Annotated in this window: 52 protein-coding genes and 1 pseudogene (2 of these 53 only partly in view); 24 read left to right on the top strand and 29 right to left on the bottom strand. The window is 67.7% G+C overall.

Annotation, left to right across the window (positions count from 1 at the left end):
* A protein-coding gene (locus OO71_RS23225) for a 1,4-alpha-glucan branching protein domain-containing protein (RefSeq protein WP_033291968.1) crosses the window boundary here: on the top strand, positions 1–602 show its end. It extends 928 nt beyond the left edge of the window; only the last 602 of its 1,530 coding nucleotides appear in the window; its start codon lies beyond the left edge, outside the window; the stop codon is at positions 600–602.
* 17 nt (positions 603–619) lie between these two features.
* Positions 620–1,111, top strand: a complete 492-nt coding sequence (locus OO71_RS23220) for a glutathione peroxidase (protein ID WP_033291967.1) — start codon at positions 620–622, stop codon at positions 1,109–1,111.
* Positions 1,112–1,568: 457 nt separating this feature from the next.
* Here the strand turns inward: OO71_RS23220 and OO71_RS23215 are convergent, their stop codons facing one another.
* The gene (locus OO71_RS23215) at positions 1,569–3,371 is read right to left on the bottom strand and encodes a glycoside hydrolase family 2 protein (protein WP_033291966.1); all 1,803 of its coding nucleotides are present in this window, start codon (positions 3,369–3,371) and stop codon (positions 1,569–1,571) included.
* A 606-nt stretch (positions 3,372–3,977) separates the two neighbouring features.
* On the opposite strand from OO71_RS23215, the gene OO71_RS23210 reads away from it, so the two are divergent.
* Positions 3,978–5,231 carry a glycosyltransferase family 4 protein gene (locus tag OO71_RS23210; RefSeq protein WP_033291965.1) on the top strand — a complete coding sequence of 418 codons (1,254 nt, stop codon included), beginning with the start codon at positions 3,978–3,980 and terminating at the stop codon, positions 5,229–5,231.
* 824 nt (positions 5,232–6,055) lie between these two features.
* Here OO71_RS23210 and aceB read toward each other — a convergent pair.
* Both aceB and aceA read right to left on the bottom strand, forming a co-directional pair.
* Positions 6,056–7,669, bottom strand: coding sequence for a malate synthase A (gene aceB / locus OO71_RS23205; protein ID WP_033291964.1), 1,614 nt, complete (start codon positions 7,667–7,669; stop codon positions 6,056–6,058).
* 67 nt (positions 7,670–7,736) lie between these two features.
* Positions 7,737–9,026, bottom strand: a complete 1,290-nt coding sequence (aceA, locus tag OO71_RS23200) for an isocitrate lyase (RefSeq protein WP_033291963.1) — start codon at positions 9,024–9,026, stop codon at positions 7,737–7,739.
* 229 nt (positions 9,027–9,255) lie between these two features.
* Between aceA and OO71_RS23195 the strand changes: the two genes are divergently transcribed.
* The gene (locus tag OO71_RS23195; protein WP_033291962.1) at positions 9,256–10,680 is read left to right on the top strand and encodes a short-chain fatty acyl-CoA regulator family protein; all 1,425 of its coding nucleotides are present in this window, start codon (positions 9,256–9,258) and stop codon (positions 10,678–10,680) included.
* Positions 10,681–10,741: 61 nt separating this feature from the next.
* The gene (gene ilvA / locus OO71_RS23190; RefSeq protein WP_033291961.1) at positions 10,742–11,998 is read left to right on the top strand and encodes a threonine ammonia-lyase IlvA; all 1,257 of its coding nucleotides are present in this window, start codon (positions 10,742–10,744) and stop codon (positions 11,996–11,998) included.
* Positions 11,999–12,378: 380 nt separating this feature from the next.
* Here the strand turns inward: ilvA and OO71_RS23185 are convergent, their stop codons facing one another.
* The 4 genes from OO71_RS23185 to OO71_RS23170 form a co-directional block, all read right to left on the bottom strand.
* Positions 12,379–12,681, bottom strand: a complete 303-nt coding sequence (locus tag OO71_RS23185) for a transposase (RefSeq protein ID WP_162186103.1) — start codon at positions 12,679–12,681, stop codon at positions 12,379–12,381.
* Positions 12,682–12,781: 100 nt separating this feature from the next.
* Positions 12,782–14,230 carry an alpha/beta fold hydrolase gene (locus OO71_RS23180; protein ID WP_245633755.1) on the bottom strand — a complete coding sequence of 483 codons (1,449 nt, stop codon included), beginning with the start codon at positions 14,228–14,230 and terminating at the stop codon, positions 12,782–12,784.
* 125 nt (positions 14,231–14,355) lie between these two features.
* On the bottom strand, positions 14,356–14,700 hold the full coding sequence (locus OO71_RS23175) for a nuclear transport factor 2 family protein (RefSeq protein ID WP_033291959.1): 345 nt from the start codon (positions 14,698–14,700) through the stop codon (positions 14,356–14,358).
* A gap of 62 nt (positions 14,701–14,762) precedes the next feature.
* Positions 14,763–15,635: a helix-turn-helix transcriptional regulator gene (locus tag OO71_RS23170; protein ID WP_051791989.1), complete on the bottom strand. Its 873-nt coding sequence runs from the start codon at positions 15,633–15,635 to the stop codon at positions 14,763–14,765.
* Positions 15,636–15,760: 125 nt separating this feature from the next.
* On the opposite strand from OO71_RS23170, the gene OO71_RS23165 reads away from it, so the two are divergent.
* Positions 15,761–17,236, top strand: coding sequence for an aldehyde dehydrogenase family protein (locus OO71_RS23165; RefSeq protein ID WP_033291958.1), 1,476 nt, complete (start codon positions 15,761–15,763; stop codon positions 17,234–17,236).
* A 261-nt stretch (positions 17,237–17,497) separates the two neighbouring features.
* On the opposite strand, the gene OO71_RS23160 is transcribed toward OO71_RS23165, so the two are convergent.
* Positions 17,498–18,253: an acyltransferase gene (locus tag OO71_RS23160; RefSeq protein WP_033291957.1), complete on the bottom strand. Its 756-nt coding sequence runs from the start codon at positions 18,251–18,253 to the stop codon at positions 17,498–17,500.
* 52 nt (positions 18,254–18,305) lie between these two features.
* Between OO71_RS23160 and OO71_RS23155 the strand changes: the two genes are divergently transcribed.
* Both OO71_RS23155 and OO71_RS23150 read left to right on the top strand, forming a co-directional pair.
* Positions 18,306–19,253: a nucleoside hydrolase gene (locus OO71_RS23155; RefSeq protein WP_033291956.1), complete on the top strand. Its 948-nt coding sequence runs from the start codon at positions 18,306–18,308 to the stop codon at positions 19,251–19,253.
* A gap of 830 nt (positions 19,254–20,083) precedes the next feature.
* Entirely contained in the window at positions 20,084–21,217 is a 1,134-nt protein-coding gene (locus tag OO71_RS23150; protein WP_033292023.1) for a C40 family peptidase, read from the top strand.
* 575 nt (positions 21,218–21,792) lie between these two features.
* On the opposite strand, the gene OO71_RS23145 is transcribed toward OO71_RS23150, so the two are convergent.
* Both OO71_RS23145 and OO71_RS23140 read right to left on the bottom strand, forming a co-directional pair.
* Complete coding sequence (locus OO71_RS23145; protein ID WP_033291955.1) at positions 21,793–22,650, bottom strand: NmrA family NAD(P)-binding protein; 858 nt, start codon at positions 22,648–22,650, stop codon at positions 21,793–21,795.
* Positions 22,651–22,689: 39 nt separating this feature from the next.
* The gene (locus OO71_RS23140; RefSeq protein WP_245633754.1) at positions 22,690–23,232 is read right to left on the bottom strand and encodes a TetR/AcrR family transcriptional regulator; all 543 of its coding nucleotides are present in this window, start codon (positions 23,230–23,232) and stop codon (positions 22,690–22,692) included.
* 369 nt (positions 23,233–23,601) lie between these two features.
* Between OO71_RS23140 and OO71_RS49120 the strand changes: the two genes are divergently transcribed.
* Positions 23,602–24,045, top strand: coding sequence for an SDR family oxidoreductase (locus tag OO71_RS49120; protein ID WP_084145206.1), 444 nt, complete (start codon positions 23,602–23,604; stop codon positions 24,043–24,045).
* Here OO71_RS49120 and OO71_RS23135 read toward each other — a convergent pair.
* On the bottom strand, positions 23,969–24,565 hold the full coding sequence (locus OO71_RS23135; protein ID WP_033291953.1) for a TetR/AcrR family transcriptional regulator: 597 nt from the start codon (positions 24,563–24,565) through the stop codon (positions 23,969–23,971). The two genes, OO71_RS49120 and OO71_RS23135, sit on opposite strands and share 77 nt — an antisense overlap.
* Before the next feature lie 108 nt (positions 24,566–24,673).
* On the opposite strand from OO71_RS23135, the gene OO71_RS23130 reads away from it, so the two are divergent.
* The 4 genes from OO71_RS23130 (at position 24,674) to OO71_RS23115 (ending at position 27,826) form a co-directional block, all read left to right on the top strand.
* The gene (locus OO71_RS23130) at positions 24,674–25,378 is read left to right on the top strand and encodes a hypothetical protein (RefSeq protein WP_033291952.1); all 705 of its coding nucleotides are present in this window, start codon (positions 24,674–24,676) and stop codon (positions 25,376–25,378) included.
* 40 nt (positions 25,379–25,418) lie between these two features.
* Positions 25,419–26,138 carry an SDR family NAD(P)-dependent oxidoreductase gene (locus tag OO71_RS23125; protein ID WP_033291951.1) on the top strand — a complete coding sequence of 240 codons (720 nt, stop codon included), beginning with the start codon at positions 25,419–25,421 and terminating at the stop codon, positions 26,136–26,138.
* A gap of 148 nt (positions 26,139–26,286) precedes the next feature.
* On the top strand, positions 26,287–26,925 hold the full coding sequence (locus OO71_RS52960; RefSeq protein WP_033291950.1) for a TetR/AcrR family transcriptional regulator: 639 nt from the start codon (positions 26,287–26,289) through the stop codon (positions 26,923–26,925).
* A gap of 1 nt (position 26,926) precedes the next feature.
* On the top strand, positions 26,927–27,826 hold the full coding sequence (locus OO71_RS23115; RefSeq protein ID WP_033291949.1) for a carboxymuconolactone decarboxylase family protein: 900 nt from the start codon (positions 26,927–26,929) through the stop codon (positions 27,824–27,826).
* Positions 27,827–27,862: 36 nt separating this feature from the next.
* Here OO71_RS23115 and OO71_RS23110 read toward each other — a convergent pair whose 3' ends face one another.
* Together OO71_RS23110 and OO71_RS23105 are read right to left on the bottom strand one after the other, a co-directional pair.
* Complete coding sequence (locus OO71_RS23110; RefSeq protein ID WP_156096494.1) at positions 27,863–28,891, bottom strand: sensor histidine kinase; 1,029 nt, start codon at positions 28,889–28,891, stop codon at positions 27,863–27,865.
* A gap of 17 nt (positions 28,892–28,908) precedes the next feature.
* On the bottom strand, positions 28,909–29,568 hold the full coding sequence (locus OO71_RS23105) for a response regulator transcription factor (protein ID WP_033292021.1): 660 nt from the start codon (positions 29,566–29,568) through the stop codon (positions 28,909–28,911).
* A gap of 100 nt (positions 29,569–29,668) precedes the next feature.
* Here OO71_RS23105 and mptB point away from each other — a divergent pair, with 100 nt between their 5' ends.
* Both mptB and OO71_RS23095 read left to right on the top strand, forming a co-directional pair.
* The gene (gene mptB, locus OO71_RS23100; protein WP_156096493.1) at positions 29,669–31,117 is read left to right on the top strand and encodes a polyprenol phosphomannose-dependent alpha 1,6 mannosyltransferase MptB; all 1,449 of its coding nucleotides are present in this window, start codon (positions 29,669–29,671) and stop codon (positions 31,115–31,117) included.
* A 15-nt stretch (positions 31,118–31,132) separates the two neighbouring features.
* Positions 31,133–31,492: a GatB/YqeY domain-containing protein gene (locus OO71_RS23095; protein WP_033291948.1), complete on the top strand. Its 360-nt coding sequence runs from the start codon at positions 31,133–31,135 to the stop codon at positions 31,490–31,492.
* Between the two features lie 555 nt (positions 31,493–32,047).
* On the opposite strand, the gene OO71_RS23090 is transcribed toward OO71_RS23095, so the two are convergent.
* Entirely contained in the window at positions 32,048–32,923 is an 876-nt protein-coding gene (locus OO71_RS23090) for a LysR family transcriptional regulator (protein WP_033291947.1), read from the bottom strand.
* Positions 32,924–33,020: 97 nt separating this feature from the next.
* Here OO71_RS23090 and OO71_RS23085 point away from each other — a divergent pair, with 97 nt between their 5' ends.
* The gene (locus tag OO71_RS23085) at positions 33,021–33,896 is read left to right on the top strand and encodes a TIGR03564 family F420-dependent LLM class oxidoreductase (protein WP_033291946.1); all 876 of its coding nucleotides are present in this window, start codon (positions 33,021–33,023) and stop codon (positions 33,894–33,896) included.
* A 126-nt stretch (positions 33,897–34,022) separates the two neighbouring features.
* Here OO71_RS23085 and OO71_RS49115 read toward each other — a convergent pair.
* The 4 genes and pseudogenes from OO71_RS49115 to OO71_RS23070 form a co-directional block, all read right to left on the bottom strand.
* Positions 34,023–34,320: pseudogene (locus OO71_RS49115) on the bottom strand (integrase core domain-containing protein); the annotation flags it as partial.
* 143 nt (positions 34,321–34,463) lie between these two features.
* Positions 34,464–34,958, bottom strand: coding sequence for an SRPBCC family protein (locus tag OO71_RS23080; RefSeq protein WP_033291945.1), 495 nt, complete (start codon positions 34,956–34,958; stop codon positions 34,464–34,466).
* On the bottom strand, positions 34,912–35,298 hold the full coding sequence (locus OO71_RS23075) for an ArsR/SmtB family transcription factor (RefSeq protein ID WP_033292019.1): 387 nt from the start codon (positions 35,296–35,298) through the stop codon (positions 34,912–34,914). The genes OO71_RS23080 and OO71_RS23075 overlap by 47 nt, the downstream gene beginning before the upstream one ends.
* A gap of 30 nt (positions 35,299–35,328) precedes the next feature.
* Positions 35,329–35,919, bottom strand: a complete 591-nt coding sequence (locus OO71_RS23070; RefSeq protein WP_033291944.1) for a helix-turn-helix domain-containing protein — start codon at positions 35,917–35,919, stop codon at positions 35,329–35,331.
* A gap of 86 nt (positions 35,920–36,005) precedes the next feature.
* Between OO71_RS23070 and OO71_RS53140 the strand changes: the two genes are divergently transcribed.
* Positions 36,006–38,147, top strand: coding sequence for an FAD-dependent oxidoreductase (locus OO71_RS53140; protein ID WP_342669945.1), 2,142 nt, complete (start codon positions 36,006–36,008; stop codon positions 38,145–38,147).
* Between the two features lie 33 nt (positions 38,148–38,180).
* Here OO71_RS53140 and OO71_RS23055 read toward each other — a convergent pair whose 3' ends face one another.
* Positions 38,181–38,507: a putative quinol monooxygenase gene (locus tag OO71_RS23055; RefSeq protein WP_033291943.1), complete on the bottom strand. Its 327-nt coding sequence runs from the start codon at positions 38,505–38,507 to the stop codon at positions 38,181–38,183.
* 67 nt (positions 38,508–38,574) lie between these two features.
* Here OO71_RS23055 and OO71_RS23050 point away from each other — a divergent pair, with 67 nt between their 5' ends.
* Positions 38,575–39,006: a MarR family winged helix-turn-helix transcriptional regulator gene (locus OO71_RS23050; protein WP_033291942.1), complete on the top strand. Its 432-nt coding sequence runs from the start codon at positions 38,575–38,577 to the stop codon at positions 39,004–39,006.
* Positions 39,007–40,084: 1,078 nt separating this feature from the next.
* On the top strand, positions 40,085–41,047 hold the full coding sequence (locus tag OO71_RS23040) for a chitinase (RefSeq protein WP_033291940.1): 963 nt from the start codon (positions 40,085–40,087) through the stop codon (positions 41,045–41,047).
* A 41-nt stretch (positions 41,048–41,088) separates the two neighbouring features.
* On the opposite strand, the gene OO71_RS23035 is transcribed toward OO71_RS23040, so the two are convergent.
* The 5 genes from OO71_RS23035 to OO71_RS23015 are packed head-to-tail and all read right to left on the bottom strand — an operon-like array spanning position 41,089 to position 45,679.
* Positions 41,089–41,850, bottom strand: coding sequence for an HAD family acid phosphatase (locus OO71_RS23035; RefSeq protein WP_033291939.1), 762 nt, complete (start codon positions 41,848–41,850; stop codon positions 41,089–41,091).
* Between the two features lie 15 nt (positions 41,851–41,865).
* On the bottom strand, positions 41,866–43,065 hold the full coding sequence (locus OO71_RS23030; protein WP_033291938.1) for a THUMP-like domain-containing protein: 1,200 nt from the start codon (positions 43,063–43,065) through the stop codon (positions 41,866–41,868).
* 1 nt (position 43,066) lies between these two features.
* The gene (locus OO71_RS23025; RefSeq protein WP_033291937.1) at positions 43,067–44,032 is read right to left on the bottom strand and encodes a class I SAM-dependent methyltransferase; all 966 of its coding nucleotides are present in this window, start codon (positions 44,030–44,032) and stop codon (positions 43,067–43,069) included.
* A complete protein-coding gene (locus OO71_RS23020; protein ID WP_033291936.1) occupies positions 44,029–44,808 on the bottom strand; it encodes an enoyl-CoA hydratase/isomerase family protein in 780 nt (259 codons plus the stop codon). Before OO71_RS23020 ends, OO71_RS23025 begins: the two co-directional genes overlap by 4 nt.
* A gap of 49 nt (positions 44,809–44,857) precedes the next feature.
* Complete coding sequence (locus OO71_RS23015; protein ID WP_033291935.1) at positions 44,858–45,679, bottom strand: ABC transporter ATP-binding protein; 822 nt, start codon at positions 45,677–45,679, stop codon at positions 44,858–44,860.
* Between the two features lie 296 nt (positions 45,680–45,975).
* Between OO71_RS23015 and OO71_RS23010 the strand changes: the two genes are divergently transcribed.
* Together OO71_RS23010 and OO71_RS23005 are read left to right on the top strand one after the other, a co-directional pair.
* Positions 45,976–46,521, top strand: coding sequence for a cysteine dioxygenase (locus tag OO71_RS23010; RefSeq protein ID WP_033291934.1), 546 nt, complete (start codon positions 45,976–45,978; stop codon positions 46,519–46,521).
* On the top strand, positions 46,518–46,913 hold the full coding sequence (locus tag OO71_RS23005) for a rhodanese-like domain-containing protein (protein ID WP_033291933.1): 396 nt from the start codon (positions 46,518–46,520) through the stop codon (positions 46,911–46,913). The genes OO71_RS23010 and OO71_RS23005 overlap by 4 nt, the downstream gene beginning before the upstream one ends.
* Before the next feature lie 112 nt (positions 46,914–47,025).
* Here the strand turns inward: OO71_RS23005 and glgP are convergent, their stop codons facing one another.
* Positions 47,026–49,569: an alpha-glucan family phosphorylase gene (glgP, locus tag OO71_RS23000; RefSeq protein ID WP_033291932.1), complete on the bottom strand. Its 2,544-nt coding sequence runs from the start codon at positions 49,567–49,569 to the stop codon at positions 47,026–47,028.
* Between the two features lie 97 nt (positions 49,570–49,666).
* Between glgP and OO71_RS22995 the strand changes: the two genes are divergently transcribed.
* Complete coding sequence (locus tag OO71_RS22995) at positions 49,667–51,106, top strand: neutral zinc metallopeptidase (protein WP_033291931.1); 1,440 nt, start codon at positions 49,667–49,669, stop codon at positions 51,104–51,106.
* Between the two features lie 70 nt (positions 51,107–51,176).
* Here the strand turns inward: OO71_RS22995 and OO71_RS22990 are convergent, their stop codons facing one another.
* Positions 51,177–52,142 (bottom strand): tetratricopeptide repeat protein, encoded by a 966-nt coding sequence (locus OO71_RS22990; protein ID WP_033291930.1) that lies wholly within the window; start codon positions 52,140–52,142, stop codon positions 51,177–51,179.
* Between the two features lie 97 nt (positions 52,143–52,239).
* Between OO71_RS22990 and OO71_RS22985 the strand changes: the two genes are divergently transcribed.
* Positions 52,240–52,647 carry a hypothetical protein gene (locus tag OO71_RS22985; protein ID WP_033291929.1) on the top strand — a complete coding sequence of 136 codons (408 nt, stop codon included), beginning with the start codon at positions 52,240–52,242 and terminating at the stop codon, positions 52,645–52,647.
* Between the two features lies 1 nt (position 52,648).
* Here OO71_RS22985 and OO71_RS22980 read toward each other — a convergent pair whose 3' ends face one another.
* Positions 52,649–52,951 (bottom strand): thiamine-binding protein, encoded by a 303-nt coding sequence (locus tag OO71_RS22980; protein ID WP_033292016.1) that lies wholly within the window; start codon positions 52,949–52,951, stop codon positions 52,649–52,651.
* Between the two features lie 86 nt (positions 52,952–53,037).
* Between OO71_RS22980 and OO71_RS22975 the strand changes: the two genes are divergently transcribed.
* A complete protein-coding gene (locus tag OO71_RS22975) occupies positions 53,038–53,538 on the top strand; it encodes a MarR family winged helix-turn-helix transcriptional regulator (RefSeq protein ID WP_033291928.1) in 501 nt (166 codons plus the stop codon).
* Positions 53,539–53,749: 211 nt separating this feature from the next.
* Here the strand turns inward: OO71_RS22975 and OO71_RS22970 are convergent, their stop codons facing one another.
* Both OO71_RS22970 and OO71_RS22965 read right to left on the bottom strand, forming a co-directional pair.
* Positions 53,750–54,118, bottom strand: a complete 369-nt coding sequence (locus OO71_RS22970) for a DUF3817 domain-containing protein (protein WP_033291927.1) — start codon at positions 54,116–54,118, stop codon at positions 53,750–53,752.
* 304 nt (positions 54,119–54,422) lie between these two features.
* A protein-coding gene (locus OO71_RS22965) for a GH92 family glycosyl hydrolase (RefSeq protein ID WP_033291926.1) crosses the window boundary here: on the bottom strand, positions 54,423–56,443 show its 3' portion. Its footprint extends 367 nt past the window's final position; only the last 2,021 of its 2,388 coding nucleotides appear in the window; its start codon lies off the right edge, out of view — the gene reads right to left on this strand; the stop codon is at positions 54,423–54,425.

Below are 56,443 nucleotides of genomic sequence, written 5' to 3'. Positions count from 1 at the left end.
TCGTCACGCGGCTGCGATCGCTCCGCGAACGGCACGGCCGCGAGTCGCTGGTGGTAGCGGCCTACGACACGGAACTTTTCGGCCATTGGTGGCACGAAGGTCCAGCATGGCTCGAAGGAATCCTGCGCGCGCTGCCCGAGGCGGGCGTCCGGGTGACCACGCTACGCGGCGCGCTTGAGGCCGGGCACCTCGGTGAACGGGTCGACCTTCCGGCGTCGTCGTGGGGGTCCGGCAAGGACTGGCGCGTCTGGGACGGCGAACAGGTCGCCGACATGGTGCAGGACAACGCCGCGCTGCAGACAAGGCTGCTCGACCTCGTCGACGGGTACGAGGGGACCTCTCGCGACGCTGTCGCCGACCAGGCCGTGGCCGAGGCGATGCTGGCCCTGTCCAGCGACTGGGCATTCATGGTCACGAAGGACTCCGCCGCCGACTACGCCCGCCGCCGCGCCCGCGTGCACACTGAGCGATTCGATGCACTGGCCGGCTTGCTCCGCGCCGGAAATCGTGCTCGCGCGTTGGCCCTGGCCGAGGAATACCGCCGGGCTGACGGCCCGTTCGGACATTTGGACGCGCGCACCCTGCGCCGTTCTCCTGCATGACAACGGAAAGGACCCTCATGGGAATCCGCGACCTGCCCCTCAAGACGCTCTCCGGGGACGACGCCACCCTCGGCGGCCCGCTGGCAGGCAAGACGCTGCTCGTGGTCAACGTGGCATCGAAGTGCGGGCTGACGCCGCAGTACACCGGCCTGGAACGGCTGCAGGAACGCTACGGGGACAAGGGATTCTCCGTCGTCGGGTTCCCCTGCAACCAGTTCGCCGGCCAGGAACCGGGCACTGCGGAGGAAATCCAGACCTTCTGCTCCACGACGTACGGCGTCTCCTTCCCGCTGTTCGAGAAGATCGACGTCAACGGCGAATCCCGGCACCCGCTGTACGCGAGCCTCACCGAAACCCCAGACGCCGACGGCGAGACCGGGGACGTGCAGTGGAACTTCGAGAAGTTCCTGGTCAGCCCCGATGGTGAAGTGCTGGGCCGGTTCCGGCCGCGCACGGAACCCGAAGACGAGACGATTGTCAAGGCGATCGAGGCAGCTCTACCTGCTTGAGGTTGTATCCGCTGCTCTCCGGCCTGGCTGAATTGCCGGGCCGGGGAGCCGGGTTTCGGCGATGAGGGTCCCGGGGTGTTCATGGTGCGCCAGTCCGTTTCTGGACCGCGATCGGCGCGGTGACCTGCCGTCGCCTTTCAGCGGCAACTGCCGACCTTCTCGGCTGCGGCTGTCGCTGCGACCGATCTCCCTCGCCTGTGACCAGGGCTGGCTGTGGCCGTCGCCAATCAGTGGCTAATCGCAGGTCAGGCGGGGTCGGTAGCCTAGCCTAGCCGTTGACCTCGACGTCACCCGCTCAGTGTCGACCTCAACGTCACCCACTCCGTCTCGACCTCCGCGTCACCCACTCCGTATCGACCTCGACGTCACCCACTCCGTATCGACCTCCGCGTCATCGCCCACTCCGTGTTGACACCACCCTCGCCGCCACAGTTGCCGTTCTCTGGCGAATAGCAGGTCAACGGCCATCCGCAGCCTCAGCCGCTGTCTTCACCTCCGGGTGCGACCCACTGGCGATCACCGCACGATTGCGGTCTGCGGCGTCCTCGAAGTCGAGTTTCTGCACTCGCCGGTCATACGTGAGGAGACCGTTGACCTCATTCTCCACATCGGTGGTCTGCGTATAGACAGCTGCGGACAACCCTCGCGCGGAAACCAGCCGATCGAGGCGCCCACTGACTTCCGCATACCGCCGGGTCAGGTCTGCGGAATCGGCCGTCATCTCGTACGCGTTGGGCAGGCCCGGCCAGCGGTGGTCGTCCAGAATCAGTCCAAGGCCACCGTATTCGCCGTCGACCAGTGCGCGATGGTCCCCCTCGCGCGGCTCCCCCGGTCCGACATACGTGTGGTCGTCGTAGATATCGCCGGAGCCGGTGTCCGGGCGGGAAAAGCAGCAGTTGACTCCGCTGTTGGCAATCACCAGGCGCGTCGGATCGAGTTCCTTCACGAGGGCCGCGATCCGGGCTGTGTCGAATTCGCCCCAGCCTTCGTTGAACGGCACCCAGGCGACGATCGACGTGACGTTCTGCAGCTGCGCCACCAATTCCCGCAGCTCGGCTTCGAACCGCTGCCGGCCTTCGGGCAGCGGGTCCGGCGCGGGACCGGGCGGTCCGCCGAAGGACACGACCAGCGACGGCATGTCCTGCCAGACGGCCAATCCCAGCCGGTCCGCCCAGTAGTACCAGCGGGCCGGCTCCACTTTGACGTGCTTGCGGACCAGGTTGAACCCGAGTTCTTTCGTCTTCTCGAGGTCGAATCGGAGGGCGGCATCGGTCGGCGCGGTGTAACCGCCGTCCGGCCAGTAGCCCTGGTCGAGTGGTCCGTGCAGAAAGGTGACCCGGCCGTTGAGGGCGATCCGTGGCCGTCCGTCGACATCCGGGACGATTTCCACCGTTCGCAAGCCGCGATAGCTCGTGACCTCGTCCAGAACGTCACCATGCGTATCGAGCAGCCGGACGGTGATGTCGTAAAGAAATGGGTCGTCGGGAGTCCATAGTCGCGGGTCAGGAATTTCGGCGCGCAGTCGCCCACCGACGACGCTCCGGACGCGCGCGATCTCGTCGCCGTTGGGCGGCGAAACCGTCAACTCCACTTCCGCACCGCCGGTGACCTGAGGAAATACGGTGATGGCCGCCAGCTCAGAAGACACGTCGAGCGACGAAATGCGCTCTGCCGGTACCGGTTCGAGCCACACGGTCTGCCAGATTCCCGACGTCGGCGTGTAGCAGATTCCGCCCGGTTCGTTGCGCTGCTTGCCGATCGGGTACGGCTCGATGTCCGTGCGGTCCTCCGCGCGAACGGTAATTTCCTGCAGTCCCGATACACGGAGCGCATCCGTGATGTCCGCCGAGAACGAGGTGTACCCGCCCTCATGGGTGACCACCAATTGGTTGTTGACCCGGACCTCGGCTTTCTGGTCGACTGCACCGAAATGCAGCAGCACACGTCGTCCACGCCAGCTTTCAGGAATTTCGAACAACCGCCGGTACCAAAGCACTTCGTCACGCCGCCCGATTCCGGACAGCGCCGATTCCGGTGCGAACGGGACCAAAATGCGCTCGCCGTACCCGATGGGTCGCGGCTCCGCGGCAGAAACCGGCCACCCCGCGTACTCCCACACGCCGTTGAGATTCAGCCAGTCCGGCCGCCTCAACTGCGGGCGGGGATATTCGGGCAGCACCGCGACCGGGTCGACTCGGTCTGTCCACGGGGTGGTCAACGGTGAATCGGTACGTCGCCACTGGGGCTCTGCGGAAGTCATTGCCGACGATGGTGGCAGAGAAGTGTGGGTCTCGGCACGGTTGATACTCGCCCGCGCTGATCTGTCGAGTGGTCGCTCGACGCGATGGAACGATCGGTGGATCTGCCACGTCAGGCGCGCCGTTGACCGGGGCCCTGCGCGCCGCGGAGGCGTGGTGGGCAGTGAGCTGGAATTGGCAACACGGACCGCAGCAGTCGGTCGGCGATCTTCGCGTGCCACGGTGGCCGGTCTGGTGTTCGGTGCGCAGCACAGCGGCCGGTTGCGAGTCGGCGCGGCGACGACGTCGGTGAGTCGGCGCCGTGGCTGGGAGGTTGCCGCGGGCGCGCCAACCAAGTGGGCGATGCGGTCGTCGCCAGAATCGGGCAACGACCGGACATCTCTGGCCGTGACAGCGAATCAGCCCCAAACGACATCCTCGCCCGATGCCGACACCTGTCGCCACACGAAGGACAAAGCCACCAGGAGCCGTTGCCACTTATCGGCAAAACGCCCTGACCAGCAGGTTCATCCCGGGCAAGCCTCAGTTCGACGGGCTTAGGGCGACATCAGTCGATGGTCGCTCGGGCAGCCGCCCCGCGGTAGGCAACTGGCGAGTAACCTCGGGCCATGCGCGTGCTGATGTTGTCCTGGGAGTATCCGCCGGTGGTCATCGGCGGGCTGGCCCGGCACGTCCATGCGCTGGCGCGGCATCTCGCCCGGCAGGGACACGAAGTGGTCGTCCTGTGCCGGCACGCTGCGGGCTCCGACGCGTCGACGCATCCGCGCAGTGACCGGATCGTCGAGGGGGTGCGGGTCGTCCGCGTGGCCGAGGATCCGATGCACCTGACGTTCGAACGCGACCTCGTCGCGTGGACGCTCGCCATGGGCCACGCCATGGTCCGGGCCGCGCAGGATTTGTTGCGTACCTGGCAACCCGAGGTCGTGCATGCGCACGATTGGCTGGTCACGCATCCGGCCGTAGCCATCGCCGAGGCAGCGCGGGTGCCGCTCGTCGGCACGATCCACGCTACCGAGGCGGGCCGGCATTCGGGCTGGCTGTCGCATCCGCTGAACCAGCAGGTGCACTCGGTCGAGTGGTGGCTGGCCAACCGTGCGGACGCGGTGATCACGTGTTCCCAGGCGATGCGGAAGGAAGTTGCGCACCTCTTCGAGATCGACCCGGCCGACGTCGCCGTCATCCACAACGGCATCGAGGGACGCAGCTGGCGGGTGTCGGCCGGAGAAGTCGAGCGGATGCGGACGCGGCACAGCCCCGACGGCGCCCCGTTCCTGCTGTTCTTCGGGCGGCTCGAATGGGAGAAGGGCGTGCAGGATCTGCTGGCCGCGTTACCCCGGATCCGACGACGTTTCCCGGGGACGCGGGTCGTCGTTGCCGGAAAAGGGCGACACCACGACGAGCTCGTCTCACAGGCCCGTAAGCTGCGGATTCGCCGGGCCGTGGACTTCGCCGGTCACCTGTCCGACCGCGATTTGCGTGCTCTGCTGGCCGCCGCCGACGCGGTCGTGCTGCCGAGCCGATACGAGCCGTTCGGCATCGTCGCGCTGGAGGCTGCGGCCGCAAAGGCACCGCTGGTCGCGTCGACGGCCGGTGGTCTCGGCGAAGTCGTCATCGATGGCGAGACCGGGTTGGCCTTCGCACCTGGTGACGTCGCGGGATTGGCTTCGGCAGTCACGACTGTCTTGAGCGATGTCCCGGCCGCAACCCGCCGCGCCCGGGCAGCCCAAGCCCGCCTCGCCGCGGATTTCGACTGGGGGAGGATCGCGGAGGCGACCGTCGCCGTCTATCGGCGAGCTCGGGTGAGTGAACCGGTGGAGCTGGGGCGGCCGAAGATCGCGACCGGAAACGCGTTCGAGGTCTAGTACGTCCGGGCGAGTGCGGGCGGGCGGGCGAGTGCGGACGGGCGGGCGGTTGCGACGGGAAAGGGTGGTTGACCTGGGGGTCGCCGCTGAATGGCGACAAGCCGGGGAGCCTGGCACGTGGCCAGCGCAACGAGCCCGGGGCCCGCTGCACGCGGGTGGCGACGAGCCCGGGACAGGTGCCGCGAGTGGCGACGAACCCCGGGGCTGGGGCGCGCGGCTGGGAATGATCAGACGGCGAGCGGTTTTCGGGAGCTCGGCCGGAGACAGCATGCGGAGGATTTCGGCTCGGAACTCGTGCCCGACGGCTCAACCCGAAAATGTCGCCGGGTGGCTCAACCCGGAACTCGTGTCCGACAGCTCAACCCGAAAATGTCGCCGGGTGGCTGAACCCGGAATCGGTGCCCGCAGGCTCAACTCGGAACTGACGCCCGCTGGTTCAACCCGAAACTGTCACCGATGGCTCAATCCGGAACACTGCCGACGACTCAACCCGAAACCACCGCAAGAAGCTCACCGCGAACGCGGATTCGTTGAGCTGCGATACATCCGCGTCGACGCCCCGCCACCGCAGCTCCCGCGGCGAGCATTCCCAGCCGGACTCCGTCACTCGCTCTCCAGCAGGTCAAGCCACCGAACACCTGTGACCAAACCCAAAGCCCGCACTATCGCCCAGCCGCAGACAACAAGCGGACAGCGCGGGCCAGGAAAAGACCCGGGTCCGGTGGCGGGGAGCCTCCGCCACCGGACCCGTCCCCCGCACGATCCCAAATACCGGTGCGGGGTGCCGGTCGCCTGTGGTCAGGTCACTGGCGACCGGAGTGTGCTCACCCGGTGGTGGCGGTGAGGTAGCGGGCATACGCGCCCGTCGTGAGGAAGCTCGGCAGTTTGTCGCCCAGGGCGGTTTCGGTGAAAATCGCCCGGGCGTCGTCGAGGCGATGAGTCGTGTTGCCGAAGTCGGCGCGGACGTTCGCCAGTTCCTCGTCCAGGAATTCGGCTGCGAGCTCGCGGGTCAGCGCGGTACCGTCCTCGAGCTTCGTTCCGTTGCGGATCCATTGCCACACCTGGCATCGGGCGATTTCGGCCGTCGCGGCGTCTTCCATGAGGTGGTGGATCGCTGCGGCGCCTGTGCCACGCAGCCAGGAGTCGACGTAGCGCAGGGCGACGTTGATGTTCGCCCGCACGCCGGCCTCGGTGACCTCGCCGCCGGCGCTCGCGACGTCGAGCAGGTCGGCAGCGGTGACCGTGACGTCCTCACGCAGCTTGCCGAGCTGGTTCGGCCAGCCGCCGAGCACGTCGTCGAACACCTCGCGGCACACCGGCACCAGCCCGGGGTGCGCGACCCACGAACCGTCGAAGCCGTCGCCCGCCTCGCGTTCCTTGTCCTGACGGACCTTCTGCAGCGCGTTCTCGTTGGTGACAGGATCCTTACTCGGGATGAACGCCGCCATCCCGCCGATCGCGTGCGCCCCGCGACGATGACACGTGCGGACGAGCAGCTCGGTGTATGCGCGCATGAAGGGGACCGTCATCGTCACCTGGGCGCGGTCCGGCAGCACGAAATCGGCGCCGTGGGCGGAGAAGTTCTTGATGACGCTGAAGATGTAGTCCCAACGGCCGGCGTTCAAACCCGAGGCGTGTTCACGCAGCTCGTAGAGGATCTCGTCCATCTCGAAGGCTGCGGTGATCGTCTCGATCAGCACGGTGGCGCGGATCGTGCCGCGCGGGATGCCGAGTTCCTGTTGCGCCAGCAGGAAAACGTCGTTCCACAGCCGCGCTTCGAGGTGGCTCTCGAGCTTCGGCAGGTAGAAGTACGGGCCACTGCCACGCGCCAGGAGCTGACGGGCGTTGTGGAAGAAGTACAGCCCGAAGTCGACGAGGCTCGCCGAAACGGGGCGACCGTCGATGCGGATGTGTTTCTCGACCAGGTGCCAGCCACGCGGCCGGGCGACGATCGTCGCCGGGTCGTCGCCGATCGTGTACCGCTTGCCGGCTTCGGTGGTGAAATCGATGTTGCGGCGGATAGCATCGAAGAGGTTGAGCTGGCCGTCGACAATGTTGTGCCAAGTAGGCGAAGTCGCGTCCTCGAAGTCTGCCAGCCACACCTTCGCGCCTGAGTTGAGCGCGTTCACCGTCATCTTGCGGTCGGTCGGCCCGGTGATCTCCACGCGCCGGTCCTCGAGACCGGGTGCGGCGGGCGCGACGTGCCAGCTTTCGTCCGATCGGATGGACCGTGTCTCCGGCAGGAAGTCCAGCTGCTCCTCCCCCGACTGCAGCCGCTCGCGGCGACGGCGGCGCGCGTCGAGCAGTTCGCGGCGGCGTCCGGCGAAGGTGTTGTCGAGCTTGGCGACGAAGTCCAGTGCAGCCGGGGTGAGGATCTCGGCGAACCGGCCATCGGCGGGACCGGTGACCTCGATGCGGTAGTTCAGCGTGTCAGCCATCTCGTACCTCCGCGAGGGGAAAGGAAGGGGCGGGCCGGCGACCGGGGTCGCCGGCCCGCGGGGTGGGTCAGTGGAACTGGTCTTCCTCGGTCGAACCCTTGAGCGCGGTGGTCGAGCTCTCCGGGTTCAGCGCGGTGGACACCAGGTCGAACCAGCCGGTGCCGACCTCGCGCTGGTGCTTCGTCGCGGTGTAGCCGCGCTCCTCCGAAGCGAACTCGCGCTCCTGCAGGTCGACGTAGGCGGTCATGCCTTCGCGGGCGTAGCCGTGCGCCAGGTCGAACATCGAGTAGTTCAGCGCGTGGAAACCGGCGAGCGTGATGAACTGGAACTTGTAGCCCATCGCGCCGAGTTCGCGCTGGAAGCGGGCGATGGTGTCGTCGTCCAGGTGCTTCTTCCAGTTGAACGACGGCGAGCAGTTGTAGGCCAGCATCTGGTCCGGGTACTGCGCCTTGATGGCCTCGGCGTATTTGCGCGCGATCTCGAGGTCCGGCGTGGAGGTCTCCATCCACAGCAGGTCGGCGTACTGCGCGTACGCCAGGCCGCGGTCGATGCACGGTTCGATCCCGTTGGTGACCTCGTAGAAGCCCTCGGAAGTGCGGCCGCCGGTGAGGTACTTGCGGTCACGCTCGTCGACGTCGCTGGTCAGCAAGGTCGCGGCCTGCGCGTCGGTGCGGGCGACGACGAGGCTCGGCACGTTCAGCACGTCGGCGGCGAGGCGGGCGGCGTTCAGGGTGCGCTCGTGCTGCTTGGTCGGGATGAGGACCTTGCCGCCGAGGTGACCACACTTCTTCTCGGACGCGAGCTGGTCCTCCCAGTGCACGCCCGCGGCGCCGGCCGCGATCATGCCCTTCATCAGCTCGAACGCGTTCAGCGGACCGCCGAAGCCGGCTTCGGCGTCGGCGACGATCGGCGCGTACCAGTCGATGTCGCCGTTGCCCTCGGCCCAGTTGATCTGGTCCGCGCGGCCCAGCGCGTTGTTGATCCGGCGGACCACGGCCGGGACCGAGTTGGCCGGGTACAAGCTCTGGTCCGGGTAGGTCTGGCCGGCGAGGTTGGCGTCGGCGGCGACCTGCCAGCCGGACAGGTAGATGGCCTTGAGGCCGGCGCGCACCTGCTGCACGGCCTGGTTGCCGGTGAGGGCGCCGAGCGCGTGGACGTAGTCCTCGCTGTGCAGGAGGTCCCACAGCTTCTCGGCGCCGCGGCGGGCGAGCGTGTGCTCTTCGACGACCGAACCGCGCAGCTTCACCACGTCGGCGGCGGAGTAGGTCCGCTGGACACCCGCCCAGCGGGGGTCGGTCTTCCACTGCTCGGCCAGCTCGGCCGCCGCCTGCTCGAGCTGATTGGCCTGCTCGGTCATCGGACTCTCCCGTGTTGCGAAGTTTGCGATTGCTCGCCTTGCCTGGTCACAACCGTGACACGAGCAGGAAAACCCGGTCTACCGCTCCAATTTGCCAATTTCTGCGAAGGATGCTTAGCATGTTGCGAAGGTTGCGAATCACTGGTTGGCAACCGCAGTGAAAATCCGCGGGCTTGATCGTTCACGTAATCGTTCAGGCCCGGAAACCTTCCGGCCGGACGGAGCAGCGATGGACAAAACTTTCGCCGGGGCGCGGTTGCGGCATCTGCGCGAGAGCCGGTCGATGAGCCAGGCTGACCTCGCTCGTGTGCTCGAGATCTCACCCAGTTATCTCAACCAGATCGAGCACAACTCGCGCCCGCTGACGGTGCCGGTACTGCTGCGGATCACGCAGGCGTTCGGCGTCGACACCGAGTTTTTCGCCAACAACGACACGTCGCGGCTGGTCGCGGATGTGAAGGAAGCCCTGCTCGACGAGGTCGTCGGCGTCGAGGTGACCACGAGCGAGCTGAACGAGCTGGCGAGCAACCTGCCGTCGATCGCGCAGGCGCTGGTGAAACTGCATCGCAGCTACCGCAATGCGGTCGAGAGCACTGCCGCGCTGACCACGGAAAACGGGCTCGGCCTGCACGGGAGCGCCGCTGCGCCGCTGCCGCACGAGGAGGTACGCGACTTCTTCTACGAACGCGAGAACTACGTCGCCGAGCTGGACGAGCGTGCCGAACGGATGGCTGCAGAGATTCCTCTGCGCCGCGGTGCGGTGATCGGATCGCTCAAGGATCGGCTCTGGCAGCGCTACGGCGTGGAGGTGACGAACGAAGGGATCGACGAATCCACTGGTCAGCAGCATCGGTACGAGCCGGCGACGCGGTTCTTGCGGCTCGCGCCGAGCCTGCGCATCGGGCAGCAGGCATTCCGGATGGCGTCGCAGATCGCGCTGCTCGAGTACGATGATCTCATCACCGAACTCGCCGACTCGTGGGCGTTTTCCGGCCCGGCCGCTCGCACGCTCGCGCGCGTCGGCCTGGCGAATTACTTCGCCGGCGCGCTGATCCTGCCCTACGGTCCATTTCTCGCTGCCGCCGAGGAGTTCCGCTACGACATCGAGCGGCTGTGCGACCACTTCGGCGTCGGTTTCGAAACCACGTGCCACCGGTTGTCGACCCTGCAGCGGCCGAAACAGCGTGGCGTGCCGTTCTCGTTCGTCCGCGTGGACCGGGCCGGGAACATGTCGAAACGGCAGTCGGCGGCGGGTTTCCACTTCTCGCGGGTGGGTGGCGCGTGCCCGCTGTGGAACATCTACGAGGCATTCACCTTGCCTGGCAAGATCCTGACCCAGATTGCCGCGCTCCCGGACGGCAAGCGGTACTTCTGGGTCGCGCGGACAGTGTCGCGCAATATCGGCGGATACGGCAGTCCGGGCAAAACGTTCACCGTCGGCCTCGGCTGCGAGCTGCGGCACGCCGGACGGCTCGTCTACTCGACCGGCCTCGACCTGGACGAGCCCGCCGCGGCGACGCCGATCGGCATGGGTTGCAAGGTGTGCGACCGGCCGGCGTGCTCGCAACGCGCGTTTCCGGCAATCGGCAAACCGCTGACGGTCGACGAGAACACCAGCACTTTCGTGCCTTACCCGGCCGTACCGAAGACGTGAACGCGGCCCGTGACGTGAGTACCCCGGAAGTGGCCATCGGCCGCGAAGTACATTCACCCGAGTGCACGACATCGACACTGTGAACGCCGAACTGGTCGAGCAGGCCGCCGCGCGCCTCGCTGGCGTGGTTACGCGTACGCCGCTGGAGCCCAACGCGCGCCTCTCGTCCCGCGTAGACGCGCGCGTCTGGCTGAAGCGCGAAGACCAGCAGACAGTTCGCTCGTACAAGATCCGCGGCGCGTACAACTTCATCGTGCAGCTCGACGCTTCAACGCGCGCGCGTGGTGTCGTCTGCGCGAGTGCGGGTAACCACGCACAAGGTGTCGCGTACGCGTGTCGCCGTTTAGGGGCGAACGGTCGCGTGTACGTGCCGGGCACCACACCTCGGCAGAAGCGCGAGCGCATCGCGGCGCTCGGTGGCGCACACATTGAAGTCATCGTCGTCGGCGAAACGTACGAAGACGCCTTCTCCGCGGCGAAGGAAGACGCGCACCGCACTGGGTCGACGCTCGTACCCGCCTTCGACGACGTACGCACAGTCGCCGGCCAGGGCACTGTCGCGCTCGAAGTGGTCGAGCAGCTCGGCTTCGTGCCAGACGTCCTTGTCGTGCCGGTCGGCGGCGGCGGGTTGCTCGCCGGGATCGCGACGTGGGTACGCGAGCGGCATCCGGACATCCGGGTCGTCGGCGTCGAGCCGGCGGGCGCGATGTGCATGGCCGCGGCATTGGAAGCGGGTTCGCCGGTACGGATCGAATCGGTCGACCCGTTCGTCGACGGCGCCGCGGTGCGCGAGGCCGGCCGCGTGACGTTCCCGTTGATCCGCGACAGCGGGGCCGACCTGACGTCGGTCGCCGAGGGCGCGGTCTGCACCGAAATGCTGTCGATGTACCAGTCGGACGGGATCATCGCCGAGCCCGCCGGAGCGCTCGCCGCAGCCGCTTTGGGGACCACGGTGCAGATCGAGCCCGGGCAGACCGTGGTGTGTGTCGTTTCCGGCGGCAACAACGACGTCAGCCGGTACAGCGAAATCCTCGAACGGTCGCTGATGCACGAAGGGTTGAAGCACTACTTCCTCGTCAGTTTCCCGCAGGAACCCGGCGCGCTTCGGCGGTTCCTCGACGAAATCCTCGGTCCGGAGGACGACATCACGCGGTTCGAGTACGTGAAGCGGAACAACCGGGAGATCGGTCCGGCGCTGATCGGGGTGGAAATCCCCCGCCGTGCGGATCTGCCCGGGCTGCTTTCGCGGCTGGAGAAGAGCCCGCTGCAGGTCGAGCGGGTGGAGCCGGGAAGTCCGTTGTTCCATTTCCTGCTTTGACGCCCTCCCCGGCCAGGTCTTGGGATTTGGCCTGGATTCGCGCTGGCTCGGTCTGGCAGCCGAGCGAAGTTGACCATGGCCCGGCGCGACTGGGATGGCTCGATAGTGGTGCGGTGTCGGCAGCGCGTGCCGAAGCCCGGAGAGCCGCTCCGCGCATGATCCTGCCGACGCGTTCGTGGTCTGGTGCCCGCCCTCCCGCAGCTCCGCGGTGACACGCGAAAAGCGGGTACCAGTCGAGCACGGATCCGGACGGCCACCCGCACATCGTCGGCAGTACGGGGCCACATGCGCGAGCGATGCAGCGCTGGCTGGGCCGACCATTGGGCACATCCGCGTCAGGCCCGTAGCCGCGCGGGTGGTCGTCGACGAATCGAAAGCAGCTACCGGCGCGTCTTCCCGGTGAAATGGCGGGTCACCTTACGCAGGATGTCCCGCTCCTCCTCCAGCTCGCGAATCCGCTTGCGCAGCGCGGCCGCCTCGTCCTCGGGGACGTCCGACACCGCCGGATCCGCCTCGGTCGCGGCAGGAGACTCAGGACGTCGCCGGTCATCGAGCTCGATCCAGCCCCGCAGGGTCTCGGAGTTCACCCCGAGGCCCTCGGCCACCGACTCGATCGTCGCTCCCGGCCGCGATCGATTCAACGCGACCGCGTCGGCCTTGAACTCCGCCGGATAGTGTTTCATCACCATCTGTGCAGAACTCCACTCCGCCCGAACCGTCCAGGTCCGAGTGTGCCAGGCGTCCAGGGCGAAGTCCCCGGTCCGCATCGCGCCATTCAGCCGACTACGGCCGCGGAGCTGGGATCGGTGCGCCAGGACAGGACTGTGTCGTCGGCTGTCCGGTGTCGAAGAAGGTCACCGCCGCCGCGGCGCATGGGAGGCTCGACAGTGAACCGTGGGCGTCGTCCTCCACCGTCAGCAGGGAGCCGCCGATCCGGTGCTGCATGGCGATCGCCCAGCTGATCGGGGTGACCGGCTCATAGACGTGCCCGACTAGCTGCAGCGGGCTCTTTCCCGCACTGAACTGCCATTGTGTCGCCGAAACCGGCCAGCCGACGCACATCTGCTCATAGCTGCCGTACTTGCCGGCAACGGGGTTGGCCTTGACGCGGTCGAGGTGGTCTCGCCACACGGCGGCGAAATCACGTGGGGTCGGTGATTCGTTGCACAGCAACGCCGTTTGCTGGAATGTGCTGTAGCCCGTCCGCTCGGTGTCCCAGCCGAAGCCGCGATGCTCGCCGCCTGGCGGCGAAGGGGTATCGCCGTTTCGAATAGCCACCAACTGGCCGGCCGCCTCGACCCACTGCCGACGTGGGTATGCGAAAAACTGGTTGACGACATCGCCGTCCACCCCCGGGCGCGGGTGCGCGGCCAGCTCGGAGCGCAAACGGAGCAAGGCGTGTGAGACCTGTGGTTCAGTACTGCCGAAGTGATACACCGAATCATACCGCGCAATCCACGCAGCAAACTCGCGGAACGTATTTTCACCCGCAACGGCCATGTCGTCGTCCATGGTCTTGACGCTCAACTGCGGCGGCATCACCGAGTCCAGCAGCATTTTGTCGACGTGGGCGTCGAAAAGCGTCCGATACTCGGCGCCGAGCGCAGTACCCCAGGAAACACCGTAGTAGCCGATTTTCTCCTCGCCGAGCGCTTCGCGGATGCGGTCGACGTCGCGCGCGATGGTGGGCGTCGTGAACGATTTCACCAGCGCCGGGTCCTTCGCGAAACAAGCGGCGTTGGAGGCTGCCTTGTGCTCGGCGCGAATACGGGCTTTGTCCTTTTCGGACAGCCCCGGGTCCGGCCGGGCGGCATCGTCGTCGCACGGGATGCTCGCGCTGTAGTCGACGCCGCGCGGGTCGAAGCCGATCAGGTCGTGGTGCGCCAGGAGACCGGCCGCCTTGCTTTCGGCGAGGTTGAGCGGCGTCCGCATCCCGGACTGACCGGGACCGCCGGGGTTGACGACGATCGCGCCCCGTCGCTCGCCCGTCGCGCGGATGCGGCTCACGGCGAGGTCGATCGTGCGGCCGCCGGGGTCGGCGTAGTCGAGCGGGACGGTCACCGTCGCGCATTCCGTGCGACGGTCGCTGGCGTCCCAGCCCTTCGCGATGGACGCGCACGGCTTCCAGCCCAAGCTTTGCGCGGATGCCACCGCTGGTGCGAGGGGGACCGCCATTACAGCGACGACTACCGGAACGAACTGGCGAAACCTCGACATAGACGTGATGATCATCGACAGACCTGGCCGCAGGCATCGGCCGATCGGCCGAGACAGGTGGTCCGAAAAGCCAGAGCCGGAGCGAGGTCCGCCCACATTTCTGCAGGTCAGCGACCGTCGCCGAAAAACGGCAACGACGCTCAGCCGAGTTCGGCGCTACCCTCGCGGTAGACCTTCGCCGACGCGATCCGGTCTCCGTCGAGCCGGTAGAAGCCCGCGATCGCGAAAATTTGCTCACTGCCGTTGTGGGTGAGCCGCTCGGTCAACTGGGCGGCAATCTGGTCACCGTCAGCGATCACATTCTCGACCGTCAAAGTCGGCAGAAGCTGTTCCATGGCACTGCTGAACAGTTCGGTGAGTTCGTCCCGTCCGCGCACCACGCTGCTGCCGGTGATCCACACGGCGTCGTCGGTGAAGCCGTCAAGGAGAGCATGCAGGTCGCGACCGTTGAAGGCGGCGACGTGGCGTCGCAGGGCTTCGCTCATGACGCGAGCCTATCCGCGGTGTCAGTTTCACCGTCGTCGAGGACATAGTGCAGCTGATCGTGTTAACGCCTGGCTCTTTCCGGGGTGGTCACTGAGGTTTCGGTCGCGAGGAGGCTGGCGAGGACTTGCAGCCGCTCGGCGTCCGCAGAGCCGGGAACCGCCGTGTAAACAATCAGTGTCGGACCTGGTCTGCCGGGCAGTGGATAAGCGTCCCAGTCGAGCGTGATGGCCCCGACCTGGGGATGTCCGAAATGCTTGCGCCCGCGGGTCGTCTCCCGGACATCGTGCCGGGCCCACAGCTCGGGGAAGTCCGCGCTGCGCACGCTCAACTCGCCTACCAATTCCTGCACCCGCGGGTGGTCCGGATCCGCAGCAGCGGCGGCGCGCAGCATCCCGATGTACTCGATGGCGCTGGCCTCCCAGTCCGGGCAGACATACCGGGCCTCGGGATTCAGGAAGATCGCGCGCAGGACGTTGCGTTCTCCACCGGGAACCGTGTCCAGACCGCCGAAAAGGCTGCCGGCCAACGGATTCCAGGCCAGCACGTCGAGATGACTGCCGAGCACCAACGCCGGTCCGGTCATGGTGTGCAGCAGCCGCCGGGTCGTCTCCGGAACCTGCTCCGATGCGCGGCGTCGCGGGGTGACCGGACGCCGGGCGGCCCGGGCAAGCAGGTGCAGGTGCCGGGTCTCGTCGTCGGTCAGGTTCAGGGCGCGGCCGAGGGCATCGAGCACCCGGTCCGACGGCCGGACGTCGCGACCCTGCTCGATCCGCTGGTAGTAATCCGTGCTGACCCCGGCCAGCATCGCCAGTTCCTCGCGCCGCAGGCCGGCGACCTTTCGCCGGCTGCCGGGTTCGAGGCCGAGGTCCGCCGGGCGTACCCGGCCGCGACGGCTGCGCAAAAACTCGGCGAGCTGCTGTTCCGGACTGGCCATGTCCCCATCCTGCCGCACCCTCACGGACGAGGGTGGGACTGCGATTCCCAGGGAAAACGTGACGACCCGGCAGCGACCAGGTCCGGCGACGCTCGAACCGACCAGCAATTTCCGGGAGGTTCACCTTGTCCACCGATACGTCCGTTGCCCGCCCCCGGCCCGCACTGCTTGACCAGGGCATTCTCGGTTTCGCCATTGACGGGCAATGGCGGCAACCACGCTCCGCGGAGACCTTTGCCACCGTCGATCCGGCCACCGAGCAGGTACTCACCCAGCTCGGCGTGGCCGGACCGGACGAAGTCGACGCCGCAGTACAGGCCGCGCGCCGGGCCTTCGACGGCTGGGCCGCGCTGTCCCCCGAGCACCGGGCAAAGGTGCTGCTGCAGATCGCCGACGTGGTCGAGACCCATCGCGAGGAACTCGCCACGCTCGACTCCCTCGACATGGGTGCGCCGCTGCTGCTGTCCCGCGGCATGGTCGACCACGCGGTCGAGATCTACCGGCATTACGCCGGCTGGCCGACCAAGCTGACCGGGCACACCACACCCGCCGGTCCAGGGCAACTGCACTACACCCGGCGTCAGCCGATCGGGGTGGTTGCGGCCGTCATCGCCTGGAACGGCCCGGTGCTGCAGACGTCGTGGAAGCTCGCCCCGGCGCTGGCGGCGGGCAACACGGTGGTGCTCAAGCCGTCCGAGCACGGCTCGCTGTCCGCCCTGCGGCTCGCGCAGTTGCTCGCCGAAACGGACCTGCCGGCCGGTGTGGTCAACGTGATCACCGGGCTCGGCGGCAACACCGGGCAGGCCCTGATCAACCACCCCGACGTGGACAAGGTCTCGTTCACCGGGTCCGGCCCGGTCGGCAAGCACATCCTGCGCACCTCGGCCGACACGCTCAAGCGGGTCACGCTGGAGCTGGGTGGGAAGTCCCCGCTCATCGTGTTCCCCGACGCCGACCTGAACCTCGCCGCCACCGTCGCCGCCGCGGCGTTCTGCATGGGCACCGGCCAGGGGTGCGTCGCGGGCACGCGCATCCTGGTGCACCGCGACGTCCGCGAAGAGTTCGGCGAACTGCTGCGCCGCGCGATGGACCAGTATGTGCCGGGAGATCCGTTCGACCCGGCGACCACCATGGGACCACTGGCCTTCCGCGCCCACCTGGATCGGGTCACCGGCTATTTCGACGTCACCCGAGCCGAGGGTGCCACGATCAGCGCTGGCGGACACCGTTTGGAGCGGCTGGGCCTGTTCGTCCCGCCCACGTTGCTGGACGACGTACGCAACGACATGCGCGTGGCCCAAGAAGAGATCTTCGGCCCGGTCGCGGCGCTCATGAGTTTCACCTCCACCGCGGAGGCCGTGCGGCTGGCCAACGACACCAGGTACGGCCTGGCCGCCTCGGTGTGGACGCGGGACCTGTCCGCAGCGCACCGGGTAACCGCTGACCTGCGTGCGGGCACAGTCTGGGTGAACACTTGGGGCGCAATGGCACCCGGCACGATCCCGTTCGGCGGGTTCAAGGAGTCCGGGATCGGCCGCGAGCACGGGCCGGACGCGCTGCTGGCCTACACCGAGACCCAGACCGTCATGATCAACCTCTGACCTGCAGCCGCGGCGCATGTTCCTTGGACATGCGCCGTGGGGAGGTCATCAGTGTCGCCCAGGACCTGTTGTGGCGAAAGGGTTTACGAGTGCGGACACCTCGGCCTGCGCGAGCGGTGAGCGCACCGTCGTTGTCATGAGACAGCGCGATCAGCTACCGGGCTCCGTGGTTTCTGTCGTCCCCCAACGAAACCCACGCCCAAGCCGCTGCGGTCCGGAGACCTGCCGTCGAGCGGAAACGACCTTCGAGGACCAGGACGGTCAACCTTCGCCAAGAGTCTTCTGCAAAGCCTTGTTCGCCTTGCGCGCCATGTCGGCGACAGCTTCGCGCCGGGCCGCATCCGCGGCGTAGTCGTCCTCGCGGTTGCGGACCACCCGGGCAGGTGAGCCGACCGCGATCGAGTAGTCCGGGATGTCACCGCGCACCACCGAGTGCGCGCCCAGCACACTGCCCCGGCCGATGCGCGTTCCCTTGAGGACACTGACTTTTGTACCCAGCCACGTGTCCGGCCCGATCCGGACCGGCGCCTTGACGATGCCCTGGTCCTTGATGGGCACGTGGATGTCCGCGGTGACGTGGTCGAAGTCGCAGATGTACACCCAGTCGGCGACGAGCGTGGCCGCACCGAGCTCGATGTCCAGGTAGCAGTTGATCACGTTCTGCCGCCCGAAAACGGACTTGTCTCCGATGCGAAGGGACCCTTCGTGACACCGGATGGCATTGCCGTCGCCGATGTGGACCCAACGGCCGATCTCCAGCCTGCCGTAGCCCGGCCGGCAGTGGATCTCCACGTTCTTGCCCAGGAACAGCATGCCGCGCAGGATGATGTGCGGATTCGCGATACGGAATTTGAGCAGCCGGTAGTAACGCACGAGGTACCACGGAGTATACGCGCGATTGCGCAGTACCCAACGCAGCGAATCGGCCGTCAGGAACTTCGCCTGGTTCGGGTCCCGCCGGGCCCGGCGCCAGGCGCGCACGCGCGACAACGCGGGCGCACCCCACATCGACGTCATGCCGTTGACCGTAACCTGTGGACGACGGCGCGCCACAGGCAAGGGGAACAGGATGGGCACCAAGCTGATCATCGATACCGACCCTGGTGTCGACGACGCTTTCGCGATCGCACTGGCCGCGAGGTCGAGCGACGTCGACCTGCTGGGAGTGACGACGGTCTTCGGCAACGTGCCGCTCGCCACCACCACGTCGAACGCGCGCCGGCTGCTGCAGCTGTGCGATCGGAGCGACGTGCCGGTCGCCGCGGGCGCCGCGCGTCCTCTTCTCTACCGCGAGCTGCACCGGAAAAGCACCGTCCACGGTTCCGACGGGCTGTCCGGGCACGCCGACCTGCTGCCCGAAGCCACTCGCCCGCTGGAGGAGTCCGACGCGGTGAGCCTGATGGTCTCGCTGATCGAGGCGTCCGACGAACCGGTGACCATCGCGCCGATCGGCCCCCTCACGAACATCGCGGCCCTGCTCGCGGCGCACCCGGGGGTCCGCTCGAAAATCGCGCGCATCGTCCTGATGGGCGGCGCGATCGCGCGGGGCAATTCGACGGCAGTCGCCGAATTCAACATCTGGGCCGACCCGGACGCAGCGCGCCGAGTGCTCGTCGAGGACGACGTCCCGTGCGTGATGGTCCCCCTCGATCTCACCCATCGGTGCGCAGTCGACAGCGGATGGCTCGCGAAGCTGGCGGCGTCCGGCCCCATCGGACAGGCGCTGGACGCGTTCACGCCGGAGTACCTCGCGCACTACCGGCAAGTGCTCGGCTACGAAGGCATCGTCCTGCACGACGCGGTGGCCGTCGCGGAGGCGATCCGCCCGGGCATCCTGCACACCGAGACGTACCCGGTCGACATCGACTCGACCCCCGGCCCGACCCGCGGCATGACGATCGTCGACCGGCGAGCCGTCCCGATGTCGCCGACGGGCCGCCTGGTCGAGGTGGCGGTGGAGACGGGGCTGGACGAGCTGCGGGAATTCGTGCTGTCGAGACTCGCCGGAGGCCGGTGATGGAGAGATCGCCGCTGGATGGCGAATCGCAGGTCACGGGTGGTTTTCCGGATGGGTCTCCGGTTGGTTCGGCGGGTGGTTCGGCCGGGGACTTGGCTGGCGGTTCGGCAGGTGGTTCGGCCACTGGGGGTGCGTTGCCGTTAAACGGCGACGGCAATGGGGCTACCGGCTCGGGTACGGCCTCGGCCTCGGATGGGGCTGATTTGTCGGAACCGATCGAGGCGTCGTCGCTCGATGACGAGCTGCGCAAGCTGCCCGGTACGTCGCCTGCCGAAGGCGATCTGCCCGAGCTGACCGGCGCATCGCCGTTAGATGGCGACACGGCCAGGCCGACCAGCACGTCGCCTCTCAACGGCGACACAACCGAGCCGAGCAAGCCGTCGCCACTCAACGGCGACACATCCGAGACGACCAGCACGTCGCCGCTCGAAGGCAACACCGCCAAGCCGAGCAAACCGTCGCCACTCAACAGAGACACAACCGAGCCGCGCGAACTGTCGCCACTCGATGGCGACACGACAAAGGCGAGCAGCGCGTCGCCTCTCAGTGGCGACACGACCGACGGCCAGACGGGTAGACCTCACGGCACGTCGCCGCTCGATGGCGAAACCTCGGGCTTCGTCGGCGAGTCGCCGTCCAGCGGCGAGACAGTTGAGCCGACTGTCTCGTCGCCGTCCACTGGCGAAACAGCTGAGCTGACCAGCGCGTCGCCGCTCAGCGACGAAACACCGGAGCTCGCCGCTGGGTCGCCGGGCGGCGGTCAGACGTCCCCGCTGACCAGCGGGTCGCCATTGAACGGCGAAACCTCGGGCCTCCCGGTCACCGGCACCATGACTCCCCCGGAGTCCGGATTTCTCGGCCGGAATCGGCGGGTCGTCGTGGTCCTGGCGGCAGTCGTGGTGGTCGTCGCGGCGTTGGTGGTCGCAGTCCAGGTTCTGCCGGACGGCAGTGGTGCTGGGTCGGGGAACGTCGTGGCGACCTCGTCGATGCCGGTACCGGCACCCAGCTCCACCGCGCTTACCACGTCGTCGCCGGTGCCGGTCCAACCGAAGGTGCCGGACGGCGGGGAGTTCGGGACGTGGGCGTCGCGGACCAGTCAGTGGCTGGATATTCCGCTGCGGGCAATGAACGGTTATGCGCGGGCGACCGTCACGCTCAGCAAGGAACAGCCAGGATGTCACCTCTCCTGGATCACCCTCGCCGCGATCGGGAAGGTCGCCAGCGACCACGGCCGAGCACAGGGTGACCATCTCGGCGACAACGGGACTCTCGCGAAACCGTTGGGAACACTGGAAGTCCGAGACTTCTACCATCGGGTCGTCTCGACTCCAGACGCTGCCGGGCCGCTGCAGCTGGCACCGACGGTCTGGGCGAGCTGGCAGCGCAGCGCGTCCGGCGGCAAGCCCGAAGTGCAGAACATCGACGACGCCGCGCTCACCGCCGGGCGCGCGCTCTGCGCGAACGGCCGCGATATGTCAACCGATTGGTGGAACGGTGTCACCACGCTGGCCCCGGCTCCACTCATGATGCACCGGACGTTGGCGACAGTGAACGTCTACGGGACCGTCGGGCAGCGGGAGCAGGCACCGAACCCGGCAGTCCTCAACGCGGTCGACTTCGCGATCGACCAGATCGGCCTGCCTTACGTCTGGGGCGGCAACGGCACTCGCGATCCCGACCCCGGATTCGACTGTTCCGGCCTCACCACGGCCGCCTACGGGAGCGCCGGGGTGAAGCTCATGCGCACAGCGGACACGCAATTCCGCAGTGTCACCCACGTCGATGAACCGCAACTGGGAGACTTGATCTTCTACGGGGAACCGGCTACGAATATCCACCACGTGGGGCTCTACATCGGGAACCAGCAGATGATCGACGCGCCGCAGACCGGCCAAGCGGTTCAGGTCCATCCGTACCGCAAACCCGGCGACGACTACGCGGGCGCCGGACGGCCGATCGCCTAGCACAGCTCGCGGCTCGCTGACTCCGGTCACGCCTGCCTGACACGGGCTCAGCGGTTCGCTGACTCCGGTCGCGCGTACCTGACACGGCTCAGCGGCTCGCTGACTCCAGTCGCGCGTACCTGCAATCGGTCGGCGTCAGGCTGACGCCGGTCGTGCCTGCCAGGCACCAGTCGTGTCCGGCTTACACCGGTCGTGCCTGCCGACAGAGGTCTCGTCTGGCTTGCACCAGTCGTGCCTGCCAGGCACCAGTCGTATCCGGCTTACACGGGTCATGCCTGCCCAGACCCAACCGCACCCGGCATGCACTGGTCATGCACGCCCCGACACCAGCAGCGTCCGGCATGCATTGGTCATGCACGCCCCGACACCAGCTGTTTTCCGGTCAACACCGCTCGTTCCTGCCAGACACCGGTCGCGTCCGGCGTCACCCGTCATTGCACGCCAGACACCAACCGCATTCGGCTTACACCCGGTTGTGTCGGGGCTAACGCCGGTCGGATCCGGCTGGCACCAGCCGTTCCTAGCTGCCGCCGGTCGTGTCAGGTTGGCTCCAACGCGACCACGGTCCGGGTGATTCAGCCCCTGAGCCGGTCGGCGAGAAGGTCGTCGACGGTGCGGGGTTCGTGGTCCAGGAGTTCTGCCAGCAGAGGATTGGTGTCGGCGAAATCGCCGTTTCGCGCCGCGTGGAAGAACCGCAGCAGCATCTGGGCCACGTGCTCGGGGGTACCGGCGGCGATCCGGTCGGCGAGCCATTGCTCGTCGTCGGTGGTGACCCGGCTGATGTCGCGGCCGGTCAGTTTGGCTGCGGCGGCAGCAATGTCGTCGAAAGTGACGGCGTGGCGCGCGGTGAGCGTGACGGGGCCGTCGAACGCCTTCTGTCCAATGAGGATGATTGCGGCAGCCTCGGCTACGTCGGCGCGATCGGTCCAGGAGACGGGGCCGTCGGCCGGTCCGGTGATGGTGCCGGTTTGTTGCCATGGACCGAGCAGCCAGTCGAGGCTGTGCGCGTAGAATCCGTTACGCAGTGAGGTCCAGGCAATCCCAGACGACGCGAGCAATGCCTCCGTCGCGGCGTGCTCGTGCGCCGGGGCGAATGGGCTGTCATCGCGCACGTTCTGGTGGCTCGTGTACAGAATCCGCTGCGCTCCCGCCGCAACCGCAGCTTCGATCGCGTTGTGGTGTAAGCTGATTCCATCAACGTCGGAATCATTTTGAGAAATCAGCAGAATCTGTTCGGCACCTTCGAACGAGTCGCGTAATGCCGCGGGGTCGTCATAGGAACCGTGGCGTACCCGTACGCCACGGTCGGCGAAATGCTGTGCTTTGGCGACCTCGCGGACGCTGACGCCGATGCGTTCTGCCGGAATGCTCTTGAGCAGGTGCTCGACGGTCGCGCCGCCCAAGGCACCGGTCGCGCCGGTGATGACGATCATGATTTGTTGCCTCCGTAGGGATCCAGGAGTCGCTGGGTGTCAGGACGAATGAGCCGGGCGGAGCAGCGGCAGCAAGATGTCGTCGACGATGTGCTTGACGAAGTTCCGGTCGCTCGGCTCTCCGACGACCACAAGCCGATGCACGATGAGCGCCGGAGCGATCTCGGCGAACAGCGCGGCCGCGCCGGGAACCAGGTTTTCACCTTGCGCGCCGCCGAAAGGACGTTCGGTCATAACGGCTTCGTCGCGTCGCAGGATTCGCCGCATTTCGGCCGCCAGTTCCGGATCGCTGCGCATGCCGGCAAACAGCGCGCCAAGTAGCCCGATCTCCTGCACGGCAATCTGCGCGGCCAGCCATTCCACGGTCTGTAGCAGAGCTTGCCGGAGATCGTCAGTCCGCACCGCAGGTGGAACGCTCGCCGCGCGGTGCTCGACTGCTGCCGCCACCAGCGCTGCCTTGCCGGTGTGGCGTCGGTACACCGTAGGCTTGCCGACCCCGGCTTCGGTCGCGATCGACTCGATGGACAGCTGGTCGTAACCGACCTCGACCAGCAGTTTCAGTGTCGCGTCGAGGATCGCCACGTCCCGCCCGGCGTCACGCGGCCTGCCCCTGGCGGGCCCGTTGGCATCGGACATGTGCACCTCATTACGAAACTGAACAGGAACGTAATTGAATGTAGCGCCCAGCACGCCGGAAATCAACCCGAAGGCTCACGCCGTCCTGGCGCCCGGGCCAGGCACCAAGGGCACACCTCCGGAAGGATCAGCCCGACGAGTGGGCGCTCGGATCGCAAGCGACCAAAACGACCAGAAACCGTGCCTGACCAGCTCAAATGAATTGTCCGAACAGCAACCTATCGACACGGAAGGCGCAATCCACGGAAACGTTTCCAGATCAGCCGTTGCGAACAGCGCACGCAAAGCCCTATCACCGCAAGCAGATCCACACCGATGACTCAGACAAGCAGCCGATTCCGCAGCGCGGGATCAGCCAATTCCTGGAGTTCGTCGCAACCAACGCCGCCTTCGTGGGCCAACGAACTCAAGGGACGCAGCATCCGGCTCAATGTGATCTCGCCGGGCACCATCGACACCCCCGCGATTGCCAACGGCAGTCGGCAAAGAAAGGGCGGCGCTGCCAAAGCAGGTTTCGCAGCGCGCGTTCCACTCAGCCGGACGGGCACGCCGCACGAGGACACCGTCGCGCTTCTCGCATCGGAACTGAGCAGCTTCATCCGCACCGCCAACCTCTACCTCGAAAGCGGAGAGAAACAACTCCGACCACCCGCGGTCGACATGTCCACAGTGGACGTACAGTTCAACGGAGCAGCGGCAGGAAAATCGTGTCGACGACCTCCCGGATCGCCTCGGACGACATCGGCCGCAGGTTCATGATCGCCTCGTGCCGGAGCAGGTCGTAGGGCAGCCGGGCAATCCGCGGGGTCAGCTTCGCGCCGTCGATCTCACCCTGGTCGACGGCGCGCTGCGTCACAGCTTCGATGACCGACCGCCTGGTGCCCACCAGCATTTCGCGCAGCTCGGCCGGGCTGGTGCCGAGTTCGTCGAAGTACGCGGCCAGCTGCGCGGTCATGATCGCGGCAAAGCCCGCAAACCAGACGTTGAGCTGCTCCAGCAGATCGATGGTGTCGTCCCGCAGGGATCCGGTGCGCGGGTCGACCAGGACCGCCCGGTCGCTCGCCCGGATCATCGCGTCCTGAACCAGCGCGCCCTTGGTCGCCCAGCGGCGATTGACGACCGGACGACTGGTGCCGGCCCGCCGGGCGACAGAGTCGAACGTCAGGCCGGAATACCCGCGTTCCATCAGCTCGTCCCACGCTGCGTCGAGCAGCGCACCGTCGAGCTCCGCGCCGTGCCGGCGCCTTCCACGAACGGGTTCCTCGCTTGCAAGATGCATGCCTGCATCTTACACTCGTGATCAAGGGCTCGTCCCCTCCCCTTCTCCACCGGCCGTTTCGACTGCACCGGCGCGAGCCGTCGAGGATGTTTGAACAGGAGAACCGTCATGAGCACCACTGCCGATGTTCAGCCGTCGACTTCGGTCACCGTCTCCGTGCACACCAAAGGCCGGAATTTCGACGAATCCGCGGTGGACCAGTGGGAATTGAAAGCCGCTCGAAGGGCCCTGAAAAACCTCAAGAACGTGGCCGGCGGCCAGGTCATGATGGATCTGCTGAAGGACCAGATCGACGCGGGTGACCGTTACCACAAAGAACTCGTGGAATCGGCCGGCGGCACGTGGCGGGAATCGCGGACCGCATTCACCGTGCACGGCCTCACCGGCACCCAGCTCACCGCGTGGTTCCGCGGACAATCGGCCACCGGAGAATTCGACGACAAAGTCCTGCTTTTGAATGCGCACCCCGAACACTACGTCGAGCCGCCGTCCTACCCGGGCGGCATGGTCGAGACGATCGGCGGGCACCTCACCCGGTTCAAGGTGGCGATGGTGCCCGAACTTCCCCCGCTGATCAGCGAATACCTCGACCCGGCTTACCCGCAGACGCTGGCGCAGGCCGAGCTGACCCTCGACGACGGCACTCCTTTCGCGTACTGCGTGCATCAGGCGCGCGACACCGAAACCGGCGCGGACGTCGTGGTCCGCGTCATTTATCCGTCCACCTCCCCTGACTCCCTGATCGAGGGACACTGCGAGCATTTGGCGATCGAATTCCGCAGCTGGATCCGGAACGCCGCCACTGCCGGGTGACCCTCGGAAACCATCCGAGAACACCGAGGAAAGACAACTGATGGAATTCAAAGACAAAAAAGCTCTGGTTACCGGGTCGGGCGCATTCGGCGGCCTTGGTCACGCGATCGCGAAAATCTTCGCAGAAGGCGGGGCCGAGGTCACGATCACCGGACGGGATCCCGAGCGCGGCGCGCCGGTCATCGACGATCTCGGTGGCAACGCCCGTTTCCTGGAAGCCGATTTGAATGACAGTGAGAATGTGCGAAAGCTCGCCGACGAAGCCGGGCCGGTGGACATTCTCGTCAACAACGCAGCGATCCTGCTCGGGGCCACGCAGGACCTCGACGACTACGAGCACGCGTTCGCCGTCAACGTGCGTGCGCCGTTCGTGCTCACCACAGTCCTCGCGCCGGCCATGGTCGCGCGCGGCGGCGGCAGTATCGTCAACATTTCGTCGACCGCAGCCGGAATCGGGATGCCCGAAATGGGCGTCTACGGGGCGACCAAAGCCGCGCTGGAATCGCTGACCCGGGCGTGGGCTGCGGAGTTCGCCCCCGCGAACGTCCGCGTCAACTCGGTGTCGCCAGGGCCGATGCGCACGTCGAAGGCGGTCGCCTCGCTGGGCCCGGACGTCGGCGGTTACGGCAACACCGTGCCGATGGCGCGGGCGGCTGACCCGTCGGAGGTCGCCGAAGTCGTCGCATTCGCGGCCAGCGACCGGGCCGGGTTCATGACCGGCGCGATCCTGCCCGCGGACGGAGGCCGGGCCGCCATCTGACCCCGTCTCCCTGGCTCCATTCCCCCGCGGCGGCCAGGACGACGGACCGCTGTACGGACGCCTCGTGCGCCAGGCGTCCGTACAGTGCTGGCGTGACGACTATACATAGGTATAGTCTGCTGTACATGCGTATAGCAGTGGTGCGGCAGTGACCGACCCCGACGACCTCACCGCGCGCGCCCGGATCCGGGACGCGGCGATGCGGCATTTCGGCGAATACGGCTTCGAACGCGCCACGATCCGGGGAATTGCCGAGGCCGCCGGGGTGTCACTCGGTTTGGTGAGGCACCATTTCGGGTCCAAACAGGCGCTTCGCGAGGTGTGCGACGCGCACCTCGTCAAGCTCATCCGGCAGCTCAACGACCAGGTTCCGGCGGACCTGACCAGGCCTGCGGGCAGCAATCCCGTTGCGGCCGCACGAGCTGCCGTCGGGCCGTACCGCGACTACCTCGTCCGTGCGCTCGTCGAGGGCGACGCGTCGCCGTTGTTCGACGAAATGGTCCAGCTGAGCATGCATCGGCTCGCCGAATCCGATCGGCACCGGCCGGGCCCGCCCGCTGCCGATCCGAAGGTCCGCGCCGCGATCAGCACGGCGATGGCGCTGTCGATCACCGTGCTCCACAAACACCTCTCCCGCACGATCGGCGTCGACGTCCTGAGCCCGGACGGCGACAACCTCCTCGCCCGCGCACTGATCGACCTCTACTCGCATCCCGCGCTCACCCTCGACGAGGCGCAAGCAGCGCTCGCCCGCCTCGACGAGCACCCACCAGTGGAAGGAACCTGACATGCCAGCTGCGTCGTCTCCACGTATCCCGCCGCTCGAACTCGACGAGATGGAGCCTGAGCATCGAAAACTGGCGAAGCTCGGCGCCGACACCGTCATCCAGGTTCTCGCCCGCGCGCCCGAACTGATGAATGCGTCGTCGCAGCTGGGCGCGTACCTGCTGGGCCAGGGCAAGCTTCATCCGCGCATCCGGGAGCTCGCGATCCTGCGCGTCGCGCTCAGGTGTGATGCGCCGTACGAGTGGGCCAACCACGCGCCGGCCGCGCTCGGCGGCGGCGCCACCGAGGCCGAGATCGTCGCCGTTTCCGACCCGGACGCGTCGTGGCCGCCCGAAGACGACGCAGTACTTCGGGCCGTCGACGAATTGTGCGCCGACGTCTGCGTATCGGACGCCACCTGGGCAGCGCTTGCCGAAACCCATGACCACGCCGAGATCATCGAGATCCTGTTCCTCGTCGGCTATTACCGAATGATGGCGGGTTTCCTGAATTCTGCAGGGGTTTCGGTGAAACCCGGCCAGCCCGCGCTCGGCGAACCTCCGACCCCGGTGCGCGCCGCCACCGATCCGGACCTCACCCGTCCCAGCAGCGGGAAAACCGGCCCGGACGGCAGCTGGAAGATCACCTTCACGCACCCGGCGGGCAGCAAGGACCTGCTTCTCGACCTCGCGACCGACGGCACCACGATGTCCGGTTCCATCTTCGACGGCCAGCTGGGAGTGACGGTCCCCATCGTCTCGGGCACAGTCGACGGCCAGGACGTCACTCTTACCGCACTGGTCACTGACCCAGCGCGGTTCGAGGTGAGCGTGGCGGGCACCGTGAACGGCGACGCTTTCGCCGGTTCGGTCACGATTTCCGGCGGTGGCACGTTCCCATTGTCCGGAATTCGCACCGGCTGATCCGTACACTGTGGACGGTCCCTTGTTGCGCACAAGTCAGGGCAACACGACGTCGACCTTCAAGCCTCCCCCTTCGACGGGCGCGGCGGACACTCGTCCGCAGTGCGCGGCAGCGATCGACCGCACGATGGACAATCCGAGACCAGCACCGTCCCGATGGTTCATCCGGTCAGCGGTCAGCCGGCGAAACGGCTGGAACAACGACTCGACCGACTCGGCCGGTACCCGCTCGCCGGAATTGCCCACGCTCAGTGCCGGTTCTCCGCCGACGGTCACCTCGACCCACCCGCCCGAGTGGTTGTACTTGATCGCGTTGTGCACGAGATTGGCGACGAGCCGTTCCAGCAGAACGGGATCGCCGGGCACAACGCGCTCGGCCGACGCGTGGCGCAGGGTCAGCTCGCGTGTGGCCAGCTGTTCGGCATAACGGGCGAGGACGGTGTCCACCAGCTCGTCCAGCCGGACCGGAACCGTTCCGGGCAGGCCGCGGTCCGCCTCGGCCAGCACGAGGAGTCCCTCGATCAGCTGCTCGTTGCGCTCGTTGACCACGAGCAGCTGCGCCGCGAGCCGTTGCACCTCGTCGCCGCCACCGGTGACCATCGCCACCTCGGCGAGCGTCCGCTGCACGGCGAGCGGCGTGCGCAGCTCGTGGGACGCGTTCGCGGCGAACCGCCGTTGCCCCTCGAAGCCGACCGCCACCCGGTCGAGCATCCCGTTGACCGCCGTCGCCAGCACCCGCAGCTCGCCGTCGGTCTGCTCCACCGGCATGCGCTGCCCCAGGTTCTGCGGCCCCAGCTGGTCGATGGTCGCCGCAAGGTCCGGCAGAGGCCGCAGCACCCACGACACCACCGGCCGCCACGCCAGTACCGCCAGCACGACGACCGCGACCAGCGGCAAGAACCACCAGATGGTGCCCACCGGATTGCTGCAGCCGGTGCCCCGCGGACAGAACGACCGGTCCACGTATGTCCCGAGCACCATTGCCAGCGACGCGCCGACCGGGTACGCGAGAACCAGCGCGGCAAGCAGCGCCCCGAGGAACACCAGCTCGACGCGGCCACGCAACGACGTCCGCGCCCGCCTCAGGTACCCAGCCGGTACCCTGCGCCGGGTACGGTGTGGATCACCGGCGGTGCGCCGAGCTTCCTGCGCAACGTCATCACCGTGACCCGCACCGTGTTCGTGAACGGGTCGGCGTGCTCGTCCCATGCCTTCTCCAGCAGCTCTTCCGGGCTGACGACCCGACCTTCGGCTCGCAGCAACACCTCCAGCACGGCGAACTCCTTGGGAGACAACGACAACGGCCGCCCGTCCCGCGACGCGAACCGCCTCGCCGGATCCAGCTCGACCCCGGCGCGGTCCAGCACCGGCGGCAACGCCGGACGGGCCCGCCGGGCCAGCGCATGCACCCTGGCGACGAGCTCGGCGAACGCGAACGGCTTGGTGAGGTAGTCGTCCGCCCCTAGACCGAGCCCGTCCACGCGGTCGCGGATACCCGCCGCAGCGGTGAGCATGAGCACCCTTGTCTCACCGCCGTCGCCGACGATCTTGCGGCATACCTCGTCGCCGTGCACCAGCGGCAGGTCGCGGTCGAGCAGGACCACGTCATACCGATGGACCGCAACGCGTTCGAGCGCAGCGTCACCGTCGTAGCAGACGTCGACTGCCATCCCCAGATGCCGCAGACCCTCGGTGATGGAGTCGGCCAGCATCTGCTCGTCTTCGGCCACGAGCACGCGCATCAACCGCTCCTCACGAGCCTCAGTAGAACGCCGGACGGATAAAGATCGGATAAACGCCGATCTTAACCATCCGAGATCATCCGCTCACTAGACCTGCGGCATGATCTTCGCCGGAAAGAGCGCGACCGCGGTAGGGCTGTACGGCACGGTGTTCGCCTCGCTCGGCGCGTTCGGCGCAGGCGCGACGCTGCGACACGATCCCGTACTGTCCGGGACGGTGCTGAGCGCCGTGCGGTTCGGGCACGGCCGGACGCTCGCCACTGCTGTGTTGTATCTCGGCATTTTCCTCCTGGTGTTGTCTTGGGTCCGGTTAGGACACTCGGTGCGCGCGGGTCGGACGAGCACACGAGACGTTGTGCGGGCTACCTGGCTGTGGTGCGCTCCGCTTTTGTGCGCGCCACCGTTGTTCAGCACCGACCTGTACACGTATCTCGCGCAGGGCGTGGTGGCGAGTGCCGGGCTCGACCCGTACACACACGTCCCCGCTGAACTTCCCGGCCCGGCCACGGACAATGCGGCCGGCGGCTGGCTGCACATTCCGTCGCCCTATGGGCCGTTGCATATTCTGATCGTGAAGAGCGTCCTTTCTCTGACTGGCGACAATCTTGTCCTCGGCGCATTCCTGACCCGGCTGGCCATGACAACCGGATTGGCGTTGACGTGCTTCGCATTGCCGATCCTGTGCCGCCGGCTGGGCGCCCAGCCGGAACGTGCACTGTGGATGACAGTGGCGAACCCGTTGATGGTGCTGTGCGTGGTATCGGGCGGACACAACGACCTGTTGATGATCGGGTTGCTGATAGCGGGAACTACGGTGATGATCACGACTGTACCAGGGTTCGGGCTCGCGGTGGTAGTGCTGGCTGCCGCAGTGAAAGCTCCGGCCGCGGTAGCGTTGCCGTTTCTCTTGTGGACATGGGAGATTCGACGTTCAGGCGGGCGAATCATGTTGCGTAGCTACGTCTCGACACTTGCCGCCGCAGTGTCCATTGTGGTCGTAACGTTCGGGTTGTGCAGCATTGCAGCTGACGTAGACCTCGGGTGGATCCGGTCAATGAGCGCGAATTCCACGCTTGAGCCATGGTTGTCGATCCCCACCGCGGTCGGGAAAATCTTGGGGGCAGGAGGTGCCGTCGCGGTGTGCCGAGCAGTGGGCTGGGTCGCGCTTGCCGGGATCCTGATGTGGTTGTGGTGGCGTTCGCGAGCCAGCGATGCGGACGCGGTGCGCGGTGCTGCGGCAGGGTTGTTGGCTACGGTCGTACTGGCGCCGGTGGCGCTGCCTTGGTACTTCACGTGGCCGTTGGCGCTCGGATCCCTTGCGGCGTGGCCGATTTCGCGGGTCGCGCTCGTTGCCGCGGGTTCGACCTGGCTGGTCGTGAGCACCCACCCTGACGGGCAAACCTTGCTCCCAGCTTGGGGATTTGTTGCCCTGGCAGTGTTTTCGGCCGGTGCGGGAGTGCTGACCCTGGACGGAAAATTCGCGCGCTCGGGTGACAGGAGGGGTGGTAGGCTCAGGGAGTCGGTAATTCATCGCATTCCTCCACCCTGATGGGAATTGTCTGCCATGCGCGCAAACCTGCGTGACGAACTGAAAACAGCGCTCAAGAACCGGAACCGAGTCGCGATCACCGCACTGCGCTCTGCGCTTGCGGCGATCGACAACGCCGAAGCGGTGCCGGTCTCGCCAGGGGCCGATGGCAAGGCAGGCAACGAACACGTGGTGGGTGCGGCGGTCGGCCTGGGCGCGGCGGAAGCAATGAGACGGCATCTCACGGAGGAGGACATATGCACGATCGTCAACCGTGAAGTGGACGAGCGCACCTCGGCGGCGGACGAGTACGAGCGTCTCGGAAGGACGGAGCAAGCTGAACAGTTACGGGCGGAGGCGGCAGTGCTGAAGGTGCATCTGGAATCTGTTGAGTGAGTGGGTGTTGTCAGGTAAGGGAGGTTGGTGACGAGGTCCGGTACATGAGTGGTGACACCGATGGGTGCGATCGGGGCTCGGCGAGTCGGGGCGTGCATGAGTCCGACTGATCGGGCTCGTCCGGGCTCAGTGATCGGGTGCGGTCGGGGCTCAGTGGGTCGGGCTCGTCTGGTCCTAGTGATCGGGCGTGTCTGGGCTCGGCGACGGGGCTCGTCTGGACGCAGTGATCAGGCGGGTGGGGGCTCGACGATCGGGCGCGTTCGGACCCAATGATCAGGCGAGTCCAGGCTCGACGATCGGGCGCGTTCGGACCCAACGATCAGGCGAGTCCAGGCTCGACGATCGGGCGCGTTCGGACCCAACGATCAGGCGAGTCCAGGCTCGACGATCAAGCACGCCCGAACCCAGCGATCAGGCGAGTCCAGGCTCGACGATCGAACACGTCATGCCGAGCGATCACGTCGTGGAAGGGATCACCTCGGAGAAGGGCTGAAACCCGGCAGGCGAACCAACCCGCCTACCGGCAACACAAGCCGTCCGCGCAAGGAGCCCGTCTCACGAGACCTCGCCTGCATCCCGGAACGCGGTTGCCACCAAGGCGGTGCAGCCGTGGCTGTCGTGGTCTGCCGGGATCAGGACTGCGCCCGCGATCTCCAGAGGTGGGTCCAAGGGGAGGGAGCGCACGCGGGTTGACGTCGTGGTCACCTGGTCGACGGGCAGGAGGGCCCAGGTGTCGGGCGTGGTGCCCAGTTCGACGAGCGTGTCCTCGACCGTGCCCGTCGGGCGGCCGAGACGGACGGTGACACCGGCGTTGTCCAAGGCGGACTTGATTGCGTCGTACAGGAAGGGGTCGGTGGCTGGAGAAGGGAGACGCAGGACGTCGGCGGCCAAGTCGGCAAGGCGTGCCGACCCGCGATTGGCTGCTGGATGGCGCACGGATACCACCGCGTGGAGCGGCTCGGTCCACGCCGGGATCACGTGCAGGCCCTCGGCTTCGGTGACGCCGCGTGCGAGGACCAGGTCCAGGTCGCCTCGTCGCAAGGCGGTCAGCCGGTCCGCCACCGGGAGGTCGACCAGCACCAGTTCGAACCCCGGGTGACGGTCGCGGAGCACCTCGACGCCGCGTTCCAGTCGCGCCAGCAGGCCCGGCGCGGTGCCGATGTGGACCTTGTCCGAGGGTGTCCCGGCGGCCAGTCGCACGCGTTCGGCGGCTGCGAGGGTGTCGCGGGCCGCGGCGAGAACGCGGGTGCCTGCCGGGGTGAGCCGGACCGTTCGCGGTGAGCGGTCCAGCAGGCGGACCCCGAGTTCGCGCTCGAGCCGAGCCACCTGCTGGCTCACCGCGGGCTGGACGATGTGCAGCCGCTCGGCTGCACGCCCGAAGTGCAGCTCCTCCGCGACCGTGACGAAATAACGCAGGGTCCGCAGCTCCATCGTGTGCCTCCTCCACCTGCGACAATCAGATCACGTGATCGCTGCGCGAGCCAACCGCGTCTCGATCTTCGGACCGGTTCGCGCTGAGGTGGACAGCATGCGGATCGGAACAAACCTCGACAGCAGCGGTATGGCACCCCTCGAAGACGCGCGCGCGGAGGCGGTCAAGAACGCAGCGCGCGGGTTCGACAGCGGCTGGACCAATCAGTTCCCGAATGGTCTCGACGCGCTCGCGCTGTTGCCCTACTTCAGTGACGGCCCTGCTGAGCTGGGCACGGCCGTCGTACCGACGTACCCACGGCACCCCGCCGCGATGGCGACTGAGGCGCTTGCCGTCCAGGCCATGACCGGTGGACGGCTGACGCTCGGCATCGGCCCCAGCCACAAAGTCATGATCGAGGGTGCGCTGGGCCTCGCCTACTCCGCACCCGCCCGGCACACCCGGGAGTATCTCGAAGTGCTGAAACCGTTGCTGCGCGGGGAGCACGTGAAGTATTCCGGAGAATTCTTCACCGTGGACACTCAGTTGAGCGCGCCGACGCCACCGCCGTCGGTGCTCGTTTCCGCGTTGGGGCCACGGATGCTGGAGGTGACGCGCGAACTCGCCGAAGGCACCATCGCGATCTGGGTCCGTCCCGACCTCGTCGCGGACTACCTGGTCCCCCGCCTCGGCGACGGCGCTCGGGTGGTCGTCGGGCTGACCGTTTCGGTGACCGCCGACCCGGACGGCACGCGGGAGCGAGTCGCCCGGAACTTCAGCATGATCGGCGACCTGCCCGCGTACCGGGCGGTGCTCGACCGCGGCGGGCTGGACAGTCCGGCAGACGCCCTCGTCGTCGGCGACGAGGCGGACGTGCTGCGCGAACTCGCCCGGTTCCGCGACGCCGGTACGACCGACCTGATCGTGCACCCGGAAGGGACCGCGGAGGAGAAGGAACGCACGCTGGAAATCGTCGCGGGCCTGGAACGGTAACCGCAGGGCCTGGAACGGTAACCGCGGGGCTGGAACGGTGACCGCGGGGCCTGGAACGGTGGCCGCGGGGGGCGGTCCGGCTGCGGCTGGACCGTCCCCCGCGGGAGGGCGGCCTCGGGGAAGCAGTTACCGGTAAGAGGCCCTGACGTCGAGGACACTGGCGGAGAGTCGGTTTGCTGATGGCTGATCTCCGGCAGCGGTGTGTGGCCGATGGTAGTTGTAGTGAATGTCCCAGACTGTCAGGGTTTCGGTGCGGTGCTGTTCGCTGGTCCGGGCGCGGGCGTAGAGAAACTCTTCGGCCAGGATCCGGTTGCAGCGTTCGGCTTTCCCGTTTCGGCGTGGGGATTCGCTCGTGGCGTGCTCCGTGCAGCACGGTGGCAAAGTCTTTCGCGCGGTAGCAGGCACCGTTGTCGATGACCAAGCGGTAGAAGCCAAGTCTCAGCGCGGACCGGCCAGCGTCCGAGCAAAAGCCGCCCCAGAAAGGCTGACCAGTCCGCGGCCGAAACCGTTGCCAGCACACGTGTCCCGCGATTTTCATACGATCGTGGCGGCCGATCTGCGCTATGATCAAGCCAGCGACACAGCCACTTCCTCCAGTGCGTCCATCGATTCCTGCATTCCGCCTTCCATTCCGGACTCGATGATCATGTCACGCAATTCTTTGGTACCAGTCTGCGTCAGCATGGTGACCATGGTGCGGCCGTCCGATTCCGCGAACGTCACGGTGACGACTGGAGCGTCCACATCGGACGCTCCGGGGGTCTCGTAGACCTCGGTGTTCACGAGGCGCTCGTTCGGCACGATTTCGCGGTACTCGCCGTGGAAAGCGACCTCGAAGCCGCCGGTGGCTGTCATGACGTAGCGCCACTGGCCGCCGACGCGCAGGTCGATCTCCGCTGACGTCACCGTGCCGCGTTTGCCTGCCCACCAGCGCTTGACCAGGTCCGGCGTGGTCCACGCGCGGTAGACGAGGTGCCGCTGCGCGGCGAACTCGCGGGTGATCAGAATCTGGTCGTCAGCGGGCAGGGTCACCTTGGCCGTGCCGGTCGTCGTGTTGGCCATGGTCGTCCTCCTCGGTTTCGCCGAGCTCCTCGAGTACGGAGTCCAGCAGCTCGAAACGCTCTTCCCAAGACCGCTCGTAGCGGCTCACCCAGTCGTGGATCGGTTTCAGGGCACGGCCGTTGAGCCGGTAGAGCCGCTGCCGGCCCTCGTCGCGCACGTCGACCGCGCCCACTTCGCGCAGCACTCGCAGGTGCTTGGAAACCTGCGGCTGCCCCAGCCCGAGCAGCCGGACCAGGTCGTTCACCGGACGCTCGCCCCCGGCGAGGACGTCAAGGATCTCCCGTCGCCGTGGTTCGGCGACGGCGTTGAAGACGTCCGCGGTCGTTGCTGCCCGTGCCATGCGGCAATCATATACCCATATGGGAATGCGTCAAGAAGCCGGCTGCGCGCGGACGTGGAAGCGCTCCCCCTGTGGCCCGAACAGCGCGAGGAGCTCGCAGATCTCGTCGCCGGCGTTGCCGAACCAATGCGGAACGTGCGTGTCGAACTCGGCGACTTCACCCGGACGCAGGATGACGTCGTGGTCGCCGAGCAGGAGACGTAACCGTCCGGAGAGCAGATACATCCATTCGTACCCCTCGTGAACCCGCAGCTCAGGCGCTTCGACATGCTGCTCCGGCGGCAGGATGATCTTGTATGCGCGCAGTCCGCCCGGCCGACGGGTCAGCGGCAGATACGTCCTGCCGTGCCGGACGAACGGCTTCGGGTGCAGCCTCGGATCGCCCGTAGGTGGCGCGCCGACCAGCTCGTCCAGCGGAACCTGGTATGCCCGCGCGAGAGTGAGCAACAGTTCCAGGGTCGGCTTGCGCTGACCGGATTCCAGCCGGGACAACGTGCTGACCGAGATTCCGGTGGTTTCGGAAAGGCCGGTCAGCGTGGCGTTGCGTTGCCGACGCAGCGCCCGTAGCCGCGGGCCGACCGCGTGCAGGACTTCGCCGAGGTCCTGATCGTCTTCGCTCATGCCCTCAATTTGCCACTTCGGCAAAGATGTTTGTCAAGTTGTCGGGTTCTGCGGATAGTCCGGGGAGAGGACGACAGGAGGATCCCGTGGACGAGAAGTACGACGTCGTGGTGGTCGGCGGTGGCGCGGCCGGGCTCAGCGGGGCGGTGGCGCTCGCGCGGTCCCGGCGATCGGTGCTGGTGGTGGACTCGGGCGAGCCGCGCAACGCGCCCGCCGGCCACGTGCACAACTATCTGGCCCGCGAAAGCACCCCGCCGGCCGAGCTGCTCGCGTTGGGACGCGCCGAACTGGCGAGTTACGGCGGCGAGGTGGTCGAGCAGACTGTGACGTCGATCGACCACGGTTTCGAGATCACGCTGGCCGATGGGCGGACCACGCGAGCGCGGCGGGTGCTGGTCGCGACCGGGTTGCAGGACGAGTTGCCGGAGGTGGCCGGGCTCGCCGCGCGGTGGGGTCGCGACGTGCTGCATTGCCCGTACTGCCATGGCTGGGAGGCGCGCGACCGTGCGATCGGCGTGCTGTCGACCGGCCCGATGACCGTGCATCAGGCATTGCTGTGGCGGCAGCTGACCGACGATGTCGTCGTTTTCCGGCACACGAATGGCGATTTCGACGAGACCCAGCTGCTGGCGCGCGGAATCCGGATCGTGGACGGGGTGGTCGCCGCGGTCGAGGCTGACGACGACCGGATGACCGGCGTCCGGCTCGAATCGGGCGAGGTCGTGGCACGTGAGGCGCTGGCGGTCGCACCGCGGTTCGTCGCGCGGGCCGACCTGCTGAAGCCGCTCGGGGTGGAGCCGGTTCCGTTGGAGTTCAACGGTTTTGTGCTCGGGACGGCCGTGCCCGCGGACGCGTCCGGAGCGACGTCGGTGCCGGGATTGTGGGTGGCGGGGAATGTCGCGGACATGCGGGCGCAGGTCGTGGTCTCGGCCGCGGCGGGGTTGACCGCCGGTGCGGCGATCAACGCGAACCTGGTCGAGGAGGACGCGGCGGAGGCTGTGCGGTTGGCGGAGGAGCCGTTCTCGCATGAGATGGAACGCGAGGTTGCGGCGCGGGTGAGCGGGGGTCGGGAGCACGGGATGGATGCTCGGGTCGGCGGGGAGGGCGAGCGTCAGTGGCCGGTCGGCGAGGTGGGAGCGGACGCGCGGGATGGGAAGAGTTGGGCGGACGGGGCTTTTGAACGTGAAGTCTCCGCTCGAGTTGGCGGGGGTTCTGCGCGCGGAGGCAATGTTCGAGACGGCCGCGAGCCCGTGGGTGGCACGCTGGGTGCTGGCCGTCGGGGGTCGGGGACCGAGCCGCAGGCAGGCGGGTACCCGATGGGAGACGACGCGCGGGGCGGAGGACATGGACCCGAATCGCGCGACGGCGAGCGCCCGGACCATGGAGCCGAGCCGCAGGCAGGCGGGTACCCGATGGGAGACGACGCGCGGGGCGGAGGACATCGACGCGAATCGCGCGACGGCGAGCACCCGGAGCATGAAGCCGAGCCGCAGGCAGGCGGGTATCCGAAGCAGGGAGACGACACGCGCGGCGAAGAACATGGACCCGAATCGCGCGACGGCGGGCACCCGGACCAAGGAGCCGAGCCGCTGGCAGGCGGGCATCATGAACACGGGAATGAGCCGCCGGCTGATCGGGATTCTTGGGATGCCCGGTATCGGTCGCGGGCGGGGGTTTGGAGTGGGCGGCCCAATGCGCAGCTGGTCACGGAGGCGAGCGGGCTCGAGCCGGGGCATGCGTTGGACGCTGGTTGCGGTGAGGGTGGCGACGCGGTGTGGCTTGCGCAGCAGGGCTGGCACGTGACAGCGGTCGATTTCTCGGTGACGGCCGTCGAGCGGGGGCGGGCGCTGGCGGCGGAGGCCGGGGTGGCGGAGCGGATCGAGTGGGTTGTCGCGGACCTGGGTGAGTGGGTGCCGGAATCGAAGTTCGAGCTGGTGACGTCGCATTTCCTGCATGTGCCGTCGGCGGGGCGGGCTCGGGCGTTCGCGCGGCTCGCGGACGCCGTGGCACCTGGTGGGACGCTGCTGGTGGTCGGCCATCACCCGGCGGACGTCCACGCCGGGCGGCCGGACTTCGCGGACATGATGTTCACCGCCGAGGACGTGGCGGCGACTCTGGACCAGTCGTGGGCCTCGGTGTCGACGGACGACCGCGGGCGGACGATGACCGGGCCGGACGGCACGGAAGTGTCCATTCAGGACACTGTGCTGGTTGCCCGGAAGGACTGATTTGTTCTGCTCAAAGGAAAGTGATTGCCGACGTCAGACGTGGTGGACGGACTCCACGGTGTACAGGTGCGGGTCGTACTCGGCGAGGGCCGCGGCGGCGGACATGTGGTCGCGGCATTCGGGGTCGGCGAGCATGGCTTGGAACGCTTCGGCGCTGGACCACTGGGCGTAGTTGATGACGCGGGTGCCGTCGGTGCTGGCGTGGATGTTCGCGGAGACGAAACCTGCGCGGTGCCGCATGACTTCTTCCGTGGCGGCGGTCAGGACGTCGACGAGCCGGCGCTGGTTGGCCGGGTCGACGGTGAAGACGTTGACCAGAGTGGCGAGATCGGCGTGCGGGTGGATGGTCGTGGCGGTCATGGCTGCTCCTGGGTGAATTCTGCGTGACAGGTTCCTGACATAGGTCAGTATGTGTAAGGTTCCTGTCATGAGTCAAGAGGCGACTGTGCGGCGGCCGGGATATCTGGTGAAGCGGGTGCAGCAGGCGTTCCGGCAGGCGTGCGACGAGCAGTTGCGGCCGATCGGGTTGTCGATGGCGCAGTACGCGGTGTTGGCTGCACTGGCGGAGAACCCGGGTGCGTCGTCGGCGGAGTTGGCGCGGCAATGCTTCGTTACGCGGCAGTCGTTGCGGGATGTGCTGAACGGGTTGCGGGCGGCGGGGTTGGTGGCGGTTGCGGAGGAGGCGTCGGCGGGACGGGCGCGGCCGGTGCGGCTGACGGGGCCGGGCGAGGCGCATCTGGAGGGGGCGCAGCGGGTGGTGGGTGAGGTGGAGGAGCGGATGCTGACCGGGATGTCGGACGCGGAGCGGCGGAGGTTGGCCGGGCTGCTGAGAACTTGCGCGGAGAACCTTGGGCCGTGAGTGCGAGGCGGGCCTTGGGTGTCGGTGATGGTGACGGGTTATGGGCGAGGAGAGCTTGGATATCCGTGATGTGACGGGTATTGGGCGCGGGAAACCTGGATATCGATTACGGCGACGGGTGTCGGGGTGCGGGAACCTGGGCATCCACGACAACGACCGGCGTCGCGTGCCGGAACCTGGACATCCGCGACAACAGCCGGCGTTGACGGGTGACGCGAAGAACCTGGGCATTGACGAGGGGCTTGGGCATCGAGGGGGCCTGGAGCGGGTGTCGGGGAGGGCGCGCTTGTTGGCGGGTTACGTGGAGGACGACGGCATCGACGAAGAGGACGAGCGTCGGCGGGAGACGCGAGAGAAGCGTCGGCGACGGGTGCGAATGTTGACGGGGTGTAGCGAAACCCGGGCATCAGCGGCAGTAGCAGACTGGGGGCACGGCGCGACCATGCATCGGCAGCGGGGACGGGGGCCGAGAGATGGGCGCGAAGAAGAGCGGGCATCAGCGAGGCTGCAGGTATTGAGGGCTACGGAGAAGCTCGAGTATCGGGCGGCGGCGATGGGGGACGCCGAGCAGCGCGAGCACCGGTAAGGGCGGCGGGCGCTAACAAAGCGAAACAGAAAACTGGGGCATCAGAGAAGGCTGCGGGCGTCGATAAGCGACGCAGAGGAAACCCCCGCATCGGTGAAAGTGGCGGGGGCGATGGGGCACGGCGAAAGGCGGTGAGCCGTCGGGACCCGAGGGAGCGGGCGGGGAGAAACGTAAGGCCCCAAGGGAAGGGTGCCGACGGCGGGGGCGGGAATGGAGAACGGCGGGGGCTGGAACGACGCACCGCTGGCAAGGTGAAGAGCGAAGGCTCCCCGGAGCCGGTGAGCGGAACCCCATCTCGAGAGCCAGAGAGCGGGTCCGCCAAAAGAGACCCCGGGAAAAAGAGGCGACCAGACGGTGTGAGACCACAAGAAAGAGTTCCCGGTCAGTGGGATGGTCATGACTCCGAATGGAGGATGGCTTCCGCCGCGATGCTGGTCTATACCAATGGGCAAAGGTTCCCACCCGGCGGTTCTCGTTGTGGAGGTTTCACCTATGCGGTTCCTCTCTTCCCGGAAAATGGTTGCTGTGCTTGGTGGGGTTCTGGTCGTCGCCGGGGTGCCGGGGCAGGCGCGGGCTGCCGGGGCGGCCGTGGCGGTTGCGCCTTATGTGGATATGGGGGCTTGGCCGTCGCCGGTGTTGTCGGACATGGCGGATCGCGGTGGGGTGAAGAGTTTTACCCTCGGGTTTGTCACTTCGGCCGGGTGCAAGGCCAGCTGGTTCAACGCCTACGATCCTCGGCAGGGGTGGCAGGCTGACGAGATCGGCGAGATTCGCGCTGGTGGCGGAGACGTGAAGGTGTCCTTCGGGGGTGCGGCCGGGATTGAGCTTGCCCAGGCTTGTCCGGACGTCGATGCGCTCGCGGCGGAGTACGACGCCGTCGTGAAAGCTTATGGGCTCAAGTATATCGACCTTGATATCGAGGGGGCGGCGGTCGCTGACACGGCGTCGATTCAGCGGCGGTCGCAGGCGCTCAAGAAAGTACAGGACGCCAATGCCGGGCTCAGGATTTCGTTGACCTTACCCGTTTTACCCAGCGGGCTCACCCAGGACGGCTTGAACGTGGTGACTGCGGCCAAGGATGCGGGTGTCGATCTTGATCTCGTGAACGTGATGGCGATGGATTACTACCAGGGGCCGGGCGATCAGGGTGCGAAAGCGATCGAGGCGGCGAAAGCCACGCAGGGGCAACTGAAATCGGTACTCGGGCTGTCGGAGGCTTGGCAGAAGGTCGGGCTGACGCCGATGCTGGGCGTCAATGATTCGCAGAACGAGATCTTCTACCAGAAGGACGCGACCGCAGTGGTGGACTTCGCGCGGAGTGTCCACTTGGGAATGTTGTCGTTCTGGGAAGCTGGGCGCGACGCGAACGCGTGTACGGGTGCGTTGTATCGGTGCACCAATATTCCGCAGCAGCCTTACGAATTCGCGAAGATCTTCGCAGGGTATTCCGGCTGACGGACGTTGCCCGGGTCCGGCGCGGGACCCGGGCAACCCGGTCAGGGCAGGTAGTACATCGGGTTCGGGAGTTTCACCGGGTGGTCGGCGTAGCCGCCCTCGAGGTCGCTGAACTGGTCGCCGATGTTGAGCACGATGTGCGAACCGGTCGCCTGGATGTGGGCTCGGGTGCCGGATTTGTATTGCACCGTATTGCAAGTGAGCCCGCAGGGCAGGTAGTCCGGCGCGGTGGTTTTCGGTTTGAAGAAGGCGCCGGTGGGGGCCGGGTAACCTTCGTTGGCCAGGTTCTTCAGTGACTGCGGGCCCTGGAATTCGTTGCGGCCGGTGAGGAAATACACGCGGACGCCGCGCTGGGCGGCCCAGTTCGCCAGTTCCAGTACCGGTTTGTTCGCCACGAAAGTACCGTCGTCGATGGCTTTCTGCTGTTTCACCGGGTCGAAGCCGAAATCGTTGTCGGCCTCCCAGCCGTAGGTGACCTCGGAAGTGTCGTCGACGTCCAGTACGATCGCCGGGTTCTTCACCTTGCCCAGCGATTTCGTGAGGTACCGCTGGGCGTCGGCGACCACACGTTTGGTGTCGGTGACGAACCGGCTGGTGTCGGAGTAATGGTGTTTGCCCGAGGCGTCGAGATAATCGCCGTAATACGCCTTGACGTCGTTCTTCACCTGACCGATGTTGGCCGGTTCACGGCTGTGCGCAGCGGTGACGGCATCCGAGCCGGCGAGCGCGGTGGCTCCTCCGGCGACCGTGGCTCCGACGGCCGCCGCAGCGGCCAGCTTGACGAGAGCGGGAAAACGAGACACAGCGACCCTCCAGTCTTATTCCGAACCCGCAGAACTTACGCCGCGTACCTCCGGTTGAAAACCCTCCGAAGGGATGCGTTCCGCCCGGCACACGAAGGCCACCGGGGACCGGCCGATCCGCGTCAGCACCACGGTGGACTCTTCGTGACCGCGTGGTTTCAACCTGCGACGCAACGCGTCGGGATCGACGTCCAGACCACGCACCAGGATTTCCAGCCGACCCACCGAAAGCTTCCGGAGCAAAGCACCGAGCGGCTTCTCGCGGAACGGCAGCTGTTCCACGATCCGGAAAGCCCGCGTACCCGGCGGTGGCGTGTCACCGGTGAGGTACGCGATGCGTTCGTCCAGCTGCCACAATCCGTGCTGAGCTGCATAATGCCGTACCAGCCCAGCGCGGACGATCGCTCCATCAGGGTCGACCAGCCACTCCCCCGCCGCGCGCACCGGAATGTCGTCCGGCGAGGCGTCCGTGAGAGTCCATTGTGTACCGTCCGAACGCAACACTGTCGCGCGTCTGGCAACCCCGGAAGAAAGCCCGCGCCACAAGCAAGCTTCGCGTACCTGGCCGTCCAAGGAAACGAGTTCCACCTCATCCGCCCACGGCGCAACGGAAAAGTCCATTCCGGGCGCGCATTTCACCGAGAGGATCCGGCCCGGATAGGCGGCGACCAGTTCGTCGAGCGGTGGCAGGAAATCGGCTGGACGCCATACCCGGCGTCCGGCGGAGCGGCGGGCTGGATCGGCGACTACCGCAGCAGAACGGGAAACTGGTCGTAGCGCATCGGCCTGTACCACAAACGCAGCAGAAGCGTTGTGCCGAGCCATTTCCAGCCGCACGGCGTCCACATCGGACCCCACGGCGAGAGAAGCCACCCGGGACAGCTCGACCAGGTCGGCACCCACCGAACAGGTGACATCGTGTACGGCAAGGCCAGCCAACCGCGAAGCCCGATGCCGCGCGACCAACGTCGCACTCGCCTGCTGAAGAGCGTCACCGGTGAAGAGCCAGTCCGAAGAGGACAGTAGCTTGGCAGACGATTTACCCCGCAGCGCAACGGTTTCCAACACCGCCGACGCGCGGGAGCCCACCAAGCGCCGAGCCGCAGTGACGTCGGCGATGGTGGTAGCGTCCAAAGTGGAGCATTCGGCGAGCGCCGCCCGTCCTGCGGCCGAGCGCAGGAAGGCGACGTCGTCGAGCGTGAAACTGTACGGCAATTCAGGACGGCCGTTTGGTCCCGGTGATCATCACGTTGTAGAACAGCTCCCGCGGCAACACCTTCGACAGCACCTTCTTGTCCAAAGCGGACAGCCGCAGCCACAGGTGGTAGGCGAACATCCGCCAGCGCACAGTGAGCTTCTCCTGCGGCACGGCCGCCTCGAAGGTGCGGATCGGCCACCCGGCCAGCGCGGCGGAGAACTCCTCGGTGACCGCGCGCACGTCCTGCGCACCGGCCCCGCGCGCCATCGCCTCCAGGTCCGACGGATCGAACGTGTGCAGGTCGACCACTGCCTCGAGCGCCGCCGCGCGCGAGGATTCGTCCAATTCGGACTGTGGCCGCCGCCAAGCGCTCAGCACCGGCAGCTTGGTGAGGTTCGTGGTGACGTACCAGGTGAACTGGCCGAGACGGCGCGCGTACCGGTCACCGATTTTCGTCGGCTCTCCGGCGAACACGAATCGCCCGCCCGGCTTCAGCACGCGCAGCACTTCGCCGAACGCCTGCCTTACGTCCGGGATGTGGTGCAGCACCGCGTGTCCCACCACGAGGTCGAACGTGTTGTCGTCGTACGGGATCCGCTCCGCATCCGCGACCCGGCCGTCGACGTCCAGGCCCAGCTTCTCCGCATTCCGCAACGCGACCTGCACCATCCCCGGCGAAAGATCGGTGACCGACCCCTTCTTCGCCACGCCGCCCTGCATCAGGTTCAGCAGGAAGAAACCCGTGCCACTGCCCAATTCCATCGCGTGCGCATACGGCTGGCCGTCCGAGCCCGCGACCGCATTGAACACGTCGGTGGCGTAGGAAATGCAGCGCTCGTCGTACGAGATCGACCACTTCTCGTCGTACGTCCCGGCTTCCCAGTCGTGGTACAGGACATTCGCGAGCTTCGGGTCTTCGAACGCCGCCTTGACCTCTTCGGCCGTGGCGTGCGGATGCGGCGCGGGGTCGGACACCGTGGTCACTTCCCCTCGAAGGTGGCCTTGCCGGGACCGTTCTCGATGAACGACTGCATGCCGTTGCGCTGGTCCTCCGTCGCCCACAACGCGGTGAACAGCTGCGTTTCGATCTTCAAGCCGGTAGCCAGGTCGACGTCCAGCCCGGAGTCGATCGCGGCCTTGGCAGCGCGCAGCGCGACGGCAGGACCGTTCGCGAACTGCGCAGCCCACTTGTGCGCGGCCGCGTAGACGTCGTCCGGCGCCACGACCTCGTCGAGGATACCCAGCTGCAGCGCCTCGTCGGCCTTCACGAACCGGCCGGTGTAGACGAGGTCCTTGGTCTTGCTCGCACCGATCAGCCGCGCGAGCCGCTGCGTGCCGCCCGCGCCCGGGATGATGCCGAGCTGGATCTCCGGCTGGCCGACCTTGACGTTGTCACCGGCGACCCGGCGATCCGCGGTGAGCGCCAGCTCCAGGCCGCCGCCGAGCGCGTACCCGGTGATCGCGGCGACGACCGGCTTCGGGATGTTCGCGATCCGCGCGAGCGACGCGGTGAGCTCGGCGCCGAACTTCGCGATCTCCGGGTACGTACGCGCGGCCATTTCCTTGATGTCCGCGCCACCGGCGAAGGTCTTCTCGCCGCCGTAGAGGATGACGGCGCGCACGTCGTCGCGGTCGGACGCCTCGCGCGCGGCCTCGGCGAGCTCGGCCTGCACCTGGTTGTTCAGCGCGTTGACCGGCGGCCGGTCCAGCCGGATCGTGCCGACTCCGCCCTCGACCTCCAGGGTTACGAACTCTCCCACGCGAAATCCTCCTCAATCAACAGCGACGCTACCGAGCAGTAAGGACAACCTACCGGCGGCGGGCGAAGAACCGCTCGCCCGAACGTTCCAGCACGAGGTCCTGGTCGAACGTCTTGGACAGGTTCTCCCCGGTGATGACGTCGTCCACCAGGCCGGACACCACCGCGCGGCCCTCGCGCAGCAGCAGCGCGTGGGTGAAGCCCGGCGGGATCTCCTCGACGTGGTGGGTGACCAGCACCATCGCCGGCGCGTCCGGGTCGAGCGCGAGCGTGGACAGCCGGGCGACCAGGTCCTCCCGGCCGCCGAGGTCGAGACCGGCGGCGGGCTCGTCGAGCAGCAGCAGCTCCGGGTCGGTCATCAGGGACCGGGCGATGAGCACCCGCTTGCGCTCGCCCTCGCTGAGCGTGCCGTACGTGCGTTCGGCCAGGTGTGCGATGCCGAGCGTGCCGAGGAGCTCGGTGGCCCGGTCGAGGTCGAGTTTGTCGTATTGCTCACGCCAGCGGCCCATCACCGCGTACCCGGCGCTGACCACGACGTCCGCGACCAGCTCCTCGCCGGGCACGCGCTGCGCGATCGCCGCGGAGGTGAACCCGATGCGCGGGCGGAGGTCGAAGATGTTGACCCGGCCGATGCGGTCACCGAGCAGGTCGACGACGCCGGTGGTGGGGTGCAGCTCGGCGGCGGCCAGGCGCAGCAGGGTGGTCTTGCCCGCGCCGTTCGGCCCGAGCACCACCCATCGTTCGTCCAGCTCCACCGACCAGTCGAGGTCTGCGAGGAGGTCGTTGCCGGTACGGCGGACGCCGACACCGGACATCGCCACCACGAGGTCGTCAGGATCGCTGGGCAGGATCGGCTCGCTCACGGGGCCCATTGTGGCGGTCGGTCGCGCGCGTGTGCGCACCCGCCCGGGGTAATGCCGCCCACGGTGTCCAGCCGGTGGGACACGCGGCCGCCGGACCCGGCGCTGTGGCAGCATCCGGGGCGTGTCCAGGTCCGCGCACGCCGCCGTCCCCGTGAGCCGGGGCTCGTTCTGGCGCCGTCGCGCGATCGACCTGCTCCTGGTGGCTTCGAGCGGATGTAGCCCGGCGCGGCACGCACGCTGAGCCCGTCGGCGTGCCGCGCATCGCCTGCGTCCGGCACATCCCGACCACTCCAGGAGAAGTTGCGTTGACCACGTCGATCGTCCGACCTGACGTCGAAATCCACCCCCGCCTCACCGACCCGCTGCTGCCCGACCTGCTGCACCCCGCCCGGCTGCTGTGGACGCCGCGGGAGCTGGCCGACCTCACCCGCACCGTCACCACCGAACTGACCAGCGGCCTCCGCGAAATCCTCCGCTTCGACGAGGACCAGCGCTGGTGGGCGCGGCTCGCGCTGACCGACGGCGTCGAGCTGTGGCTGCTGTCGTGGCTGCCCGGCCAGCAGACGAAACCGCACGACCACGGCGGCGCGGCCGGTTCGTTCACCGTGCTGCAGGGCGAGCTCGGCGAGGAATACCGCTACCCCGGCGGGCCGGTCCGGCGCCGGACGCACGTCGCCGGGCAGGGCATCGGCTTCGGCGCCGGGCGCGCACACCAGGTGACCGGGATCGGGGCCGAGCCGGCTGCGAGCGTGCACGCGTATTCGCCGCCGCTGGTGCCGACCCGCGAGTACACGACTCTTGCCGATGTACCGACCGAAATCCCGCCGCTGCCTGTCATCCTCAGGTCATGAGTGCAATCGACGGGTTCCTCGGCACCGCCCGGTCCACGCTGGATCGGGCGGACCCGGCGCAGGCTGCCGCGCTGCAGGCCGATGGCGCGTTGATCGTCGACATCCGGCCGCACGCGAACCGGCTTGCCGAGGGGGAGATCCCGGGCTCGGTGGTGGTCGAGCGGATCCACCTGGAATGGCGGCTGGCGCCGGACAGCGAATGGCGGCTGCCGGGCGTGACCGCGGAGACGGTGGCCGTGGTGGTGTGCAACGAGGGCTACGCGTCGAGCCTCGCGGCGGCGGACCTGCAGCGGCTCGGGCTTACCAAGGCGACGGATCTGGCGGGCGGCTTCCGCGCTTGGTCGGCGGCCGGGTTGCCGGTGCAGGCCGGAGGCAGCCCGGCGGTCCCATGAGGGAGCTCCGGGCGGCTCGGTAGCGCCCCAATGTGGCATTGGGTGCGTCACATGCAACCAATGTGGCATTCGGTGCGTCACACGCAACCAATGTGGCATTGGGGTGCTTTGGTCAGGCCAGCACCACCCGCGCAAGTTCCGCGCTACTGGCCAGCAGCGGATGCTTCGGCAGTACCCGCACGGTGTAGCCGACCGAACCGGCGCGCGGCAGGCGCAGGGTGGCCGCGAAGGCGCCGATACCGTCCGGTTCCATCGGGACCAGCACCGAATCCGCGAGCTCGTCCCCGTCGCCGACCTGGCCCACCACCGCCTGGATGTCCACTTCGGACGGTTCCAGCCCGGCTAGGTCGATGCGGGCGCGGATGGTGATCTCGGTGCCCACCACGAGGCGTTCGGTGCGGTCGTACTGGAGTTCGGCGTCGAAGATCCGCACGCGCGGCCAGGCGACCTCCAGCTTGATCCGGTAGTCGGCCAGTGAAAGCGCGCCGCGGTGGCCGAAATCGGTGGCGGCGGCGACCATGCGCGACGCGGGCAGGTACCCCGAATCCACGTACTCCCGCACCATCCGCGACGCCTGCACCCGCGGGCCCAGCGTTTCGAGCGTGTGCCACACCATCGCGAGCCAGCCGGTGGGTACGCCGTCCGCGCCGGTGTCGTAGTACAGCGGCGCGATCTGCTGGCCCAGCAGGTCGTACAGCGCGGCGGCCTCGAGGTCGTCGCGGCGCAGCGGATCGGTGACGCCGTCCGCGGTCGGGATCGCCCAGCCGTTGGAGCCGTCGTAGCACTCGTCCCACCAGCCGTCGCGGATCGACAGGTTCAGACCGCCGTTGAGCGCCGACTTCATGCCCGAAGTGCCGCAAGCTTCGAGGGTCCGGACCGGGTTGTTGAGCCAGACGTCGCAGCCGCGGTAGAGGTAGCGGGCCATCGACATGTCGTAGTCCGGCAGGAAGACGATGCGGTGGCGCACCGCGGGATCGTCGACGAACCGCACGATCTGCTGGATCAGCTGCTTGCCGTTTTCGTCCGCGGGATGCGATTTCCCGCCGATCACGATCTGGATCGGGCGCTTTTCGTCGAGCAGCAGCGCGCGCAGGCGGTCCGGGTCGCGCAGCATCAGGGTGAGCCGCTTGTACGTCGGGACGCGGCGGGCGAAGCCGACGGTGAGGATGTCCGGGTCGAAAACGCGGTCCGTCCACCCCAGCTCCAGCGCCGACGCGCCACGCTGCATCCACGCCGCCCGCACCCGCCGCCGGACCTCGCCGACGAGCTTCTCCCGCAGCTCCCGGCGCAGTTCCCACAGCTGATGGTCGCTGACGCCGTCCCGCAGCGAACTCTCCGGCGTGCGGCCCTCGTGGCCGAACTCCTCGTGGTTGCCGCCGAGCAGCGCGCTCAGCTCGCGCGCGACCCAGGTCGGCCCGTGCACGCCGTTCGTGATCGACGAGATCGGCACCTCGTCGTCGTCGAAACCGGGCCACAGCCGGGAAAACATCCGGCGCGTGACGCGGCCGTGCAGCTCCGACACGCCGTTCGCCCGCTGCGCGAGCCGCAAACCCATGTGCGCCATGTTGAACAGGCCCGGGTTGTCCTCCGCGCCGAGCTGCAGCACGCGGCGGACGTCGACGTCCGGGACGAGCCTGCCGTCGGAGAAATACCGCTGCACGAGGTCGACCGGGAACCGGTCGATTCCCGCGCTGACCGGCGTGTGCGTGGTGAACACCGTGCCCGCGCGCACCGCGGGTAGCGCCTCGTCGAAGGCAAGGCCGTCGGACTGGATGATCTCGCGCGCCCGCTCCAGCCCGAGGAAACCGGCGTGGCCCTCGTTGGTGTGGAACACCTTCGGCTGCGGATGCCCGGTGAGGGCGCAGAACTTCCGCACCGCGCGGAAACCGCCGATCCCGGCCAGGATCTCCTGCCGGATGCGGTGGTCGGCGTCGCCGCCGTAGAGCCGGTCGGTGACCGGGCGGAGGTCCTCGTCGTTCGCCTCGATGTCGGTGTCGAGCAGCAGCAGCGGAATCCGGCCGACGCGGGCCCGCCACATCTGCGCCCGCAGGTCGCGCCCGCCCGGCATGGCGACCTCGACCAGCACCGGACGGCCCTCGTCGGTCACCAGCTCCAGCGGGAAGGCGTTGGGGTCGATCACCGGGTAGTGCTCGACCTGCCAGCCGTCGAGCGACAGCCCCTGGCGGAAGTAGCCGGACCGGTACAGCAGGCCGACCCCGACCATCGGCACGCCGAGGTCGGACGCCGCCTTGAGGTGGTCCCCGGCAAGCACGCCGAGGCCGCCGGAGTAGTTCGGCAGCGCCTCGGTGACCCCGAACTCCATCGAGAAGTACGCGACGGCCTGCGGCAGGCCGTCGTCGCTGCGCCGCTGGTACCAGCGCGGTTCGGTGAGGTAGCGCTCCAGGTCGGCGGCGGCCTCGTGGGTACGGCGGAGGAAGTCCTCGTCCTTCGAGAGCTCCTCGAGCCGGTCCGGGGACAGCGCGGTGAGCATCCGCAGCGGGTCGCGGATGCGGTTGAACAGCTCGGCGTCCATCGAGGCGAACAGGTCGCGCGTGGGCGGATGCCACGTCCAGCGGAGGTTGGTGGCGAGCGCACCGAGCCCGGCGAGCGGGTCGGGCAGGCTGGCGCGGACGGTGAACCGGCGGACTGCACGCATGGTTAGCGACGATATCCGGCCGGTTCGGGGATTGTCCGCGCGGACGCCGGACCAGGTCAGTAATGTCCGGTCGGACATCAGCCGGACGAGGGGGATCATGAGCCACGGGGGACGCCGGAACGCGCTGGTCGCGCTGGTCGTGACGGCAGTGCTGGCCACGGCCGCATGCGGGGAGAAGACGCCCGTGGCCACGCCGGGCGCAGGCAACGTCGCCGGGCTGCCGGTGACGCATTTCGAAAGCGGCCTCCAGCCCGGCGCACCCAAGCCCGACCTGCAAGTCCGCGGCGCCGGCGGCACCGAGGACGACCGGCTGGCCACGGCCGCGATCGCCGACGTCCAGGCGTACTGGGGCGCAACCCTGCCCGCGGATTTCGGCGGGAAGGAGTTCAAGCCGGTCTCGTCGCTGCTGTCGTACGACTCGCGACGCGACACCGAGAAGACCGGGTGCGGCAGCGTCCGGCAGCTGGTGAACGCGTTCTACTGCGCAGGCGACGACTCAGTCGCCTGGGACCGCGGCGTACTGCTGCCGATGCTGCGCAAACGCTTCGGCCCGATGTCGGTGGTTACCGTCCTGGCACACGAGTTCGGCCACGCAATCCAGTACCGGCTGGGTCCGCAGGCAGGGATTTCGAAGGCGACGCCGACGGTGGTCAAGGAGCAGCAGGCGGACTGTTTCGCCGGCGGCTACTTCCGCTGGGTGGCCGAGGGCAAGAGCAAGTTCTACCGCGTTTCCACGGCCGAGGGCCTGGACCAGGTGATGGCCGCGATGTTCTTCATCCGCGACCAGGCCGGTTCGAGCGGCACGGACAAGCAAGCCCACGGCACGGCCTTCGACCGCACGTTCGCCTTCCAGGCCGGGTTCGAGAAGGGTCCGAAGGAATGCGCGGGAATGAACGCGCAGAACGTGCAGGCGCGGCTGACGGAACGCCCCTTCGACCAGCAGGACACGGGCAAGGGCGACACCAAGTTCGACGAACGCCGGCTCACCCTGCTCAAGGCCAGCCTGGACGAGGCCTTCAAAGGCGCCGGGGTGGCGGCACCACAGTTCACCCCGGGAAGCGGCAGCTGCCCCGGCGGACCGAGCACCCCGCCGGCGTCTTACTGCGCGAACGACAACACCGTGAACTTCAACCTGCAGCGGCTGCAGGAGCTGGCCGAGCCAATGGACCAGGAAGCCGAACAGGCCGGACGGCAAGGTGGCGGCTTGGGCGATTTCGCGGCGTTTGCGGAACTCGCGTCACGCTATGCGATCGGGATCCAGAAGGGCGCCGGCGCTTCGATCGACACCCCGAACGCCGGGCTGCGGACGGCGTGTCTGGTCGGTGCCTGGGCGAAGTTCACGAGCCATCCCGGGCAAGGCCGCCTGCGGCTGTCGTCGGGCGATCTGGACGAGGCGATCGCGGACCTGCTGCGGCCGGACGGCCTGGTCTCGGCCGACGTCAACGGCGGACGCCCGGACAACGGCTTCGACCGGGTGGAAGCACTCCGGCGCGGCTACCTGGAAGGCTCGTCCGTCTGCTCTCAGCGATACGCCTGAAGTCCGTGAAGGGAACCATGAGGGAATCTGATTCTCTGATGGTTCCCTTCACGGACTTGAACTCAGCGGCTCAGAAGAGCGCGCTGGCCAGGTTGCGGCGTGCTTTCGCGACCCGCTCATCAGCCGGGTCGAAGAGGTCGAAGAGGGCAACCAGATGCTCGCGGACCCGGTTGCGGTCGTCGCCAGTGGTGCGGCGGACTGCGTCGACCAGCCGGGTAAAGGCACCCTCGACGTCCTGCTCCGCGATCTCCAGATCGGCGGCGGCGAGCTGGGCGTCGAGATCGCCGGGGTTGGCTTCGGCCTTCGCGCGAGCGCTCGGATCGGCCGCCTCGGCGCGGACGGCGAACTTGACCTGCGCCAGCGCGTTCTTGGCCAGCTCATTCGCGGGCTCGGCGTCCAGGATGCGCTCGTACGCGGCTTGCGCGGCGGCGTAGTCACCCTGCTCGAAAGCGTCCTCGGCCTCGGTGAAACGCGGGTCCTCCGGCTCCTCGACCGGGCCGCGGGCCTCCTCGGCGGCGCGGATGCCCGGGAGCTTGTCGCGGAGTGCGTCGAGCAGGGAGCCCAGCCACTTGCGGATCTCCGGCTCCGGCAGGGCGCCGGAAAACGCGTCGACGGGCTGGCCGCCTGCGATGGCGACGATGGTGGGGATCGACTGTGCGCCGAAGAGCTGCGCGATGCGCGGGTTCGCGTCCACGTCGACCTTCGCCAGCACCCAGGCCCCACCGGCCTCCCCGGCGAGCCGCTCAAGTACCGGGCTGAGCTGCTTACAGGGCCCGCACCATTCGGCCCACAGGTCGACGACCACGAGCTGGTTGAGCGAGCGCTCGACGACGTCGGCCTGGAAAGTGGCCTCACTGACGTCCAGCACCGCGCCCGACGACGGCGGGGCCGAGCCGTCGGAAGGAGGCGGGGGCGGGGACGGGGGCTGGTTCCGGCCGGCCTCCGCCCTTGCCTTGAGCGCGGACAGGTCGACCGCGCCGGACAATGCGGCGGACAGGGCCGCTGAGTTCGCTGCAGATCCGCGTGGGTGTGTCACACCTCCATCCTGGCACGACGCGGCGGCGCAGTTCACGTTGGCAGGACCACTGCGGACCGGGCATGCTCTCCCGCGGGGACGACCAGGGAGGCCCGGAATGCTGAGCCGGCGGGGTGGCGCGGTCGTGGCCGCCGTCGTGGTGGGTGCGGGGTGGGTCGTCGGCGTCACCGTCCTGATCACGCATCAGGAGGACCCGGGCGCGCCGTCCGCGCCGGCGTTGCGCGAGCAGCTCACCGCCGCACTGGCCGGACGGGACGCGGACGCCCTCGCCGCACTCTTCGACGTCCCCGGTTCCGGCGGCAGCGACCTCGCCGACGACTACGTCCGCGTCCTCAAGGACGACAACGCACGCGACATCGCCGTACAGCTGACGCCCGACGAGCGCTCCCCCAGCACCGCCGTGGTGAGCGGCAAGACCGGATCGGGTACGCCGTTCAGCTACCGGCTCGCCGTGACGACCGCGAAGGGCCGCTGGACCGTCGCCTTCACGCCGCCGCTGCCGTGAGTCAGCCTTCGCGCAGGTGCGCCTCGACCCGGTCGACCTTCGCGGTGAGCTGACCGTCGTACCCGGGCCGGATGTCGGCCTTCAGCACCAGCCCGACGCGTGCCGCCCCCTCCCCCGCGGCTTCGACGGCCTGCTTTACGACGGCCATCACCTCGTCCCACTCGCCTTCGATCTCGGTGAACATCGAACTCGTCGAATTGGGCAGGCCGGACGCGCGGACCACCTTCACGGCACGCGCGACAGCTTCGCTCACCCCGCCCTCCGCATCGCCGCTCGAAGGGCTCACGCTGAACGCCACGATCATGTCTGCTTCCTTTCTCCCGACCGGATTTCCCGCGCTGAGCAGGGCGATCGCCGCCATGCGGGTACCCGCTGGTAGCTTCGCTTGTCATGAACCGTCCGCTGCCGTTCGATCCGATCGCCCGTGCCGCCGAGCTCTGGAAGGACCGGATCGGTCCCGCCGGAACCATGGCCGCGGTCACCGGTGTGATGCGGGTGCAGCAGATCATCCAGTCGGCGGTCGATGGCGCACTGAAACCGCACGGCCTCACCTTCGCTCGTTACGAGGCGCTGGTGCTGCTCACCTTCTCCCGCAACTCACGGCTCCCGATGCGGGTGATGGGCGAACGGCTGCAGCTGCACCCCACCAGTGTGACCAACATAGTGGACCGCCTCGAGCGCGACGGCCTCGTGAAGCGAGTACCGCACCCGACCGACCGGCGCACCACCCTCGTCGAGATCACCGCCGACGGCCGCGCACGCCGTGAAGCCGCCACCGTCGCGGTGACGGACATCGACTTCGGCCTCACCGGGCTTACCGAGCGGCAGGTCGAGCAGTTGACCGACCTGCTCACCAAAGTCCGCAAATCCGCGGGCGACTTCAGCGAATAGCACCTGCGACGGAAGCCCGGGCGTACACCGGCTCCGGGACGCAGTCGAAGAGGCCGACACCATCGCGATCACCGCCAACGGCCGCGCGCGCCGCGAAGCCGCCACCGTCGCGGTGACGGACATCGACCTCGGCCTCATCGAGCGGCAGGTGCGAATAGCACAGCGGGCCCGTGCGACCACGAAGGTCGGAACGGGCCCGCCGCGGGGAAGATCAGGCGTTCACCGGCTCCGGGGCGCGGTCGAAGAGGCCGACGCCGCCGTGGGTCAGTCGCTGGGGGCCGTCGAGTTTGCCGTTGCGCAGGGCCCACTTCTCGAAGAACCACGTGAACAGCGGCGGGATGCTCGCCAGCAGCGCGAGGACGAGGGTCTTCGGGCGCCAGCCGAGCGGCTTGGCGACGGACAGGGAGATGATCACGTACAGGACGAAGACGACGCCGTGCACCATGCCGAGGACGGGTACGCCGCCCTGGCCGGAAGCGTCGACGCCGTACTTGAGAAACATCCCGATCAGCAAGCCGAGCCAGGACAGAGCCTCGGCGACTGCGGCCACGCGGAACACGAGAGCGGCCTTGCTGGACACGACATCCTCCTGTGCGTCACCCGATGCGCGTGCGGTCTGCACACACAAAAAACTCGTCCGACGCACTACCGGAGGGGGCCTGGCCACCCCGGGTCAACAGCGCTGTCGGACGGGTCTGTGACCAGTGTGAGGCGTGACCGCCCTCACCGGAACACCGGGGGCGGTGAGGCTGATCACGAGCTGATCACCAGTGGTCTGGACCAGCTGCGGGTGAACGTGCGGCAAATGCCCGGTTGACGCAGAAAGCCGCCTCCCGATCCCAAGATCCGGGAGGCGGCCTTCACGCACTGTCCACAAGCGAACACTAACCGGCACAAGGGGAAGCCGGAGCGGACGAGGGTGATGTTCCCCACGTGGCCTTCGCCGCGTCACGGGTGAGCGTGAAGTCCAGAGTGGTCCCGCGGCGTAGCTGGTCGAAGCTCACGAAGGTCTGGTCCGACGCCTGCCCACCGGCCCGGAAGCCCGACACGTACTGCAGTTCGGCCCCGTTCGCCCCGCGCGCGTTGATGGTGACGTCGCGGCCGTTCTGCAGATGCAGCACGGATTTCGCGAATCGCGGCGCGTTGAGCACGACGTTCCCGGTGCCCGGGACCGCCGGGTACAGGCCGAGCGCACTGAAGACATACCACGCGGACATGGTGCCGAGGTCGTCGTTGCCCGTGACGCCGTGCGGGGCGTTGGTGAAGAGCGTGTGCGCGGCCCGCACCACCGCGGACGTCTTCCACGGCTGCCCGACGAGCGTGTACATCCACGGCGAGTGCAGATCGGGCTCGTTGTTGGGGTTGTAGCGGAACTGGCGGTAATAGTCATACGGTCCGACGACCCACTTCTCGTGCGCGGTCTTCGCCGGGTCCTTCACCAGGTCGTCGTAGGCGAAGAAATCGTCGAGCCGCTTACCCGCATTGGCCGCGCCACCCATTTTCGCGACGAGTCCGGGTACGTCCTGCTGCACCAGCCACTGGTACTGCCACGCCGTGCCCTCGTGGAAGCCGTCCTGACCCTGCGGGCTGTACGGGCCGTCGCTCGGCGTGTACCAGCTGCCGCCCGCGGCCTTCGGGCGGAAGAAGCCGGTGAACCCGCGGTCGGTGACCGACGGGTCCCACAGCGTCGCGTACGTACGGCTCTTCGCGGCCAATTCCTTCGCGTCGCGGTGGCGGCCCAGCGCAGCAGCCATCACCGACAGGGAGCAGTCGGCAAGGGCGTACTCGAGCGTGGCGGAGGCGCCGTGGTTCGGGTCGGTGTCCTGTCCTTTCTTCGGGAAGTCCGGGTCGTACTGCACGAATCCATCGGCCTGGTAGCTCGCATTGCCCGAGCGGCCCTGGAACGGCGACGCGGCAGGCGGAATCTCGCGCGAGTTCTGCAGGAGCGCTTGATACGCCTGTACCTCGTCGCCCCGGAGCGCGCCGAACCGCCACAGGTCGACCAGGAACGGCGTGACCGGGTCGCCGGTCATCGTGTTGGTCTCCTGGCTCGCGTACGCCCAGCGCGGAAGCCACCCGCCCTGGTCGTGGATCGCGAGGATGCTCTTCGCGACATCCCGCGCACGGTCAGGTTTCAGCAATGCCAATAATTGGTTTTGCGAACGGTAGGTGTCCCACAAAGAGAAGAAGTCGTAATACGTCCACCCTACCGCACGATGGATCTTCTTGTCGAACCCGTAGTACCGCCCGTCCGCGTCGTTGCCGGTCAGTGGCTGCAGGAACGCGTGATAGAGCGAGGTGTAGAAAACCGTGCGGTCGTCCGTGGTTCCGCCAGCGATGTCCACACTGGACAGTTCCCGCCGCCACGCGCGCTGGACGTCAGCCTTCACGTCGTCGAACGGACGTACCCTCGACGCCGCCAGGTTCCCGTCGGCACCGCGAGCGTCCACCTGGGAAATCGACGTGGTCGCAGTGACTTGGCCACCGTCCGGGAAGGTCAGCCACGCGCCACGCAGGCCCGCGCCGCCCTCCGCCGAGCGGCTGCCGGGCGTGCCACCTTCCGGCGACCAGGTGCCGTAAGAGGAGAACGGCTTGTCGAACTTCGTGGTGAAGTACGTGGTGTACGGCTTCCCGCCGCAGAACGCCTGTGACGCAACGGTTCCCGCGACAGTACGGTCGTCGACGATCCGGATACTGCTGCCGCTCACCGGCTCCTTCGCATTGGCCTGCCCGACGTTCACGAACACGTTGGCCGGACCCGGTTTCGCGAACGAGTACCGCTCGACGCCACTGCGGGTGCTCGCCGTGGTCTCCACGTCGATGCCGCCGTACCCGGTCAGACGCACCTTGTAGTACCCAGGCTTGCCGACCTCGCCTTCATGGGTATAAGGCGCGGCATACGCGG

It is taken from the genome of Amycolatopsis jejuensis (genome assembly GCF_000717335.1).
In the GTDB taxonomy this organism is placed as follows: Bacteria; Actinomycetota; Actinomycetes; order Mycobacteriales; family Pseudonocardiaceae; genus Amycolatopsis; species Amycolatopsis jejuensis.
The sequence above is the reverse complement of the archived record's forward strand: the minus strand, read 5'-3'. Positions and strand labels throughout refer to the sequence as shown.

What these genes read in the sequence shown, in the direction of transcription:
- OO71_RS23145 (WP_033291955.1), bottom strand. Translation starts at nt 22,650, where the DNA reads ATGATCGTCATCACCGGCGCGACCGGTGCCTTGGGCGGCGCGACCGTC.
- OO71_RS23015 (WP_033291935.1), bottom strand. Translation starts at nt 45,679, where the DNA reads ATGGGCCCCGTGAGCGAGCCGATCCTGCCCAGCGATCCTGACGACCTC.
- OO71_RS23055 (WP_033291943.1), bottom strand. Translation starts at nt 38,507, where the DNA reads ATGACCGCCACGACCATCCACCCGCACGCCGATCTCGCCACTCTGGTC.
- OO71_RS23170 (WP_051791989.1), bottom strand. Translation starts at nt 15,635, where the DNA reads ATGGCCAGTCCGGAACAGCAGCTCGCCGAGTTTTTGCGCAGCCGTCGC.
- aceA (WP_033291963.1), bottom strand. Translation starts at nt 9,026, where the DNA reads ATGACCGAGCAGGCCAATCAGCTCGAGCAGGCGGCGGCCGAGCTGGCC.
- OO71_RS23215 (WP_033291966.1), bottom strand. Translation starts at nt 3,371, where the DNA reads ATGACTTCCGCAGAGCCCCAGTGGCGACGTACCGATTCACCGTTGACC.
- OO71_RS22985 (WP_033291929.1), top strand. Translation starts at nt 52,240, where the DNA reads ATGCTGAGCCGGCGGGGTGGCGCGGTCGTGGCCGCCGTCGTGGTGGGT.
- aceB (WP_033291964.1), bottom strand. Translation starts at nt 7,669, where the DNA reads ATGGCTGACACGCTGAACTACCGCATCGAGGTCACCGGTCCCGCCGAT.
- OO71_RS23075 (WP_033292019.1), bottom strand. Translation starts at nt 35,298, where the DNA reads ATGGCACGGGCAGCAACGACCGCGGACGTCTTCAACGCCGTCGCCGAA.
- glgP (WP_033291932.1), bottom strand. Translation starts at nt 49,569, where the DNA reads ATGCGTGCAGTCCGCCGGTTCACCGTCCGCGCCAGCCTGCCCGACCCG.
- OO71_RS23090 (WP_033291947.1), bottom strand. Translation starts at nt 32,923, where the DNA reads ATGGAGCTGCGGACCCTGCGTTATTTCGTCACGGTCGCGGAGGAGCTG.
- OO71_RS23080 (WP_033291945.1), bottom strand. Translation starts at nt 34,958, where the DNA reads ATGGCCAACACGACGACCGGCACGGCCAAGGTGACCCTGCCCGCTGAC.
- OO71_RS23135 (WP_033291953.1), bottom strand. Translation starts at nt 24,565, where the DNA reads ATGCATCTTGCAAGCGAGGAACCCGTTCGTGGAAGGCGCCGGCACGGC.
- OO71_RS23195 (WP_033291962.1), top strand. Translation starts at nt 9,256, where the DNA reads ATGGACAAAACTTTCGCCGGGGCGCGGTTGCGGCATCTGCGCGAGAGC.
- OO71_RS49120 (WP_084145206.1), top strand. Translation starts at nt 23,602, where the DNA reads ATGACTCAGACAAGCAGCCGATTCCGCAGCGCGGGATCAGCCAATTCC.
- OO71_RS23085 (WP_033291946.1), top strand. Translation starts at nt 33,021, where the DNA reads ATGCGGATCGGAACAAACCTCGACAGCAGCGGTATGGCACCCCTCGAA.
- OO71_RS22975 (WP_033291928.1), top strand. Translation starts at nt 53,038, where the DNA reads ATGAACCGTCCGCTGCCGTTCGATCCGATCGCCCGTGCCGCCGAGCTC.
- OO71_RS23105 (WP_033292021.1), bottom strand. Translation starts at nt 29,568, where the DNA reads ATGCGCGTGCTCGTGGCCGAAGACGAGCAGATGCTGGCCGACTCCATC.
- OO71_RS22980 (WP_033292016.1), bottom strand. Translation starts at nt 52,951, where the DNA reads ATGATCGTGGCGTTCAGCGTGAGCCCTTCGAGCGGCGATGCGGAGGGC.
- OO71_RS23125 (WP_033291951.1), top strand. Translation starts at nt 25,419, where the DNA reads ATGGAATTCAAAGACAAAAAAGCTCTGGTTACCGGGTCGGGCGCATTC.
- OO71_RS23160 (WP_033291957.1), bottom strand. Translation starts at nt 18,253, where the DNA reads ATGACGTCGATGTGGGGTGCGCCCGCGTTGTCGCGCGTGCGCGCCTGG.
- OO71_RS23040 (WP_033291940.1), top strand. Translation starts at nt 40,085, where the DNA reads ATGCGGTTCCTCTCTTCCCGGAAAATGGTTGCTGTGCTTGGTGGGGTT.
- OO71_RS23210 (WP_033291965.1), top strand. Translation starts at nt 3,978, where the DNA reads ATGCGCGTGCTGATGTTGTCCTGGGAGTATCCGCCGGTGGTCATCGGC.
- OO71_RS23175 (WP_033291959.1), bottom strand. Translation starts at nt 14,700, where the DNA reads ATGAGCGAAGCCCTGCGACGCCACGTCGCCGCCTTCAACGGTCGCGAC.
- OO71_RS23005 (WP_033291933.1), top strand. Translation starts at nt 46,518, where the DNA reads ATGAGTGCAATCGACGGGTTCCTCGGCACCGCCCGGTCCACGCTGGAT.
- OO71_RS22995 (WP_033291931.1), top strand. Translation starts at nt 49,667, where the DNA reads ATGAGCCACGGGGGACGCCGGAACGCGCTGGTCGCGCTGGTCGTGACG.
- OO71_RS23185 (WP_162186103.1), bottom strand. Translation starts at nt 12,681, where the DNA reads ATGAAACACTATCCGGCGGAGTTCAAGGCCGACGCGGTCGCGTTGAAT.
- OO71_RS23115 (WP_033291949.1), top strand. Translation starts at nt 26,927, where the DNA reads ATGCCAGCTGCGTCGTCTCCACGTATCCCGCCGCTCGAACTCGACGAG.
- OO71_RS23050 (WP_033291942.1), top strand. Translation starts at nt 38,575, where the DNA reads ATGAGTCAAGAGGCGACTGTGCGGCGGCCGGGATATCTGGTGAAGCGG.
- OO71_RS23180 (WP_245633755.1), bottom strand. Translation starts at nt 14,230, where the DNA reads ATGATCATCACGTCTATGTCGAGGTTTCGCCAGTTCGTTCCGGTAGTC.
- OO71_RS23220 (WP_033291967.1), top strand. Translation starts at nt 620, where the DNA reads ATGGGAATCCGCGACCTGCCCCTCAAGACGCTCTCCGGGGACGACGCC.
- mptB (WP_156096493.1), top strand. Translation starts at nt 29,669, where the DNA reads ATGATCTTCGCCGGAAAGAGCGCGACCGCGGTAGGGCTGTACGGCACG.
- OO71_RS23130 (WP_033291952.1), top strand. Translation starts at nt 24,674, where the DNA reads ATGAGCACCACTGCCGATGTTCAGCCGTCGACTTCGGTCACCGTCTCC.
- OO71_RS23095 (WP_033291948.1), top strand. Translation starts at nt 31,133, where the DNA reads ATGCGCGCAAACCTGCGTGACGAACTGAAAACAGCGCTCAAGAACCGG.
- OO71_RS23150 (WP_033292023.1), top strand. Translation starts at nt 20,084, where the DNA reads ATGACTCCCCCGGAGTCCGGATTTCTCGGCCGGAATCGGCGGGTCGTC.
- OO71_RS23070 (WP_033291944.1), bottom strand. Translation starts at nt 35,919, where the DNA reads ATGAGCGAAGACGATCAGGACCTCGGCGAAGTCCTGCACGCGGTCGGC.
- OO71_RS23155 (WP_033291956.1), top strand. Translation starts at nt 18,306, where the DNA reads ATGGGCACCAAGCTGATCATCGATACCGACCCTGGTGTCGACGACGCT.